Annotated in this window: 52 protein-coding genes, 2 tRNA genes and 1 other RNA gene (1 of these 55 running past the window's edge); 21 read left to right on the top strand and 34 right to left on the bottom strand. The window is 71.3% G+C overall.

Annotated elements, in window-relative coordinates:
- Positions 1-807, top strand: an 807-nt coding sequence (locus DV20_RS04205) for an HNH endonuclease signature motif containing protein (protein ID WP_043776548.1), incomplete at its 5' end; no start/stop codon positions are given.
- A 559-nt stretch (positions 808-1366) separates the two neighbouring features.
- On the opposite strand, the gene DV20_RS04210 is transcribed toward DV20_RS04205, so the two are convergent.
- Both DV20_RS04210 and DV20_RS04215 read right to left on the bottom strand, forming a co-directional pair.
- On the bottom strand, positions 1367-1954 hold the full coding sequence (locus tag DV20_RS04210; protein ID WP_043776549.1) for an FMN reductase: 588 nt from the start codon (positions 1952-1954) through the stop codon (positions 1367-1369).
- Positions 1951-3096, bottom strand: coding sequence for an LLM class flavin-dependent oxidoreductase (locus DV20_RS04215; protein WP_043776550.1), 1146 nt, complete (start codon positions 3094-3096; stop codon positions 1951-1953). Before DV20_RS04215 ends, DV20_RS04210 begins: the two co-directional genes overlap by 4 nt.
- A gap of 107 nt (positions 3097-3203) precedes the next feature.
- Here DV20_RS04215 and DV20_RS04220 point away from each other — a divergent pair, with 107 nt between their 5' ends.
- From DV20_RS04220 to DV20_RS04230, 3 genes are all read left to right on the top strand, one after another.
- Positions 3204-4577: a phospholipase D-like domain-containing protein gene (locus DV20_RS04220; RefSeq protein WP_043776551.1), complete on the top strand. Its 1374-nt coding sequence runs from the start codon at positions 3204-3206 to the stop codon at positions 4575-4577.
- Positions 4578-4711: 134 nt separating this feature from the next.
- Positions 4712-6763 (top strand): DNA gyrase/topoisomerase IV subunit B, encoded by a 2052-nt coding sequence (locus DV20_RS04225; protein WP_043776552.1) that lies wholly within the window; start codon positions 4712-4714, stop codon positions 6761-6763.
- 29 nt (positions 6764-6792) lie between these two features.
- Entirely contained in the window at positions 6793-9276 is a 2484-nt protein-coding gene (locus tag DV20_RS04230; RefSeq protein WP_043776553.1) for a DNA gyrase/topoisomerase IV subunit A, read from the top strand.
- 21 nt (positions 9277-9297) lie between these two features.
- Here the strand turns inward: DV20_RS04230 and DV20_RS04235 are convergent, their stop codons facing one another.
- The 9 genes from DV20_RS04235 to DV20_RS04275 form a co-directional block, all read right to left on the bottom strand.
- Entirely contained in the window at positions 9298-9537 is a 240-nt protein-coding gene (locus DV20_RS04235; protein WP_043776554.1) for a hypothetical protein, read from the bottom strand.
- 126 nt (positions 9538-9663) lie between these two features.
- Positions 9664-10935 (bottom strand): RICIN domain-containing protein, encoded by a 1272-nt coding sequence (locus DV20_RS04240; protein WP_043776555.1) that lies wholly within the window; start codon positions 10933-10935, stop codon positions 9664-9666.
- 29 nt (positions 10936-10964) lie between these two features.
- Positions 10965-12794, bottom strand: a complete 1830-nt coding sequence (locus DV20_RS04245) for a glycoside hydrolase family 3 protein (RefSeq protein ID WP_043776556.1) — start codon at positions 12792-12794, stop codon at positions 10965-10967.
- A gap of 122 nt (positions 12795-12916) precedes the next feature.
- The gene (locus tag DV20_RS04250; protein WP_043776617.1) at positions 12917-13420 is read right to left on the bottom strand and encodes a YbaB/EbfC family nucleoid-associated protein; all 504 of its coding nucleotides are present in this window, start codon (positions 13418-13420) and stop codon (positions 12917-12919) included.
- A gap of 5 nt (positions 13421-13425) precedes the next feature.
- Positions 13426-13806, bottom strand: a complete 381-nt coding sequence (locus DV20_RS04255; protein WP_043776557.1) for a hypothetical protein — start codon at positions 13804-13806, stop codon at positions 13426-13428.
- 3 nt (positions 13807-13809) lie between these two features.
- A complete protein-coding gene (locus tag DV20_RS04260) occupies positions 13810-14937 on the bottom strand; it encodes a C40 family peptidase (RefSeq protein WP_043776558.1) in 1128 nt (375 codons plus the stop codon).
- Positions 14934-15275: a hypothetical protein gene (locus tag DV20_RS04265; RefSeq protein WP_043776559.1), complete on the bottom strand. Its 342-nt coding sequence runs from the start codon at positions 15273-15275 to the stop codon at positions 14934-14936. Before DV20_RS04265 ends, DV20_RS04260 begins: the two co-directional genes overlap by 4 nt.
- A 168-nt stretch (positions 15276-15443) precedes the next feature.
- Complete coding sequence (locus DV20_RS04270; protein WP_043776560.1) at positions 15444-16190, bottom strand: DsbA family protein; 747 nt, start codon at positions 16188-16190, stop codon at positions 15444-15446.
- 66 nt (positions 16191-16256) lie between these two features.
- On the bottom strand, positions 16257-16763 hold the full coding sequence (locus tag DV20_RS04275; protein WP_043776561.1) for a MauE/DoxX family redox-associated membrane protein: 507 nt from the start codon (positions 16761-16763) through the stop codon (positions 16257-16259).
- Positions 16764-16850: 87 nt separating this feature from the next.
- Between DV20_RS04275 and DV20_RS04280 the strand changes: the two genes are divergently transcribed.
- From DV20_RS04280 to DV20_RS04295, 4 genes are all read left to right on the top strand, one after another.
- Entirely contained in the window at positions 16851-17681 is an 831-nt protein-coding gene (locus DV20_RS04280; protein ID WP_043776562.1) for a glutamate ABC transporter substrate-binding protein, read from the top strand.
- Positions 17678-20113 carry an ATP-dependent helicase HrpB gene (gene hrpB / locus DV20_RS04285; protein ID WP_043776563.1) on the top strand — a complete coding sequence of 812 codons (2436 nt, stop codon included), beginning with the start codon at positions 17678-17680 and terminating at the stop codon, positions 20111-20113. The genes DV20_RS04280 and hrpB overlap by 4 nt, the downstream gene beginning before the upstream one ends.
- Positions 20114-20213: 100 nt before the next feature.
- A complete protein-coding gene (locus DV20_RS04290) occupies positions 20214-21128 on the top strand; it encodes an ATP-binding cassette domain-containing protein (RefSeq protein WP_043776564.1) in 915 nt (304 codons plus the stop codon).
- Positions 21125-21910 (top strand): ABC transporter integral membrane protein, encoded by a 786-nt coding sequence (locus tag DV20_RS04295; RefSeq protein WP_043776565.1) that lies wholly within the window; start codon positions 21125-21127, stop codon positions 21908-21910. Before DV20_RS04290 ends, DV20_RS04295 begins: the two co-directional genes overlap by 4 nt.
- 337 nt (positions 21911-22247) lie before the next feature.
- Here the strand turns inward: DV20_RS04295 and DV20_RS04300 are convergent, their stop codons facing one another.
- Positions 22248-22790 (bottom strand): TetR/AcrR family transcriptional regulator, encoded by a 543-nt coding sequence (locus DV20_RS04300; RefSeq protein ID WP_051735788.1) that lies wholly within the window; start codon positions 22788-22790, stop codon positions 22248-22250.
- A 50-nt stretch (positions 22791-22840) separates the two neighbouring features.
- Between DV20_RS04300 and DV20_RS04305 the strand changes: the two genes are divergently transcribed.
- Positions 22841-23977: an FAD-dependent monooxygenase gene (locus DV20_RS04305; RefSeq protein ID WP_043776567.1), complete on the top strand. Its 1137-nt coding sequence runs from the start codon at positions 22841-22843 to the stop codon at positions 23975-23977.
- On the opposite strand, the gene DV20_RS04310 is transcribed toward DV20_RS04305, so the two are convergent.
- Together DV20_RS04310 and DV20_RS04315 are read right to left on the bottom strand one after the other, a co-directional pair.
- Positions 23922-24596: a response regulator gene (locus DV20_RS04310; RefSeq protein ID WP_043776568.1), complete on the bottom strand. Its 675-nt coding sequence runs from the start codon at positions 24594-24596 to the stop codon at positions 23922-23924. The two genes, DV20_RS04305 and DV20_RS04310, sit on opposite strands and share 56 nt — an antisense overlap.
- On the bottom strand, positions 24593-26161 hold the full coding sequence (locus tag DV20_RS04315) for a sensor histidine kinase (protein WP_043776569.1): 1569 nt from the start codon (positions 26159-26161) through the stop codon (positions 24593-24595). The genes DV20_RS04310 and DV20_RS04315 overlap by 4 nt, the downstream gene beginning before the upstream one ends.
- Positions 26162-26667: 506 nt before the next feature.
- Here DV20_RS04315 and DV20_RS04320 point away from each other — a divergent pair.
- Both DV20_RS04320 and DV20_RS04325 read left to right on the top strand, forming a co-directional pair.
- A complete protein-coding gene (locus DV20_RS04320) occupies positions 26668-26877 on the top strand; it encodes a hypothetical protein (protein WP_043776570.1) in 210 nt (69 codons plus the stop codon).
- Complete coding sequence (locus DV20_RS04325; RefSeq protein ID WP_043776571.1) at positions 26874-27620, top strand: hypothetical protein; 747 nt, start codon at positions 26874-26876, stop codon at positions 27618-27620. Before DV20_RS04320 ends, DV20_RS04325 begins: the two co-directional genes overlap by 4 nt.
- Here the strand turns inward: DV20_RS04325 and DV20_RS04330 are convergent.
- Positions 27602-27823: a hypothetical protein gene (locus DV20_RS04330; RefSeq protein WP_043776572.1), complete on the bottom strand. Its 222-nt coding sequence runs from the start codon at positions 27821-27823 to the stop codon at positions 27602-27604. The genes DV20_RS04325 and DV20_RS04330 overlap by 19 nt on opposite strands.
- An 8-nt stretch (positions 27824-27831) precedes the next feature.
- A complete protein-coding gene (locus tag DV20_RS04335) occupies positions 27832-28959 on the bottom strand; it encodes an inorganic phosphate transporter (protein ID WP_043776573.1) in 1128 nt (375 codons plus the stop codon).
- A 194-nt stretch (positions 28960-29153) separates the two neighbouring features.
- Here DV20_RS04335 and DV20_RS04340 point away from each other — a divergent pair, with 194 nt between their 5' ends.
- A complete protein-coding gene (locus DV20_RS04340) occupies positions 29154-30551 on the top strand; it encodes a carbon-nitrogen hydrolase family protein (protein ID WP_043776574.1) in 1398 nt (465 codons plus the stop codon).
- 145 nt (positions 30552-30696) lie between these two features.
- The gene (locus DV20_RS04345; protein WP_043776575.1) at positions 30697-31563 is read left to right on the top strand and encodes an esterase/lipase family protein; all 867 of its coding nucleotides are present in this window, start codon (positions 30697-30699) and stop codon (positions 31561-31563) included.
- On the opposite strand, the gene hutI is transcribed toward DV20_RS04345, so the two are convergent.
- From hutI to hutH, 5 genes are all read right to left on the bottom strand, one after another.
- A complete protein-coding gene (hutI, locus tag DV20_RS04350) occupies positions 31547-32695 on the bottom strand; it encodes an imidazolonepropionase (protein WP_043776576.1) in 1149 nt (382 codons plus the stop codon). The genes DV20_RS04345 and hutI overlap by 17 nt on opposite strands.
- Entirely contained in the window at positions 32683-33933 is a 1251-nt protein-coding gene (locus tag DV20_RS04355; RefSeq protein ID WP_043776577.1) for a formimidoylglutamate deiminase, read from the bottom strand. Before DV20_RS04355 ends, hutI begins: the two co-directional genes overlap by 13 nt.
- A 101-nt stretch (positions 33934-34034) precedes the next feature.
- Positions 34035-35231: an allantoate amidohydrolase gene (locus DV20_RS04360; RefSeq protein ID WP_043776578.1), complete on the bottom strand. Its 1197-nt coding sequence runs from the start codon at positions 35229-35231 to the stop codon at positions 34035-34037.
- Complete coding sequence (hutU, locus tag DV20_RS04365; protein ID WP_043776579.1) at positions 35228-36880, bottom strand: urocanate hydratase; 1653 nt, start codon at positions 36878-36880, stop codon at positions 35228-35230. Before hutU ends, DV20_RS04360 begins: the two co-directional genes overlap by 4 nt.
- Complete coding sequence (gene hutH, locus DV20_RS04370) at positions 36880-38406, bottom strand: histidine ammonia-lyase (protein WP_043776580.1); 1527 nt, start codon at positions 38404-38406, stop codon at positions 36880-36882. The genes hutU and hutH overlap by 1 nt, the downstream gene beginning before the upstream one ends.
- A gap of 84 nt (positions 38407-38490) precedes the next feature.
- On the opposite strand from hutH, the gene DV20_RS04375 reads away from it, so the two are divergent.
- The gene (locus DV20_RS04375) at positions 38491-39273 is read left to right on the top strand and encodes an IclR family transcriptional regulator (RefSeq protein WP_043776581.1); all 783 of its coding nucleotides are present in this window, start codon (positions 38491-38493) and stop codon (positions 39271-39273) included.
- Positions 39274-39490: 217 nt separating this feature from the next.
- Entirely contained in the window at positions 39491-39649 is a 159-nt protein-coding gene (locus tag DV20_RS45745) for a hypothetical protein (protein WP_167344360.1), read from the top strand.
- Between the two features lie 4 nt (positions 39650-39653).
- On the opposite strand, the gene DV20_RS04380 is transcribed toward DV20_RS45745, so the two are convergent.
- The 3 genes from DV20_RS04380 to ssrA form a co-directional block, all read right to left on the bottom strand.
- Positions 39654-40892, bottom strand: a complete 1239-nt coding sequence (locus tag DV20_RS04380; RefSeq protein WP_043776582.1) for a GGDEF domain-containing protein — start codon at positions 40890-40892, stop codon at positions 39654-39656.
- Between the two features lie 139 nt (positions 40893-41031).
- Positions 41032-42249, bottom strand: a complete 1218-nt coding sequence (locus DV20_RS04385) for an MFS transporter (protein WP_051735789.1) — start codon at positions 42247-42249, stop codon at positions 41032-41034.
- Between the two features lie 367 nt (positions 42250-42616).
- Positions 42617-42984: a transfer-messenger RNA gene (gene ssrA / locus DV20_RS43415) on the bottom strand.
- A 148-nt stretch (positions 42985-43132) separates the two neighbouring features.
- Between ssrA and DV20_RS04390 the strand changes: the two genes are divergently transcribed.
- From DV20_RS04390 to DV20_RS04410, 5 genes are all read left to right on the top strand, one after another.
- Entirely contained in the window at positions 43133-43807 is a 675-nt protein-coding gene (locus tag DV20_RS04390) for a sensor domain-containing protein (RefSeq protein WP_043776584.1), read from the top strand.
- Positions 43804-44934, top strand: coding sequence for a sensor histidine kinase (locus DV20_RS04395; protein WP_043776585.1), 1131 nt, complete (start codon positions 43804-43806; stop codon positions 44932-44934). The genes DV20_RS04390 and DV20_RS04395 overlap by 4 nt, the downstream gene beginning before the upstream one ends.
- Positions 44935-44973: 39 nt before the next feature.
- The gene (locus tag DV20_RS04400) at positions 44974-45615 is read left to right on the top strand and encodes a response regulator transcription factor (protein WP_043776586.1); all 642 of its coding nucleotides are present in this window, start codon (positions 44974-44976) and stop codon (positions 45613-45615) included.
- A gap of 118 nt (positions 45616-45733) precedes the next feature.
- Positions 45734-45958 (top strand): hypothetical protein, encoded by a 225-nt coding sequence (locus tag DV20_RS04405; protein WP_043776587.1) that lies wholly within the window; start codon positions 45734-45736, stop codon positions 45956-45958.
- Positions 45959-46055: 97 nt separating this feature from the next.
- A complete protein-coding gene (locus tag DV20_RS04410) occupies positions 46056-47357 on the top strand; it encodes an acyltransferase family protein (protein WP_043776588.1) in 1302 nt (433 codons plus the stop codon).
- 42 nt (positions 47358-47399) lie between these two features.
- Here the strand turns inward: DV20_RS04410 and DV20_RS04415 are convergent, their stop codons facing one another.
- The 8 genes from DV20_RS04415 to DV20_RS04450 form a co-directional block, all read right to left on the bottom strand.
- The gene (locus DV20_RS04415) at positions 47400-48299 is read right to left on the bottom strand and encodes an amidohydrolase family protein (protein WP_043776589.1); all 900 of its coding nucleotides are present in this window, start codon (positions 48297-48299) and stop codon (positions 47400-47402) included.
- Positions 48296-48778, bottom strand: a complete 483-nt coding sequence (gene smpB, locus DV20_RS04420; protein WP_043776590.1) for an SsrA-binding protein SmpB — start codon at positions 48776-48778, stop codon at positions 48296-48298. The genes DV20_RS04415 and smpB overlap by 4 nt, the downstream gene beginning before the upstream one ends.
- Before the next feature lie 45 nt (positions 48779-48823).
- On the bottom strand, positions 48824-49717 hold the full coding sequence (ftsX, locus tag DV20_RS04425) for a permease-like cell division protein FtsX (RefSeq protein ID WP_043776591.1): 894 nt from the start codon (positions 49715-49717) through the stop codon (positions 48824-48826).
- 75 nt (positions 49718-49792) lie between these two features.
- Positions 49793-50482, bottom strand: coding sequence for a cell division ATP-binding protein FtsE (gene ftsE / locus DV20_RS04430; RefSeq protein WP_043776592.1), 690 nt, complete (start codon positions 50480-50482; stop codon positions 49793-49795).
- A 112-nt stretch (positions 50483-50594) separates the two neighbouring features.
- Positions 50595-51692 carry a peptide chain release factor 2 gene (gene prfB / locus DV20_RS04435; protein WP_084093316.1) on the bottom strand — a complete coding sequence of 366 codons (1098 nt, stop codon included), beginning with the start codon at positions 51690-51692 and terminating at the stop codon, positions 50595-50597.
- Between the two features lie 63 nt (positions 51693-51755).
- On the bottom strand, positions 51756-52256 hold the full coding sequence (locus tag DV20_RS04440) for a PadR family transcriptional regulator (protein ID WP_043776593.1): 501 nt from the start codon (positions 52254-52256) through the stop codon (positions 51756-51758).
- A gap of 380 nt (positions 52257-52636) precedes the next feature.
- A tRNA-Met gene (locus DV20_RS04445) sits at positions 52637-52713 on the bottom strand.
- A gap of 77 nt (positions 52714-52790) precedes the next feature.
- Positions 52791-53375, bottom strand: coding sequence for a TetR/AcrR family transcriptional regulator C-terminal domain-containing protein (locus DV20_RS04450; RefSeq protein WP_043776594.1), 585 nt, complete (start codon positions 53373-53375; stop codon positions 52791-52793).
- 94 nt (positions 53376-53469) lie between these two features.
- On the opposite strand from DV20_RS04450, the gene DV20_RS04455 reads away from it, so the two are divergent.
- Entirely contained in the window at positions 53470-54891 is a 1422-nt protein-coding gene (locus DV20_RS04455; protein WP_043776595.1) for an FAD-dependent monooxygenase, read from the top strand.
- 173 nt (positions 54892-55064) lie between these two features.
- Here DV20_RS04455 and DV20_RS04460 read toward each other — a convergent pair.
- Together DV20_RS04460 and DV20_RS04465 are read right to left on the bottom strand one after the other, a co-directional pair.
- Positions 55065-55138: transfer RNA gene (locus DV20_RS04460), tRNA-Met, on the bottom strand.
- Between the two features lie 67 nt (positions 55139-55205).
- Positions 55206-57671, bottom strand: partial view of a UPF0182 family protein gene (locus DV20_RS04465; RefSeq protein ID WP_043776596.1) — the 3' portion only. It continues 537 nt past the right edge of the window; only the last 2466 of its 3003 coding nucleotides appear in the window; its start codon lies beyond the right edge, outside the window; the stop codon is at positions 55206-55208.

The following is a 57671-nucleotide window of genomic DNA, read 5'->3' on the forward strand; positions in this document are numbered from 1 at the left end:
AAGCAGGTCGCCGCCCTCGGCGCCCGCATCCTCGCCCACCTCGCACCCGACGGCGCAGAACCCGACAACACCGAACCCGTAATCCCGCCCCGGGAACTGTTCCTCCGCCGGAAAAGAACCGGCGTGTGGGAGCTGAACGGCCGATTCGACGATGAGACCGGCACCCGCGCCAGCGCCCTGTTGGACGCCCTGGCCGAACGCCGCACCAGCGACGACGGCCCCGACCACCGCACCCACCCCCAACGCTACGGCGACGCGTTCTCCGACGCCCTGAACCTGGCCCTCAACTCACCAGATTTGCCGATGCAGGCCGGGGAACGCGCCCACGTCATGGTCGCCGTCTCCCTGCAAGACCTGAAATCCGGCGTTGGCAAAGCCACCCTCGGCGACACCGGACAAATGACCGCGGCCGAAGCGCGGGTCCACGCCTGCGACGCCATGATCATCCCCGCAGTCCTCGGCGACAAAAGCGAACCCCTCAACCTCGGCCGACTCCGCCGCCTCATCTCCGCCGGACTCCGCCGAGCGTTGTTCCTCCGCGACCGCGGTTGCGCCTTCCCCGGCTGCCATCGTCCGCCCCGGCACTGCCAAGGTCACCACATCCGGCACTGGGCCGACGGCGGTCCCACGGATCTGGGCAACCTGGTGTTGATGTGTGCCCACCACCATCGGCTGCTGCACCGCTCCGGCTGGGAAGTCCGCATCGCCGCCGACGGCCTCCCGGAGTTCTTGCCACCGGTGTTCATCGACAGACGCCGAAAACCTCGGCGCAACAACCTCCACGAACCCCTGCCCTTCGCAGCCTGAACAACCGAAAACGGGAAAGGCCCGCAGCCACACGGCTACGGGCCTACACCCACGTCACTGCCGAAGGAGTGGCGGCGATCGAACTTTCTTTGACCCCATGGATCTCGGCTGCCCGCAACCCCGCAACCTCTACCGCTCCGAGCCGACAAACCCGCTCCCCGCGAGACCTCCGCCCCACGCCCACGGCAACCCCTACCACCCCGACCCGACGACCGCTCCCGAGAGGCCTTCACTTCGGCCGCCCATACCAGCCAACCTTCACCGCTCGGAACCGACGAACCGCCCCCCGCGAAACCTCGGCCCCCGCGCCCACGGCAACCCTCACCGCTCCAAGCCGACGAACCGCCCCCCGCGAGACCCCGGCCCCCGCACCCACGGCAACCCTCACCGCTCCAAGCCGACGAACCGCCCCCCGCGAAACCTCGGCCCCCGCGCCCACGGCAACCTTCACCGCTCCAAGCCGACAACTACTCCCGAGAGACCCGCTTCAGCCGCCCACAGCCCGGCTACTACACCGAGCCGGCGAACCGCATCTCAGCCACCCACAGCCCCGGCAACCTCACTCAGCCGCCAGCAACTGCTCGAACGGAACGAACTCCGGCTCCCCCGAACCGGCAACCCGCCCGGCCACCGCCGCAGCCAGCTCCCTCCCCGCCTTCTCGATCCGCCGCTGCAACGCCCCGGAAGCCTCACCACTGCCCCAGTCCGACGAAGCCGCGAACACGCCCGTCGCCACCGGGTCCGCCTTCAGGTACCCGAACAACGGCCGCAGCTGGTAGTCCACCACCAGTGAATGGCGTTCCGTCCCGCCCGTGGCCGCGAGCAGAACCGGCTTGCCCACCAGCGAATCCACGTCGAGCACGTCGAAGAACGACTTGAACAACCCGCTGTACCCCGCCGTGAACACCGGCGTCACCGCGATCAGCGCGTCCGCGCCGGTGACCGTCTCGATCGCCGTGCGCAGCGCCGGGCTCGGGAAGCCCGTCAGCAGGTTCTTCGTGATGTCCAACGCGACGTCCCGCAACTCCACCACGGACACCGACACCGGCTCGCCGGCCGCGGCGACGGTCGCCGCGGCCAGGCGGTCCGCCAAGAGGCGGGTGGACGACGGGACCGACAGGCCCGCCGTCACCACTGCGAGCTTCATACCGTCGCCTCCACCGAAGCCGAAGCGGCAGCCGAAGCCGAAGCGGCAGCCGAAGCCGGATCCGCAGCCGAAGCGGCAGCCGCCTTGAGCGAGGCATGCGTCGGCGCGTCCGGAATATGCGCCGGCCGCAGCGAGTCGAGTTCCTTGCGCAGCACCGGGATCACGTGCTCACCGAGGAGGTCGAGCTGCTCCAGCACCGTCTTCAGCGGCAGGCCGGCGTGGTCCATCAAGAACAGCTGGCGCTGGTAGTCGCCGAAGTGCTCGCGGAACGTCAGCGTCTTGTCGATGACCTCCTGCGGGCTGCCCACCGTCAGCGGTGTCTGCTCCGTGAACTCCTCCAGCGACGGCCCGTGCCCGTACACCGGCGCGTTGTCGAAGTACGGCCGGAACTCGTTCCACGCGTCCTGGGACTTCGGCCGGATGAACGCCTGGCCGCCGAGGCCGACGATCGCCTGGTCGGCCGAGCCGTGGCCGTAGTGCTCGAACCGCCGGCGGTAGAACGAGATCAGCTGCTGGAAATGGGACGTCGGCCAGAAGATGTGATTGGCGAAGAACCCGTCGCCGTAGTACGCGGCCTGCTCGGCGATCTCCGGGCTGCGGATGGAACCGTGCCAGACGAACGGCGGGATGCCGTCCAGCGGCCGGGGCGTCGACGTGAAGCCCTGCAGCGGGGTGCGGAACTTGCCCTCCCAGTCCACCACGTCCTCGCGCCACAACCGCCGCAGCAGCGCGTAGTTCTCGATCGCCAGGGGGATGCCCTGGCGGATGTCCTGGCCGAACCACGGGTAGACCGGCCCGGTGTTCCCCCGGCCCATCATCAGGTCGACCCGGCCGTCGGCGAGGTGCTGGAGCATCGCGAAGTCCTCGGCGATCTTCACCGGGTCGTTCGTGGTGATCAGGGTCGTCGAAGTCGACAGGATCAGCTTGGACGTCCGCGCCGCGATGTGCCCGAGCATCGTCGTGGGCGACGACGGGACGAACGGCGGGTTGTGGTGCTCGCCGGTCGCGAAGACGTCGAGGCCGACCTCCTCCGCCTTGAGCGCGATGCGGACCATCGCCTTGATGCGCTCGTGTTCCGTCGGCGTGGTTCCGTTCGTGGGATCGGTCGTGACGTCGCCCACCGTGAAGATTCCGAACTGCATGACCTGCTCCCTTCGTGAGCACCATCTTACATGCGCGTTCAACTACTTCCAAGCAAGAGATATTCCGGCCGTCAGGCGCCCGAAGGGCACCGGCTAAGGTCAAGGGCATGGACGCGGAGCTCGCTCGGCTGGGTTTGGCAGAACGTTCGGTACGACTACTCGCCGGTCGCGACATCTGGGCCTCGATCACCCCCTTGCTCGCCCCGCGCCGGAACCTGGTGGCCGCCTTCGGTCACGTCGGGCCCGGCGCGGCGGCCCTGCTGCCCTTGCAACCCGGCGACACGCTGATCACGGACGCGAGCCTGGACACCGTGCTGTCCGGCGCGACGAGCCCGCACGCGCTGCTGCACTGGGTCAAGGCGGGCGTGATCGTGCACTCGCTGCGGGGACTGAACGCGAAACTGGTGATCGCCGAGGACGACCCGTCCTTCGTCGTGGTCGGCTCGGCCGACGTCACCGCCGCCGGCCCGCGGCAGCTGTTCGAGGCCGTCACCGTCTCGCACGAGCGGCAGACCGTCGAGGAGACCCAGGAGGCCTGGCTCGAGTGGTGCGACCTCGCCGGCCCCTCGCTGACCGCCGGTGACCTGGAGCCGCTGCTGGAGCAGTACGGCGCCGGCAAGCCGGTCACGTCCCGCCCCGCGACGACCCGGACCACCGCCGCGCCCGCGCGGCCGGTGGTGACCAGCCGCCCGGCGACGCCGGTCCGGCCCGCGGCCGCGACGCCGCCGCCTTCTCCGGTCCGCCCCGCGGCGCCGTCCCCCGTCCGCCCGGCCGTCCCGGACACGCCGGCCGCGGCCACTCCGCCCCCGGCACCCAGCGCGCCGCAGCCCGCCCAAACAGTCCGGCCCGAGCAACCCGAGACCCCGGAACCGGCCGCCGCGGTGACGCCCGCCACCACGGAACCGGTTGCGGCCGAGCCGGAAGCCCCCGCGGCCCCGGAAGCCGCCGAAACCACCGAGGCCCCGGAAGCCACCGACGTGCCCCGGCCGGCCTGGCCGCGGCCGGCCGAGCTGTACCTGGTCAGCCTCGTCGAAGGCGGCGAACCGAACGCCGAGGCCGAATACCGGCTCGAAGAGCTGCAGCGCGAGTACACCCACCCCGGGGAGAACGGCGAATCGCCGTTCCGCGTCGAGCTGCTCTGGGCCGACGACGGCCAGGGCCAGGACCCGCCGCGCACGCTCCGGGCGGGCGTCCACGTGATCCCCGTCTACAGCCAGAAGCAGGGCCGTCCCCTCGTCGGGTCGCGGATCGAGGCCCCCGGTCTCGTCCTGCAGGCGTACATCGACGAGTTCGCCTACCCCCGCCGGACGTACTGCTACGTCCTGACCCGGCAGTCGGCCGCCAAACCGGCCTTCGGCGACCTCCGCAAGGCGCTCGCCGCGATCGGCGAGAAGCCGAACTTCCGGAACAGCTTCCAGGTCCCGCGGAAGATCGAAGCCCTGCTGGGCCTGTGGCCCGACCTGGGCTACGACCCCCGCTAGGGGGCGGCGCACGCCACTCCGGGAGCGGGAGCGCGCGAAAGTTGTCGGGGGTGGCGGATATCCTGCACTACGGTGCAGGCGAGTCCGCACCACCACCAGCACTTTCGCGAGCCACGATCCGGGAGAACGACCCTGTGACTGCCGAGACCTTGTACGGGGCCGACGACCTGACGCATCTCGAGGGTCTCGAAGCCGTCCGCAAACGCCCCGGGATGTACATCGGCTCCACCGACAGCCGGGGCATCAACCACCTCTTCTCGGAGGTGGTGGACAACTCCACGGACGAAGGCGTCGCCGGCCACGCGACGAAGATCGTCGTCACCCTGCACGCCGACGGCAGCGTCCAGGTGGACGACGACGGCCGCGGCATCCCGACCGGCACCCACGCCAAGTCCGGTTTGTCCGGTGTCGAGCTGGTGCTGACGCGGCTGCACGCCGGCGGCAAGTTCGGCGGGTCCGGCTACAAGACCTCCGGCGGCCTGCACGGCGTCGGCGCTTCGGCGGTCAACGCGCTGTCGCACCGCTTCGACGTCACGGTGAAGCAGGACGGCAAAGTCCACCAGATGTCGTTCAAGCACGGCGTCCCCGGCACGTTCGACGGGCCGGGCCCGAAGGCGAAGTTCACCCGCCGGTCGGGGCTGAACCTCGTCGGCAAGATGAAGCGCGGCGAGCGCAGCGGCACGTCGATCCGCTACTGGTACGACGCGCGCTACTTCGAGTCCGGCGCGGCGCTGGACGTCGAAGGCGTGCGCACCAAGCTGCGCAACACCGCCTTCCTCGTCCCGGGCGTCACGTACGTGCTGCGCACGGCGATCGAAGACACGATCAACGAGGAGACCTTCCACTTCCCGCACGGCCTGGCCGACATGGTCGACTTCCTGACGCCCTCGGGCGACAAGCCGGTCTGCGGCACGCTGCTGATCAACGGCGAAGGCACGTACAAGGAGAACGCGGCCGACGCCGCCGGCGTCATGCAGTCCAATGTGGAGCGCCACGCCGAGGTCGAGGTGGCGCTGCGCTGGGGCACCGGCTACGAGCGCACGGTCGAGTGCTTCACCAACACGATCCGCAACGTCCACGGCGGCACCCACCGCCGCGGCTTCGACCGCGCGGTGACGAAGGCGGTGCAGGAGGCCATCTCCAAGACCCGCGGGCTGCTCAAGCCCAAGGAGGACATGCCGACCCTGGAAGACGTCCTCGAGGGCATGACGGCCGTGATCCACGTCCGGCTGCCGGAACCGCAGTTCACCTCGCAGACCAAGGACGAGCTGTCCACCGCCGGGATCACCCGCGTGCTCCAGGGCATCGTCGACAAGCACGTCAAGGCGTGGACCGAAGACCGCAAGACCAAGTCCGAGGCCAAGGTCGTGCTGCAGAAGGTGGTCGACGCCTCCCGCGTCCGGCTCACCCAGAAGCAGCAGAAGGACGCCGCGCGGCGCAAGACCGCCCTCGAAGGCGCGGCGATGCCGCCGAAGCTGGTCGACTGCCGCACCACCGGCGTGTCCCGCAGCGAGCTGTTCCTGGTCGAGGGCGACAGCGCGCTGGGGTCGGCGCGGATGGCGCGCGTGTCGGAGTACCAGGCGCTGCTCCCCCTGCGCGGCAAGATCCTGAACGTCCAGAAGGCGTCGCTGGGCGACACGCTGAAGAACGCCGAGATCGCGTCGATCGTGCAGGTGCTCGGCGCGGGCACCGGGCGCACGTTCGACCTGTCGACCATGCGCTACGGCCGGGTCATCCTGATGGCGGACGCCGATGTCGACGGCTCGCACATCCGCACGCTGCTGATCACGCTGTTCGCGAAGTACATGCGCCCGGTGATCGAAGACGGCCGGCTGTACGCGGCGATGCCGCCGCTGCACAAGCTCGTCACGAAGGGCCGCAACCCCGAGACGCACTTCACCTTCACCCAGCGGGAGATGGAGCAGAAGTTCGCCGAGCTGGAGAGGGCGGGCAAGAGCATCGTCACGCCGGTGCCGCGGTTCAAGGGTCTCGGCGAGATGGACGCCGACGAGCTGTGGGAGACCACGATGAACCCGGCGACGCGCTCGGTGCGCCGCATCACCATGGACGACGCCGAAGCCGCGGAGGCGGCGCTGGAACTGCTGATGGGCGAGAAGGTCGAGCCCCGGCGGAACTGGCTGGTCGCCTCCTCCGACCGGGTCGACCGCGAAGCCATCGACGCCTGATCTTTTCGTAGCTACCAAGGAGTTCTGCCGTGGCACGCCGCAAGGGCACCACCACCAAGGTCGATCCGAGCGCGTTCGACTCCCCCGGTGCGCACGTCTTCGACAACTCGCTCAAGACCGAGATCGAAGACTCCTACCTCGAGTACGCCTACTCGGTCATCCACTCGCGTGCCCTGCCGGACGCGCGGGACGGGCTCAAGCCGGTGCACCGCCGGATCCTGTACTCGATGAACGAAAACGGTTACCGCCCGACGCACGCGTACGTGAAGTCGTCGCGCGTGGTCGGTGACGTGATGGGCAAGTACCACCCGCACGGCGACGTCGCGATCTACGACGCGATGGTGCGGCTGGCGCAGGACTTCTCGCTGAACGTCCCGCTGATCGACGGCCACGGCAACTTCGGCTCCCCCGACGACGGCCCGGCGGCCAGCCGGTACACCGAAGCGCGGATGTCGCCCGAGGCGATGCAGCTGGTCGGCGAGCTCGGCGAGGACACCGTCGACTTCCGGCCGAACTACGACGGTTCGCTCGAAGAGCCGTCCGTGCTGCCCGCGGCGTTTCCGAACCTGCTGGTCAACGGCACGTCCGGGATCGCGGTCGGAATGGCGACCAACATGATCCCGCACAACCTCGGCGAGGTCATCGCCGCGGCGCGGTGGCTGATCACGCACCCGTCCGCGACGCTCGACAAGCTGATGGAGTTCGTGCCCGGCCCCGACCTGCCGACCGGCGGCAAGCTGCTGGGCCTCGACGAGGTCCGCCGCGCCTACGAGACCGGCCGCGGCGTGGTCCGGATGCGCGCGAACGTCGAGACCGGGCCCCTGGAGGGCAGCCGCGGGCGGCAGGCGATCACCGTCACCGAGCTGCCCTACGGCGTCGGGCCCGAGAAGGTGATCGAGAAGATCACCGACGAGGTCAACAAGTCGAAGCGGCTCACCGGCATCGCCGACGTCAAGGACCTCACCGACCGCGAGAACGGCACGCGGCTGGTCATCGAGTGCAAGGTCGGCGTCAACCCGCAGGCGCTGCTCGCGGACCTGTACCGGCTCACGCCGCTGGAGCAGTCGTTCGGCATCAACAACCTGGTCCTCGTCGACGGCCAGCCGCAGACCCTGGGCCTGAAGGAGCTGCTGGAGGTCTTCCTCCGGCACCGCTACGACGTCGTCACGCGGCGGACGAAGTACCGGCGCCGCAAGCGCGAAGAGCGCCTGCACCTGGTCGACGGCCTGCTGATCGCGCTGCTGAACATCGACAAGGTGATCAGGCTCATCCGCGAGAGCGAGAACGCCCAGGCCGCGAAGGACGGCCTGATGACGCGCTTCAAGCTGTCGGAGATCCAGGCGACGTACATCCTCGACACGCCGCTGCGCCGGCTGACCAAGTACGACCGCCTCGAACTCGAGTCCGAGCAGGAGCGGCTGCGCGAGGAGATCGCGGAGCTGACCAAGATCCTCGACGACGAGTCGGTGCTGAAGAAGCTCGTCTCGTCCGAGCTGGCGAAGGTTGCGAAGGACTTCACGACCGAGCGCCGCACCGCGCTGATCGACGGCGACCTGAAGGAGGTCCTGGCCGCGTCGAAGCCTTCGGGCCCCCTGGAGGTCGCGGACGACCCGTGCCAGGTCATTCTCTCGGCGACCGGCCTGGTGGCGCGCACCGCCGCCGAATCCGAGGAGGCGACCGAGACACGCCGGCGCAACGGCCGGGTGAAGCACGACGCGGTGGCGGCCGTGGTCCACACGACCGCGCGCGGGCAGGTGCTGCTGGTGACCAGCCGCGGCCGGGCGTTCAAGACCGACGTGCTGCCGCTGCCGGTGCTGCCCGAGCAGGCCGGCACGGTCTCGCTGCGCGGCGGCATGGCGGCGAAGGAACTGGTGCCGCTGGAGAAGGGCGAGACGGTCGTCGGGATTGCGCCGCTGGGCGAGCAGGCCGCGGGCTCGCCGGGCCTGGCGCTCGGCACCCGCGGCGGCGTCGTGAAGATCTGCTCGCCGGAGTGGCCGGTGCGGTCCGACGAGTTCGAGGTCATCTCGTTGAAGGACGGCGACGAGGTCGTCGGCGCGACCTGGCTGACGGACGGTTCGGAGACGCTGGCGTTCGTGTCGTCGGAGGCGTCGCTGCTGAAGTACCCGGCCTCCCTGGTCCGCCCGCAAGGCCTGAAGGGCGGCGGCATGGCGGGCATGAACGTGGGTTCGGGATCGGTGGTGTTCTTCGGCGCGGTCCGCACGGACGACGACGAGCACGGCGAGCCGATGGTGATCACCTCGACCGGCCAGAGCGTGAAGGTGACACCGTTCAGCGAGTACCCGGCCAAGGGCCGCGCCACGGGTGGCGTCCGGGCCCAGCGGTTCCTCAAGGGCGAGACCGCCCTGCGAGTGGCGTGGATCGGGCCCCGCCCGGCGGGCGCGGCCCGCAACGGGGACCCGGTCGAACTCCCGGAGATCGACGTCCGCCGCGACGGCTCCGGCCACGCCCACCCGGGCCCGGACGTGGTGGGCCACCTCATCGAACGCGATTGACGCCGTTCGGGAGCGGAAGCGTCACTGACGCTTCCGCTCCCGCCGGATCAGGTAGCGCAGGACGGCCGCGAAGAACAGCCAGGTCAGCACCCCGCGGACGGCCGCGCCGATCAGGTGGTCCGCGGCGAAGGTCCACCGGTGGAGACCGATCTTCACGAGCAGGTCGACGCCGAACGTGATGACCAGCACCAGGAGCAGCGGCCACCACAGCAGGGTGCGCCAGTAGCCGCGTCGCTTGATCTTTTCGGCATCGATCCTCATGCCGGCGGCCGTCCGGCCACCCGGGCCGATTCCCCTCGGACACCCATGCCTCCATCATGGCCCGCCGAGCCGGCGGACGCAGGGCGGCCGGGGAACGGCGGTTCCCCGGGCGCCCGTGGGCCGCCGCTAGGCGACCTTGAACGACTGAGCGGCGCTGCCGCTGCAGGCCGCCTGGACCAGCTGGACGCTGTCCGCCGTGGACGAACCCGGGACGGTCAGGCACTTGCCGCTGTGGCGGGCGACGAAGTGGTAGTAACCGCCGCCCTCGGACACCGGCTGCCACTGCTGGTTGCCGCCGCCGCTGTAGGACCACAGCTGCAGTCCGGCGTTGTCCGCGGTCGAAACGTCGGTGACGTCGATGACCTGGGCGGCGTTGGTCCGGTTGTTGATCCGGTCGTAGCCGCCGCCGGTCGCGGCGAACTGGTACTGCTGGGCCGTGGTGCCGTTGCAGGTGTACTGCTGGATCACCGTGCCGTTGGCGCTGCCAGCCGCGCGGGCGTCGACGCACTTGCCGGACGCCTTGTTCGTCACCGCGTACCAGGCCGCGGGGTCGATCGTGCCGGGGTCGGTCGGCCCGGTCGAGCCACCGCCGAGCCACTTCAGGCCGTCGAGCACGAACCGGTTCTGGTCGGCGCTCTCGAACGTCGACGACAGCGCGGTGTTCGTCTCGTAGTTCATCGCGTTGTGGCCGAAGTTGGCGTAGAGCATCTTGTAGCTCTTGTTCGTCCACGCGATCGGGTAGTAGCCGCTGTTCCAGGTTTGGTTCGGGTCGGTGCCGATCGGGAAGGTGGACTGGTCCATCGAGGCCAGCACGGAGATGTTCGGGTTCTGCCGCAGGTCGTACTGCCAGGCGTACCACTCCGAGGTCGACGACCGGATCGTCGCCGGCAGGTTCACCGTCGACGGGTGCGTGCGGTTCTCGATTTTCAGCGTCTCCGGGGTCGGGCCCCACGTGTTCGACGTGAACCGGCCGGTGCCGAGGAAGTCGTTGTGGAACCAGTTCGCGTACGACGGCGTCGAGCTGTCGTTGTAGGCGGTGACGTGGAAGCCGAAGAACGCGCCACCGGCCTGCACGTACCGCTGGAAGCCCTGGAACTGCGCCTGCGACTGCGGCTGGTCGTCGAGGAACAGCACCACCTGGTACTGGTCCGGGGTGAGCGTGGTGAGCTGGTTCCAGTTGGTCGTCGCGGTGTAGGTGAACCCGTTGGCCGCCGCCTGCTGCGGGAACCAGACGTTCGCTTCCTTCTCGAAGCTGATGTGCGCGGCGTCGTAGGTGCCGCTGTAGAAGGCCAGCACCTTGAACGGGGTCGCGGCCTGCACGGGCGGAGCGCCCAGGCTCAACCCGAGGCAGGCGGCGAAGAACGCCAGGATCCGGATCAGCGGACGGCGGGATCTCATGGGCGGACCTTTCCGGTGGGGGACGGGGTTCACCAGGGGCGGTGCGGGTACCGCAGGCCGAAGCCGAACGGGAACAGCGCGGGTTTGCCGTCGCCGGCGTTGATCGGCTGCTGGTCGGCGCTGCGCATCCAGGTCACCGGCAGCTTGCCGGTCGGGTTGTAGTCGCCGAAGAGGACGTCGGCCACGCCCTGGCCTTCGCTGCCCGGCAGCCACGACGCGACGAGCCCGGCCCAGTCCGGCAGCTGCGCGGCGATGTCGAGCGGGCGCCCGGACACGAGCACGACCACCGTCGGGACGCCGGAGTCCTTCAGCTTCTGGAGCGTGGCCAGGTCGGTGGCGTCCAGCCCCATCCCCTGGGGACGGTCGCCCTTGCCTTCGGCGTACGGCGTCTCCCCCACGACCGCCACGGCGACGTCGTAGCTCTGGTCGATCCCGGTGCCGTCCTTGGCGAAGGTGACGTCCCGGGCCTTCTGCCGCATACCCTGCAGGATGGTGGTGCCCGGGATGACCGGGCCGCTGGTGCCCTGCCAGCCGACCGTCCAGCCGCCGGACTGGTTGCCGAGGTCGTCGGCGCTCTTGCCGGCCACGAAGACCTTGCCGCGCTTCGGAAGTGGCAGGACGCGGCCCTCGTTCTTCAGCAGTACCTGGGATTCCCGCACGGCTTGCCGCGCGAGGTCGCGGTGCGGCTTGCTGCCGATGGTGTTCAGGAAGCGCCGGTCGGTCAGCGGGTGCTCGAACAGGCCGAGTTCGAACTTCTTGGTGAGGATGCGGCGGTTGGCGTCGTCGATCCGGCTCATCGGCACGCGGCCCTGCTCCACCAGCGACCGCAGTGTGTCGATGAACTTCCGCCACTCGTAGGGCACCATCACCATGTCGATGCCGGCGTTGACGGCCGCCTCGACCTCTTCGGGGGTGAACCCGCTCTTGCCGTCGATCTTGTCGACGCCGTTGTAGTCCGAGACGACGATCCCGGTGAAGCCGAGTTCCTTCTTGAGGACGTCGTTGACCAGGTACGCCCCGGCGTGCATCTTGACGCCGTTCCAGCTGCTGTAGGAGATCATCACCGAACCGACCCCGCGCTGGACGGCGGCCTTGAACGGCGGGAGGTGGATCGCGCGCAGCTCCTGCTCGCTGATCTCGGTGTTGCCTTCGTTGACACCGCCGGTGGTGCCGCCGTCGCCGACGTAGTGCTTGGCCGTGGCCAGCACCGAGCCGGGCCGGTCCAGGCGGTTTCCTTGCAGGCCGGTGATGATCGACGTCATCTGCGTGGCCAGCTGCGGAACCTCGCCGAAGGACTCGTAGGTTCGGCCCCACCGGTCGTTGCGGGCGACGCACAGGCAGGGCGCGAAGTCCCAGTCGATCCCGGTGCCGGAGACCTCTTCCGCGGTGGCCCGGCCGATTCCCTCGACCAGCCGCGGATCGCGCGTGGCGCCGAGGCCGATGTTGTGCGGGAAGACGGTGGCACCGTAGAGGCCGTTGTGGCCGTGGACGGCGTCGACGCCGTAGATGAGCGGGATGCCCAGCGGCGTGGCGAGCGCGGCCTTCTGGAAACCGTCGTACATGTCGGCCCAGGTGACCGGCGTGTTCGGGGTGGGCTGCGAGCTGCCGCCGGAGAGCAGCGAGCCGAGCCGTCCGCTGGTGACGTCCGCCGGGCTGGTGACGCCGAGCCGTTCGGCCTGCATCATCTGCCCGAGCTTGTCGTCGAGGCTCATCCGTGCCAGCAGATCGGCCACCCGCACCTTGACCGGCCGCCAGGAATCCTTGTAGGCGGGGCGGTTTCCGGCGAGCGCGGGGGTCCCCGAGCTCAGCAGCAACCCCACGGCCAGCGCGCCGATGCCCAGCCTGCGTCCGAGGCGCATCCGGGTCCTCCTCGTCGAGAGACCAAAATTCACGCCTTGAATTAATGCACAGGCTTCGGCGGTTGGTCCAGACCTCTCAACGAACTCGGGTACCGCTCACCGGGATCGCGCCCCGGGGCCGCTCAGCGATCCGACCGCAGCGATGCCGGGTCGAAACTCTCCCAGTAAGCGTCCTCGTCCTCGACGCTCGTCGCCGGAGCGGGCTCCGGAGCAGGCGAAGACGATGACCCCAGCCGTTCGGCCCGCAGCCGCTGGAACTCCTCGACCGTCATGCCCGGGTCGTCGTCCTCCGCGCGGGCCGGCGCGGGCATGCCCGTCATCTGCTCGATCATGTACGTCACGTCCTCGCCCAGCAGCAGGGCGACCTTGTTGTAGCCGTCCTGGGTCGCCTCGCGCATCGCCGCCTGGGCGATCTCCACCACCAGCGGGCCCAGGCGCTCGCCCAGGTTCACCGCCGACGGCGCCAGCCACAGCCGCAGCAGCTTGCCGCGGGCGTCGACCGTCACCTCGACCTGGTTGTCGATGTCGTGCGCCGTGCCGGAGGCCGCGGCCAGGAGTTCCTCCACGCGGGCCATGGCCTCCTCGCGGGCCCGGGCCTGGGCGATCAGCTGGCGGGTCGTGATCACCGCGATCACCTTCCGTACGTGTAGGTGTCGGCGTCCGGGTCGTCGTCCGGGATCGGCTCGTAGCCCAGGGTTTCCAGCTGCTCGCGGTCGACCACGGGCGCCAGCGCGTGGTACATGCGGTCGCCCGCCCGCCGCGTCGCGCGCTGGGCCAGCTCGAAGATCTGGTCGGCGAGCACGGCGGACCCGTGCCGCAGCGCCGAGCGGTGGATCGTGAGCCCGGTCAGCAGGCCGCCCGGCGCCACCTGGACTTCGATGGTGCTGTCGGGCGACGTCGCCTTGCCCACGACGGGCCCCGAACGGGCGAAGCGGGCGGAGGCCTCCGCCCCCGCCCGCGATGCCTGCTCGGCGATCCGCGAAGTAGCCAGCTCGATGTCGAATTCAGCCACAGCTCACCCCGTTGGCCGGTAGAAGCCGATGAACGACTGCCCCGCGTTCGTGGTGCGGATCTTGCTGATCTGCACCGGGTCGCCCGCCTCGACCATCTGGCCGTCGCCGATCACCATCGCCACGTGGCCGGACCACACGACGAGGTCGCCGGGCAGCAGCTGGTCGATCGAAGGCACCTCGGCGCCGACCGTCTGCTGCGCCGCCGTCCGCGGCAGCTGCAGGCCCGCGTCCTGGTACGACGTCATGACCAGGCCGCTGCAGTCGAGGCCGACACCCCGCGCCGTGCCGCCCCAGACGTACGGCACGCCGAGCTGCGACAGCGCCGCGCGCACGGCCTTCGCCGCCGTTTCGTTCGGCGCCATGACCTGCTTGCCGCCGGGGAGGTTGATGGCGACGCCACTGCCGGGCTGCGGCGGGATCGCGACCGGCAGCCGCGGCTTGTGCACGGCGCCACCGCCGCCACCGCCTCCGCCGCCCCCTCCGCCGCCGCCCCCGCCGTCCGAACCGCCGGAATACCCGCTGTTGCTGTTGAACGAGGACCCGACCTTCGTCGAGGAGGCCGACGACGCCGACGTCGACTGCTCCTCGCCGCCGAGCCGGGTGCCGATCGCGGTCAGGTCGTTGATCGTCTGCTCGCTGAACGTCGCCGCCTGGCCGGTGAGCTGGCTGATCTTCGTCTGCAGCTTCATCAGGATGTCGCGCGAGGCGGCGCCGCGGCTCTCCGGCGGCTGGATGGTCTTCACCGCCTCCAGCGCCTTCATCGACGCCGCGATCTCCTTGATGATCTGGTCGCGGACCTGGTCGTTCTTGATCTCGCCGACGTGCAGCGTCTCGGCCGCCTCCGCGACGGCCTTCTCGATCTCGGCGCTCTCGTCGAGGAAATCCTGGACCTCCTTCTCCAGGCTCTGCGACGTCGCCGTGGCGCGGTCGGTCGTCGAGCCCGAGCTGGCCGAAGCCAGGTTGACGCGCTGCTCCGACGCGACGTCGCGGGTGCGGCCCACCGACGTCTGCAGGGCGTAGTGCGCGTCCCGCGCGCCGCCGATGGCGGCCGGGTCGTGGCGCAGCTTCTGCGCGAACTGGTTCGTGGTGTCCAGGCCGTGCCGGACGAGCTGGTCGGTGTGCTCGGTCACGCGCCCTGCCCGAGGTCGCCGCCGAGCCGCCGGACGAGGTCGCCGTGCTCGCCCTCGACCGCCGCGTAGTTGCGGTCGGTCTGCCGGGCGGCTTCGCCGACCTGCCGCCAGCCGCCGCCGACGCGGTGCATCTTCTCCTGCAGCGCCCGCATCCGGCCGCTGTAAGCCCCGGAGAAGCCGGACTCGCCGCCCATCTCGGAGAAGCCGTGGCCGCCGAGCGTCACGTGCGGACCGACGTGCTTTTCGGCTGCCCCTTTGACGTCCTCACCGAGCGGATCGACTTCGCGCGCGTACCGCGTGTACGCGCCCTCATCGACGTGAAAACCCGAACCGTCCACTGGCCCTCCCTGTCACCGGAGGTGCGACGCGCGCGCGGCACCCCCGGTTCCCCTGTGACATCCGGGCTTCGCCCGGGCCGGGGGCTTCGCCACCCGGTCCCCCGAAGAGATGTCATGCCGAACCAGCCTAGTCCACGGTCCGTGCCCGGGTGGGCGAATTGCCCGGAGTCAGCCGATGACCTTCGCGAGCCAGTCCGGGTCCTGCCAGGACACGATCGAGCCGTTCGCGGTGACCGTCGGCGTGCCGAACCCGCGCTGCCCGCCGCCGAAGTCCTGCGCCAGCTTCGGGTCGGTCTCGATCTGCTGGAACGCCGCGTCCAGCTGCTGGTCGTAGGTGCCGGCGGTGACGGTCTGGGCGAACGCCGGATCGGTGATCCCGACGTTCTTGCCGAGCTCGATGAGCTGCGTCTTGTCGTAGCCGCGCTTGCCCTCTTCGGGCTGGTTGGCGAACAGCGCGTCGTGGAACTGGAGGAACTTGCCGGCGTCGGCCGCCGCGAGCGCGGCGTTCGCCGAGTCGAGCGAGTAGCCCGGCGGGCTGGAGCGCTGGGTGAGCAGCGGCACCATGTGGTAGCGCACCTGCAGCTTGCCGTCGTTGATGGCCTGCTCGATCCCGCCCTTGTACCGCTTTTCGAACTCGCCGCAGATCGGGCAGAGGAAATCGGCGTAGACGTCGATCGTGGCCTTGGCGCCGGGCTTGCCCACGGTGACGGCCACGCCGTCACGCTTCTGGGTGATATCGCTCGCCAGCCCGAGCGTCGCCTCGCCGGGCTTGATGACCTGGCCCTCGGTCTTGTTCCGGTCCGCGATCGTCCAGATCACGCCGCCGATGACGAGCGCGGCCACGACGACGACGGCCCCGATCCCGATGATCCACTTTCGCCGGTCACCGGACGCCCCCCGGGCCTGCGCGACCACGTTCGGACCGGCCTGCGCCGCCTGACGACGCTTCCGAGCGGTCCGCTCAGCTCCACCCACTGTGTATCAGTTCCCTTCCGCGATACCCGAGTAGTCGTGTCCGGGGTCGCCCGAGTTCCCGCGATCTCGCGCCAGCCACCCGTCGAGTGACAGCCAGGTCCGCGGGCGCACCACCAGCCAGACGGCGAGCAGCGCGAACCCCGTGTCGCGGAGGATCTCCTGCGGGTACTCGGTCTGCCCCGCCGCCACGTGGCCACCGCCGCCGAAGCACCCGCAGTCGATGCTCAGGCCGCGCGCCCAGGACTGGGCGATGCCGGCGATGAGCACGAGCAGCAGGCCCAGCGCGGCCGCGGCGGCCCACCGGGTCGCCAGGCCCGCGAGCAGGAGCAGCCCGAGCACGAGTTCCACCAGCGGCAGCGCGACGGCCACCACGTTCTCGAGTGCGCCGGGCAGCACCTCGTACGCCTGCACGGCGATCAGCGTCTGGCCGGGATCCGCCAGCTTGAGCGCGCCGGAGACGAGCCAGACGGCTGCCAGCCCGAGCCGGGCGAGCGTGCCGACGGAGTTCAGCACGGGTTGGGACGGTCGCACCACGCGCTTAGGCTAGCGGGAGGACCTGAGAACTTCGTGAGGCAGGACAGCGGCGGAGGGAGCGGCTGGATGCGGTGGCGCACGCTCCTCGGCTCGGCGTTGCTCCTGGTCACCGCGTCGGCCTGCGGTCCGGCGCACGTTTCGCCCACGGACTCGCTCGTCACCCGGGCGAGTGCGACGGATCACCTGACCATCGGCATCCGGTTCGACGCGCCTGGCCTTTCTGAGCACACCGTCGACGGCCGGTTCGCCGGGTTCGACGTCGATGTCGCGACGTTCGTCGCGAGTGAGCTCGGCGTCCCCGCGAAGGGCATCACGTGGCGCGAGACGACGTCGGCGACGCGGGAGACCGACCTCACCTCCGGCGCCGTCGACCTGGTCGTGGCGAGCTACTCGATCACCGACAAGCGCAAGCAGGTCGTGTCGTTCGCCGGCCCGTACTTCACCACCGGCCAGGACCTGCTGGTGCGGCGGACGTCGGCCGACATCGCCGGCCCGGAGGCGCTCAACGGGCGGCGGCTGTGCTCGGTCACCGGGTCGACGCCGGCGCAGCAGGTGAAGGACAAGTTCGCCCAGGCCGTGCAGCTGGTCGAGTACCCGCGGTACTCCGACTGCGTGACCGCGCTGCTGGCCGGGCAGATCGACGCGGTGACGACGGACGCGGTGATCCTGGCCGGCTACGTCGCCCGCGACCCGGAGCTGCTGAAGATCGTCGGGAAGCCGTTCTCGAAGGAGAACTACGGCATCGGCCTGCGCAAGGACGACACCCAGGGGGTGGCCGCGGTCGACGACGCGATCCGGAAGATGATCTCCTCCGGCGAATGGCTGCGCTCGCTCAACGCGAACATCGGCCCGTCCGGCTACCAGCTGCCTCCGCCCCCCGAGGTCCCGTCGAAGTGAAGCTGCCCGACCTGCCGGTGCGCGCCGTGCTGCCCGACGTCCTGGCCGCGCTGGCCGAGCGCGGCGCGGCGGTGCTCGTGGCGCCGCCCGGCACGGGCAAGACCACGCTGGTGCCGCTCGCCCTGTCGTCGGCGGCCGAGGGCCGGGTCGTGGTCGCCGAACCGCGGCGGCTGGCGGCGCGGGCCGCGGCGGCGCGGATGGCCGCGATCCTCGGGGAGCCGGTCGGCGAGACGGTCGGGTACGCCGTGCGCGGCGACCGGAAGGTGTCCGCGCGGACCCGGATCGAGGTCGTGACGTCCGGGCTGCTGGTGCGGCGCGTGCAGGGCGACCCGGAACTGCCCGGCGTCTCGACGGTGCTGCTCGACGAGTGCCACGAACGGCACCTGGACGCCGATCTGCTGCTGGCGCTGCTCCTGGACGTCCGCGCCGGGCTGCGCGAGGACCTGCGGCTGCTGGCGACGTCGGCGACGGTCGCGTCCGGGCGGCTCGCGGCCCTGCTCGGCGACGCCCCGGTCGTGACGGCCACGGCGCGGACCTACCCCGTGGCCTTCTCCTACGTCCCGCCGTCCCGCGGTGAGCGGACCGAGGCCTGCGTCGCGCGGGCGGTGCGGACCGCACTGTCCGAAGGGGACGGTGACGTGCTCGCCTTCCTCCCCGGCGCCGGGGAGATCACGCGGACGGCCGGACTGCTGCACCTGTCCGATGTGGACGTCCTGCCGCTGCACGGCCGGTTGCCGTCGGCGCACCAGGACGACGCGCTGCGGCCGCGTGACCGGCGCCGGGTGGTGCTGGCGACGGCGGTGGCCGAGTCGAGCCTGACGGTGCCGGGCGTGCGCGCCGTCGTGGACTCGGGCCTGGCCCGCGTGCCGCGCGTCGACCACCGGCGCGGGCTGCCGGGGCTGGCGACGGTCCGCGTGTCGGCGGCGGTGGCCGCGCAGCGGGCCGGCCGCGCGGGCCGCGAGGCGCCCGGGCGGGCGTACCGCTGCTGGGCGGAGCACGAGCAGGCGACGTTGCCGGCGTACCCCGAGCCGGAGATCCGCACGGCCGAGCTGGCCCGCCTGGCGCTGGAGCTGGCGTGCTGGTCGACGCCCGACGGCAGCGGCCTGGCCTGGTGGGACCCGCCGGGCGAGGGCGCGCTGGCGGCCGGGCGGGCGCTGCTGGCGACGCTGGGCGCGACGTCCCCGGACGGAACGGTGACCGAGCGCGGACGGCGGATGGCGGAGCTGGGCCTGCACCCGCGGCTGGCCCGCGCGCTGCTGGACGGGTCTTCCGAAGTCGGTGCCCGGAACGCGGCGGAGGTGGTGGCCCTGCTCGACGCGGGCGCCACGCTGACCGACGTGGCCGCGGAGCTGCGCCGGCTGCGCTCGGCGGGCGACGAAGGGGCGCGCCGCTGGAAGCGGGAGGTCCGGCGGCTGGAGGGCCTGGTGTCGCGGGGTGCCGGGACCGGCACTCCGGCTTCCCCCGGTCACCGCGCGGCCGCCGATCGTCCTCCCCACCGAGCCGATCCCGCCCTCGTCGTCGCCCTCGCGCACCCCGAACGGCTGGCTCGGCGACGCCCGGGCGGCGCGCCCGTCTACCTCATGGCCGGCGGCACCGCCGCCGAACTCCCGCCGGGCAGCGGGCTCGACGCCGAGTGGCTGGCCATCGCCGAAGCCACCCGCGACCCCGGCCGCGTCCACGGCACCATCCGCCTCGCCGCGGCCGCCGACGAAAGCCTCGCCGTCCACGCCGGCCAGGTGTCCGAAGTGGACGAGATCACCTGGGACGGCGATGTCGTCGCCCGGCGGGTCCGCAAGCTGGGTGCCATCGTCCTGTCCGAGAAGCCGCTCAAGAACGCCGACGTCCACGACGCCCTCGTCGCCGGCCTGAAAGCCGAAGGGCTCGGCCTGCTCAAGTGGAGCCAGGACGCGACCCGCCTCCGCGAGCGCATGGCTTTCCTGCACCGCGTCCTCGGCCCGCCGTGGCCGCCGGTGGACGACGCGGCGCTGTTGTCCGATGTGGACAGCTGGCTGGACCTTGGCACCGCCCGCCGTCGCGCGGACCTGGGGAACATCAACGCGGGCACCGCCCTCAAAGCCCTCCTCCCCTGGCCGGAGGCGGCGAAACTCGACGACCTCGCCCCGGACCGCCTCGAGGTGCCGTCGGGCTCGCACCCGCGCGTCGACTACCGCGGCGACCAGCCGGTGCTCGCCGTCAAACTCCAGGAAACCTTCGGCTGGACCGAAACACCCGTGATCGCGGGGGTTCCGGTGGTGCTGCACCTGCTCTCCCCCGCGGGCCGCCCGGCCGCGATCACCGCCGACCTCGCGTCCTTCTGGACGTCCGGCTACCCGGCCGTGCGGGCCGACCTGCGCGGCCGCTACCCGAAGCACCCCTGGCCCGAGGACCCGGCCGGCGCCGTCCCGACCCGGCACACCCGCCGCCGCGGCTGAGCCCCTGCCGAAAGTCGGGGGTCGCCCGCGACCGTCGGCCGATGTCCCCGGTGCCCCGGAACCCGCAAGCTCCCGGAACAGGCGAAAACCGGGAGGAACGATGATCACGCTTCGAGGACTCACGAAGCGCTACGGGGAGAAGACCGTCGTCGACGCGCTCACCTGCGACGTCGCCGCGGGCCAGGTGACCGGGTTTCTCGGCCCCAACGGCGCCGGGAAGTCGACGACCATGCGGATGACCGTCGGGCTCGACCACCAGCAGGCGGGCGAAGCCCTGGTCGGCGGGCGGCGCTACGCCGAGCTGCGGCACCCGCTGCGCGAGGTCGGCGCGCTGCTCGACGCCAAGGCGCTGCACCCCGGCCGCAGCGCGGGCAAGCACCTGCTGGCCATGGCGCGCAGCAACGGCATCGCGGCGAGCCGCGTCGAGGAGGTCCTGGCGACGGTCGGGCTCTCCGACGTCGCCGGCAAGCGGGCCGGCCAGTTCTCGCTCGGCATGGGACAGCGGCTGGGCATCGCGGGCGCGCTGCTCGGCGACCCGGGGGTGCTGCTGTTCGACGAGCCGGTCAACGGCCTCGACCCGGACGGCGTCCGCTGGGTGCGGCAGCTGATGCGCTCGCTGGCGGCCGAGGGGCGCACGGTGTTCGTCTCCAGTCACCTGATGAGCGAGATGCAGCTGACGGCCGACCACCTGATCGTGATCGGCAGGGGCAAGCTGCTGGCCGACGCGCCGGTGGCGGAGTTCATCGCGGGCAACTCCCGCACGACGGTCTCGGTCCGCGTCCCGGCCGACGGCGACCGCGAGTCGCTGGACGTGCGGTTGCGCGCCGAAGGCGGCCTGACCCACCCGGGCGAAGCGGGCGAGCTGGTGGTGGACGGCGTCGACGTCACCCGCGTCGGCGACCTGGTGCACGAACTCGGGATCCGCGTGCACGGACTCGCGGAGCGGACGGCCTCGCTCGAGCAGGCCTACCTGGAACTGACGGCTGCTTCGGTGGAATACGGGGTATCGGCATGACGGCATCGGCAGAGGTGCGCGGCGGCGGCCTGCCGGGCGCGGTGGCTTCGGAGTGGACGAAGTTCTGGTCGGTCCGCGCGACCTGGTGGTGCCTGGCGGCGGGAACGGCGTTGACGGCGTTCTACGCCACGCTGTCGGCGATCGCCCAGCGCATCGGCGACGAGCCGCAGAGCGCTGACACGATCGCCCTCGGCGGCGGCTTCTACCTGGCCCAGTTCGCGGTGATCGCGCTGGCCACGCTGTTCGTGACGAGCGAGTACGCGGCCGGGGGAATCCGGTCGACGCTGCTGTGGACCCCGGTCCGCGCCCGGGTGGCCCTGGCGAAGGCGGCGGTGCTTTCGCCGGTCCTGTTCGGGTACGGAGTGCTGCTGTCGTGCGCGGGAATGGCGGTGGCCACGGCGGTGATGGACGGCCACGGCCTGCCGACGTCCTGGCAGGCGGCCTTCACCACGGCATCGGGCATGGGCGGCTACTTCGCCCTGCTGGGCTTGCTGTGCACCGGAATCGCCTGGGCCCTGCGCAGCGCGGCCGGGACGCTGGTGTCGGTGATCGTGCTGCTGGTCCCGGCGCCGCTGATCGTGGCATCGCTGGGCCTGCCGGAGGCGATGCCGTACTTCCCGGGAATCGCGGGGGTGAACGCGATGGTGGAGGCGGGCCGGCCGAACCCGATCACGATGACGGCGGCACCGTACGCCCCTTGGGTGGGCTTGGTGATCTGCGCGGTTTGGGCAGCGGCGGCCCTCCTGGCCGGCACGGCGGTGTTGCGCCGCCGCGACGCCTGAGAGAGGTAACCGTCGACACCGGTCGGCCCAGCTCCGGGCAGCCTCCCGGCTGCCAACCCCTGCATCCACCAGCGCAAAGCAGGCGACCCGCTCGGCGATCAACGACCAGCCCGCACGCGAACCACATTCCGCGGGATCCGATCCCTCTGGACATCCGCAACTCCTGAACACTCAGGTGTTGCGCCGCCGCGACGCCGGAGAGAGAAAGCTCCCCCACCCTCTCCGGGGGGCGTCCCCAAGTCCAGTCTATCGGGGCCACCCGGCACAACCCGGAAAATGCCGCGGCCGAGGCCTGGTTGTCCACACCGCCGCGGGAACGTGGACAACCGGGCCGAGATCACTCCACGCCGATCCCCGTCAGGATCTCGCGGGCGCTCGCCACCAGCGACTCGAACGGCGGCGGTGCCAGTGAGCCCGTCCCGGCCAACGCCCCGAAGATCGTCCCCTCCATCCAGTCCACGACCACCCGAGCGTGCCGCGCGGGATCCGCCGAACCGGCCGCCTCCAGGACCGCGGCCGCCTGGTGGCGGATCTGCAAGCCCCCCTCGTCGTACACCGCGCGCAGCTCCGGGCGCCGCGTCGCCTCCAGTGCTAGCTCGTACCGCGCCAGCATCCGGGTCCGGCCCGCGGTGATCGCCTCGGACACGTATCCCGCGATGAACTCCGCGGACGACTTCGCCGACCGCGGGAACACCTGGTCCAGCCGCACGATCCGCGCCACCGTCAGCTCCAGCAGCGCCGCCCGCGTGCGCGCGTAGTACGACGTCGAGCCCACCGGCAGGCCCGCCGCGCGATCCACCGCGCGGTGGGTCAGACCGCGCAGGCCCTCCGCCGCGATGACCTCGATCGCTGCGTCGGCGATCACGTCCACCCGTTCCACAGGCGCACTCTACAGGTGTAGAGTTCTCTACAGATGTAGAGGAGGTCGGCATGCCCGCGGTAGTGGTCGGGGGCGGCATCGGCGGACTGGCGGCGGCCGTGGGGCTGCACCGGGTCGGCTGGACGGTCACCGTCCTCGAGAAAGCACCCGAGTTCGGCGATGTCGGGGCCGGCATTTCCCTCTGGCCGAACGCCCTGCGCTGCCTCGACGAGCTCGGCGTCGACCTCGGCGAGCGCCTGGCCCCGCAGCGGGAAGGCGGCTTCCGCGACCGGCGCGGCCGCCGGATCGCCCGCTACGACGGCGCCGAGTTCGCCCGGCGGCACGGGCGGCCGCTCGGCGCGATCCACCGGCGGGACCTGATCGCCGCCCTCCGGGACGCGATTCCGGCCGAAAGCCTGAAGACCGGCGCCGAAGTCACCGAAGTCCGCGAAGACGGCTTGGTCCGCTACAACCGGGGCGAACTGCGTGCCGACCTCATCGTCGCGGCGGACGGCATCCACAGCCGGGTCCGCCACGCGCTCTTCCCGGACCACCCGGAGCCGGTGTACTCCGGCAGCACGGCGTTCCGCGGCATCGCGCACCTGCCCGGCACCCCGCTGAGCACGAGCTTCGACCGCGGCACCGAAGTCGGCGTCCTCCCGCTGACCGGCGGCGACGTCTACTGGTGGATTTCGGCCCTCGCCGCGCCGGGCACCCCGGCGGCCGACCTCGAACCGGCCCGCGAGGGCTGGCACGAACCGATCCCGGCCCTCCTCGCCGCCACCCCGCCGGAAGCCGTGCTGCACCACGACCTCTACCACCTCGGCACCCCGCTGAAGACCTACACCCGCGGCCGGATCGCGCTGCTCGGCGACGCCGCCCACGCCATGCCGCCGTTCCTCGGCCAGGGCGGCTGCCAGGCCATCGAGGACGCCGTCGTCCTCGCCCACGCCGTGTCCACGGAGGACACCGTCGGCGCCGCACTGGCGAGCTACGACCGGACCCGGCGGCCCCGCAGCCAGCGGGTCGTCCGCGAGTCGGTCCGGATGGGGAAGCTCGGCCCGCAGCTGGCCAACCCGGTCGCGACGGCACTGCGCGCCGCCGTGCTGAGGTGCCTGCCGGCCAAGGCGACCGCCCGCGTGGGCGCGGGGATCACGGGGTGGACGCCGCCGCGTCTCCCCCGACCAGTCCCGCCTCGTACGCGGTGATCGCCGCCTGGACCCGGTTCTTCGCGCCGAGCCGGGTCAGGATCGTGCTCACGTGCGCCTTCACCGTACCCTCGACGACGAACATCTTCGCCGCGATGTCCGCATTGGACAGTCCGGACCCCAGCAGCGTCAGTACTTCGCGCTCACGCGGGGTCAGCGCGGCGATCCGCTCGCGGGCCGCGGCGGCGCGCGCCAGCTGCCCACCGGACAGCCGGGCGATCACCCGCTGCGCGACCTTCGGCGAAAGGAACGCGGCCCCGCCGGCCACGGCGTGGATACCGGCGAGGAGCTCCCGCGGGTCGCCCGACTTCAGCAGGAATCCGCCGGCGCCGAGGCTCAGCGCGCGCTCGATGTAGTCGTCCTCGCCGAACGTGGTCAGCATGATCACGCCCGTGGCGGGCAGCAGCCGCCGGATCTCGGCGGCCGCGCCGAGACCGTCCAGCCCCGGCATCCGGATGTCCAGCAGCACGACGTCCGGGTGCGTGGCCAGCACCTGGGAAACCGCTTCCCGGCCGTCGGACGCCTCGGCGACGACCTCGATCCCGGCGTCCGCGGCCAGGATGGCCGCCACCCCCGCCCGCATCATCGCTTCGTCGTCGGCCAGCACGACCCTGATCACGGCGCCCCCTCGGTGAACCAGTCCTTGGCCACCAGTTTCCCATCGGCGAAGCACAGCCGGTAAGCGGCGTAGTCGCTCTCGAGCCACGACTGCCCGGCGCCGTAGTACTCGCACGCAACCCCGGACACGGCTGGCACCGGCGGCTCGCTCCGCAACGGACGGGCGGCCCGCTGGTTCTCCGGCAGCTGCGGCGCCACCTCGGCCCGCGGCTGGCCGATCCGCAGCCGTTCGTAGACCGGGGTGGGCAGCTCCGAGGAGTTCCACAGGTAGAGGAACGCGATCCCGGCGACCGCGAGGACGATCGCGAACAGGGCGAGCGGGACGGCGACGGCCTGGATCAGGCTGCGCCGCACGTCCCGCCGGGCCAGCTCGAGGGCCCGGGCCGACGTCGACGGCCCGGGTTCGTCGTCATCGGTCTCCTGCCGCTCGACCGGCGCGGCGCCGTGCGGCAGCGTCGCGGTGACGGCGAACCCGCCGGCGTCGGGCCCGGCCCGCAGCGTGCCGCCGGCGAGCCGGACGCGCTCGCGCAGGCCGATCAGCCCGACGTGCCCGGACGCGGCCCCGGGCAACGGCCCGGCGGGCGGCGGCGCGTTGACCACGCTGACGTCGGTCTGCGTGCCGGTGCTGAGCACCCGGATCGTGACGGCGGCGCCGGGCGCGTGCTTCGCCACGTTCGTCAAAGCCTCCTGCACCACGCGATATGCGGCCCTGGCCACCATCGGCGGCGCCGACTCGCAGTCCACTGTGGACTCGATGAGCAGGCCCGACGCCCGCGCCCGCGAGATCAGCTCACCGAGGTCGCCCTGCACCGGTTCCACCGGCGCGGCGTCCTCGCGCAGCACGCCGATGATCTCGCGCAGCCGCTCGGTCGCCGTCGCGGCACTGGTCCGCAGCTGCGCGGCGGCGTCGCGCTGGGCGTCGTCGAGCCCGCCCGCGACCTCCAGCGCGGCGGCCCGGACGGCGATCAGGCTCAGCTCGTGCCCCAGCGAGTCGTGCATGTCGCTGGCGATCCGCGCGCGCTCGCGCAGCCGCGCCTGCTCGGCGACCAGCCGCTGCCTGCTCTCCATCTCCTCGGCCCGGCGCCAGCCGCTGCGGGCCAGCTCGCCGCGAACCCGGACGTACCGGCCGAGCAGCCACGGCGACAGCCCGGCGAAGACGAGGATCGCGACCATCGCCGCCCAGTCCCCCAGGCCGTCCTGGCCGAAGACGAGCGCGATCGGCAGTCCCAAGACCGCGCAGGCCGTCCCGGTCAGGATCCCGGGGCGGGCGCGGGGCATCCGCAGCCCGGCCTGGTAGCTCATCGCGACCAGCACGAAGACCACCCACACGGGTACGTGGTCGCCGTAGGGGAACGGCACGGCCAAGGCCCCGGCCAACGCGATCCCGAGCGAGACGGCGGGGTACCGCCGAGCCGTCGCGACCGAGCCGGCCACGACCGCGAGGCCGCAGGCCAGCTCCCAGTACGACCGGCTCTCCAGGGTCCCCACGAAGACGACGAACGCGAGGAACAACCCGACGGCGACGTCGAGCGCCCCCTGCCACCTGCGTTTGGTCACCGTCCGCACGAGTTCGAAGCTATAAGGGGTGCCGGCAGGCCGGCCACTGCCGAAAGTCAACCTTCCCGCGGAGGCGCGCCCCGCAGTGACCGGGTTCGGGCGCTTCCGTGAGCAGTGCTCTCGAAACCGAGCATCGCTCACGGTGGCGAGTGAGCAGTGCTCTCACTTTGGAGCATCGCACTCGAGTCGATTGAGAGCACCGCTCTCGAGGTGGGCATTGGGCACCGCGCCACGAGAGCGGCGCTCTCAAAGTCAGACGCCACGCGCCGCGACGCGAGAGCAGCGCTCTCAATATCGAGCGCCGCTCGCTCCCAGACGAGAGCAGTGCTCTCGTGGATGATCAGGGCTCTCAAGTTGAGCACCCGGCGGCCGTCAGGCGAGAGCAGTGCTCACAACAAGGAGCGGCCCACGGGCGGCACGGGCGGCACGGGCGGCGAGGTCGCCGACACAGGCGGTGGACGTTCCGAGCCGCATATCCGCCCGGCGAGGCCCGCCGTGTTGCATGATGATCCATCATGGCCGAGCGCACACTCGCCGACCAGTTGGGCGGCTACCTCCCCGAAGGCATCGAAGCCCTCGAAGAGCACGAGCGACAAGACCTCGCCAACGCTCTGCGCGACGCGCGCAGACGGCAGGCGAAAGCGCTCGCCGAGGCGGGCGAGGAAGGCCTCCGGTACGTGCCCGCGCTGCTGCGTGGCGCGGTCCGGAAAGCGGTCGGCCTGTGACGGAGAACCACGCGGCCGAGGCGGAGATCCTGAAGCTGGCCCGCGTCCTCGGCGTCGAGCCCGGGCGGCTCGGTTACCTCGCCCGCGTGGACGCCGATGACCTGCAGGCCTTCCGCGAGCAGGTCACCGACACGCTGTTCGACGCCAACGCCGCCGCGCTGCAGCGGATGGCGCTGGCGGCGCGGGTCGTGCCGGTCGGGGTGCTGGCCAAGATCGCCGAGAAGGTGTTCGGTCCGCTGCTGTGCGCGCGGATCGCCGGGCTGGTCGACGTCGGGCGCGGGGTCGACGTCGCCAAGCGGCTGAGTCCGATCTTCCTCGCCGAGGTGGCCGCGGAGCTCGATCCGCGGCGGGCGAGCGCGATCATCTCCCGGATTCCGCTGGACACCGTCCTCGCGGTCGCGTCCGAACTCACGCGCAAAGAGGACTGGATCACCCTCGGCCGGTTCGTCGGGCACCTGCCCGACCTCACCGTGCGGCGGGCCCTGGAGCGGATCGACGACCCGTCGCTGCTGCGGATCGCCTTCGTGCTGGACGACAAGCGCCGCGTCGACCACGTCGTCGGGCTGCTGCCGGCCCACCGGCTCGGCCGGCTGGTCACCGCGGCGAGCGCCGACGAAGACCTCTGGACGCCGGCGCTCGACCTGCTGACCCACCTGGGCGAAGCGCGGCGCGCCACGCTGAAGCCGATGCTCGCCGGCCTGCCCGCCGGCTTCCGGAAGCGGGTTCAGGCGACGATCAAGTAGATCCCGTAGCCGATGATCGCCGCGCAGGCGGCGAAGCAGACGACCGCGCCGGCCAGCGGGCCGGTGCCCGAGGCGCCCGACTCGCGGGCCGTGTCGCGCTGCGAAAGCCCCACCACCCCGAAGGAGAAGAGGCTCGTCAGCACCACGACCGACGCGAGGGCGACGACGAAGACGAGACCGAGGGAACCCCAGTTGATGTGCACGGCGCTCCTCAGGCGTTGGCCGGCTGCGCGACGCCGGGCTCGGGCTGGTGGATGGAGTGGGCGTTGACCGGGTTCCGCTTCGACGCCAGCCAGATGCCCAGTGCGACCAGGACGCCGGCCAGGCCCACCAGCACGGTGCCCCAGGTCCCGAGCGTCGACACGTAGGCGGCGAGCGCGCCGACGATCGCGGCGGCGGGCAGCGTCAGCGCCCAGGCCAGGACCATCCGGCCGGCGACGCCCCAGCGGACCTCGGCGAGCTTGCGGCCGAGGCCGGAGCCGATGATGCCGCCGGAGCAGACGTGCGTGGTGGACAGCGCGAAGCCGAGGTGCGCCGACGTGAGGATGACCGCCGCGGCGCTCGTTTCGGCAGCGAAGCCCTGCGGGGTCTGGATTTCCGTGAGCTTCTTGCCCATCGTCTGGATGATCCGCCAGCCGCCGAGGTAGGTGCCGAGCGCGATGGCGGTTCCGGCCGTCAGGACCACCCAGAACGGCGGGCCCGAGTTCGGCGCGAGCGAGCCGGACGCGATCAGCGTCAGCGTGATGACGCCCATGGTCTTCTGCGCGTCGTTCGTGCCGTGCGCGAGCGACACCAGGGAGGCGGAGGCGATCTGGCCGGCCTTGAACGTGCGGCCCACCGTGTCCTGCTTCGCGCGGGCGGTGATCCGGTAGACGAGGAAGGTGCCCAGGGTCGCGACGATCCCGGCGACGACCGGCGAGGCGAGCGCCGGGATCAGGACCTTCTCGACGACCTTCCCGAAGTGGACGGCGTCGGCGCCCGAGGCGATCCAGGTCGCGCCGATCAGCCCGCCGAACAGCGCGTGCGACGAACTCGACGGCAGCCCGATCAGCCAGGTCACCAGGTTCCACACGATGGCGCCGACGAGGCCGGCGAAGATGATCACCGGTGTCACCTTGGTGTCGTCGACGATGCCGCCGGAGATCGTCTTCGCGACCTCGACCGAGAGGAACGCGCCGACGAGGTTCAGCACGGCCGAGACGGCGACGGCGACTTTCGGTTTCAGCGCCCCGGTGGCGATCGAGGTGGCCATCGCGTTCGCGGTGTCGTGGAAGCCGTTGGTGAAGTCGAAGGCCAGTGCGGCGACGATCACCACCAGCACGATCAGCGAGAAGTCCATGGGCGGCCCACTTTCGTTGCTGTCCCTTCGCAACGCTACTGATCGACGGGGACCGCTCCGATCCCTCCGGCGTGACGGCTTACTGAACTCTGGGTGAACCGAGGTGGGGTAAACCCCACCAGAGCCCGGTGGTTCAGCCCAGTGTGCCCGCCCGCGTCGCCTGGAACCCTCGCAAGCAGGCGAAGGGGGCACCGATGAAAGCGATCCTGGCGACCGTGGCGTCGGCCGTGTTGTTCTTCTTCGGCACGGGTTTGGACCCGCTGCCGGAACTGGCTTGGCTCGCGCCGCTGCCGGTCCTGCTGCTCGCGCCCCGCGTTCGCGGCGCCGTCGCGGCGGTCTGCGCGTTCGTCGCCTATCTCGCGGGCAGTGCCGGCAGCTGGAGCTACTTCTGGCATTCCCTTTCCGTCCCGCGGCCGGCCGCGCTCGGCATCCTCGGCGGGAGCGCGCTGCTGTTCGCGGTGTCCGCGCTGCTCTTCCGCCTGCTGGTCCGGCGCGGCCACGGCCTCCTGGCCGCGCTCGCCGCGCCCGCGTTGTGGACGGTCGCGCTCTACGTCGTTTCGCTGCTGAACCCGACCGGTCTCATGGACACCTTCATGACGACCCAGGCCGACCGGCCGTCGATCATGCGGCTCGCCGCGATCACCGGGGGCTGGGGCGTGGAGTTCCTGGTGCTGTTCGTCCCGGCCGCCGTGGCCGCCGCACTGGCGCCCGGCCTGCGCGGCCGGACCCGGCTCGTTCCCGCCGTGGCTCTCGCGGCGGTCGCGGGCGGGCTCGCGTTCTGGACCACGCCCCCGCCGACCGGGCCGTCGACGCGGGTCGCGCTGGTCGCGCCCGGCCAGAGCCGCTGGGCGGCCGACGTCGCCACGCCGGAGGGACAGGCCCTCCTACGGTCCTATGTGGACCGGATCGGGCGGCTGCCGGACGGCGTCCAGGCCGTCGTGCTCCCGGAAGCCGTCTTCGCCGTGGACCAGACCAGCCGGCCCCGGCTCGTCGAAGCCTTCACGGAGGTCGCCCGCACGCGCAACCTCGACGTCGTCACCGGCGTCGTCGACACGACCCCGGACGGCCGGTTCAACGCCGCGCTGGCGATCCCGCCGACCGGCGCGCCGGTCGAATACCGCAAGTGGCACACCGGGGATTCGCCGGGCATGGCGTCCGGCACCCGGCTCGCGCACCTCGCCGGGATCGGGCTCATGGTGTGCATGGACGTCAACTTCGCCGACCCGAGCAGCGAATACGGCGAGGCCGGCACGGGCTTGGTCCTCATCCCGGCGTCCGACGAAGACGCCGACGGCTGGGCCCACAGCCGCACGGCGCTGATCCGGGGCGTCGAGAACGGCTTCTCGGTGGCGTGGAGCGCGGCCCGCGGGACGCCGATGCTCGCGGACGCGCGGGGACACGTGCTGGCCGACGCCCGCACCGGCGGCGGCCCGTTCACGGTGGTCGTCGCCGACGTCCCGATCGGACCGGGAAAGACGCCGTACGCGCGCTTCGGCGACTGGTTCGCGTGGCTCTGCGGCCTGGTCGCGCTGGCCGGCATCGCGACGGCCGCCCGCAAGCCGTCACACGCCGAGAGCCTGGACGTCGCGTAGCCCCCTCGACCACGCCGAAACCCCGGCTTTGTCATTCGTCACAACCCGCGCCGATCGAATCTGAGCATGGTCCCATGTCGCGCGCCGCCGACTGTGCCACATCATGACACCCATCACCTACTGACGGGTAATCGGAGGCAACGGAATGCGGGTCACCCACGGCGGTGTCAAGCGAACCCTGGCCGTGCTCGCCGCGGCGCTCACCTTCGGCGCGGTCGCGCCCACGGTCGCCGAAGCGGCGCCGAGCAGCGGCTGGAACGACTGGGGCTGCCGTCCCTCGGCCGCGCACCCGCGGCCGGTGGTGCTGGTGCACGGCCTCGGCGCGAACGACACCGTCAACTGGTTCTTCCACGCGCCGAAGATCGCCGCCCAGGGCTACTGCGTCTTCTCGCTGACGTACGGCACGGGCGCCCTCGGCCCGGGTGTCGGCGGGCTCGCGTCCATGCGCGACAGCGCGGCGCAGCTCGGCCGGTTCGTCGACCGGGTCCGGACCGCGACCGCGGCGGCGAAGGTCGACATCGTGGGCCACTCCGAGGGCAGCACGATGCCGGCGTACTACCTGAAGTACGGCGGCGGCGCGGCCGAGGTCGCCCACTTCGTCGGCTTCGGCGCGAACTACCGCGGCACGACGCTGGGCGGCCTCGACGCGCTGGCCAAGGCCCTGCTGACCTCCGTACCTGCTCTCGGCACGGTCCTGCGCACAGCGTGCGGCGCGTGTTCGGAGTACCTGGCGCCCTCGGCGTTCCTGGACGACCTCGCTCGCGGCGGCGTCCACGTCGCCGGCCCCGCCTACACGAGCATCGTGAGCAAGTACGACGAGGTGGTCACGCCGTACACGAGCGGAATCCTCGGCGAGCCGGGCACGACGGACATCGTCCTGCAGGACTTCTGCCCTTCCGACGCCTCGGGCCACCTCGGCCAGGCGGCCGACCCGAACGTCACCGGGCTGATCCTGCACGCCCTCGACCCGTCGTTCGCGCCGACGTGCACGCCGTTCAGCCTGCCACTCTGACCCCGGCCCGCCACACCGCCCGGGTCAGCGGCACCCCCGGCCGGTACGCCAGGTGCGTCACCGAAGGCGCGTCGAGCACGTGGACATCGGCTCGCGCACCGGGCCGCAGCACGCCGACGTCGGTGCGGCGCAACGCCTTCGCGCCGCCCGCCGTCGCGGCCCAGACCGCTTCCTCGATCGTCATCCGCATCTGCAGCACCGCCGTCGCGACGCAGAACGCCATCGACGTCGTGTACGAGCTGCCCGGGTTGGCGTTGCTGGCCAGTGCCACGGTCGCGCCCGCGTCGAGCAGCCGGCGGGCCGGGGCCAGTGGCTGGCGGGTCGACAAGTCGCACGCGGGCAGCAAGGTCGCCACCGTCTCGGCGGCCGCCAGCGCTTCGACGTCCGCGTCGGAAAGGTACGTGCAGTGGTCGACGCTCGCCGCGCCCAGCTCCACGGCCAGCCGGACGCCGGGACCTTCGCCGAGCTGGTTGCCGTGCACCCGCAGGCCCAGCCCGCGCCCGGCCGCGGCCTTCAGCACCCGCGCCGACTGGGCCTCGTCGAACGCGCCGGTCTCGCAGAACACGTCCGCCCAGCGCACGCTTCCCGCCACCGCGTCGAGCATCTCGCCGCACACGAGGTCCACATAGGACTCCGCGTCGGCGCCGGGCGGCACGAGGTGGGCGCCGAGGAAGGTGACTTCGTCGGCCACCTCGCCGGCGATCCGGGCGCTGCGGGCCTCGTCGGCGACGGTCAGCCCGTAGCCGGTCTTCGTCTCCAGGCACGTCGTCCCCTGCCGGGCCGCTTCGCCGACGTGACGGCGCAGGTTCGCCGCCAGCTGCTCGTCGGACGCCTCCCGCGTCGCGCCCACCGTGGTCGCGATCCCGCCCGCGGTGTAGGGCTTGCCGGCCATCCGCGCCTCGAACTCGGCGGTGCGGTCACCGGCGAAGACGAGGTGCGTGTGACTGTCGACCCAGCCCGGCAGCACCGCGCGGCCTTCGACGTCGACGCGCTCGTCGGCGTCCGGCGCGCTCGCCGCCGGACCCGCCCAGGCGACGCGGGAGCCGTCCAGCACCAGGGCCGCCTCGGTCAGCCGGCCCAGCTCGGGGTCGTTGGTGGTGAGTTCGCCGATGCCCGTGATCAGGACAGCCACAACGCCTCGATCTCCTTCGCCAAAACGGTTTCGGGTCGGTCGACGAGCAGGTGCACGCCGTCGCGCACGACCTCGCGTCCGGCGACGACGACGTGCCGGACGTCGGCGCCGGACGCCGCGAACACGACCCCCGACGGCTCGATCCCGGCCGTCCGCACCGTGTCCATGGCCACGGTGACGAAGTCCGCGCCCGCCCCTTCGGCGAGCGCGCCGACCTCGTCCCATCCGATCGCCGCGTGGTTCGTGCCCGCTTCGAGGAGCTCCTCGGCGCGGAACCGGCCGCGTTCCTCGCTGGCCAGCCGGTCGTCCAGCTCCAGCGCGCGGGTCTCTTCGAAGGCGTCGACGACGGCGTTGCTGTCGCTGCCGACGCCGAGCCGGACCCCGGCGTCCCGCAGGGCGCGGGCCGGGCCGATGCCGTCGCCGAGGTCGCGCTCGGTGGTCGGGCAGAAGCACGCCCCGACCCGGAACTCGCCGAGCAGGCGCACGTCCCGGTCGGTGAGGTGGGTCGCGTGGACCACGGTGAGCCGCTCGTCGAGCACGCCGTGGTCCCACAGCAACCCGGTCGGGGTGAACCCGGTGGCCGCCGCGCACTGCTCGTTCTCCGCCCGCTGCTCGGACAGGTGGATGTGCAGCGGCCGGTGGCCCGGCACCGCGTTGTCCACTTCGGACAACTGGTCCTCGGGCACCGCCCGCACCGAATGGATCGCCCCGCCGACCCGGAACAGCTCGTCTTCGCTCAGCCCGGCCACCCGCGATGCCCACGCCGAGGCCGAGCCGTCGGAGAACCGCCGCTGGACCTCGTCGGGCTCGACGCCGATGCCGCCCGCCAGGTAGCACGTGTCGAGCAGCGTCAGCCGGATCCCGGCGTCGGCCGCGGCCTGCCGCAGCGCCTCCCCCATCGCGTTCGGGTCGGCGTACGGCTTCCCGCCGGGGGCGTGGTGCAGGTAGTGGAACTCCCCGACGCTCGTGTAGCCGCCGAGCACCATCTCCGCGTAGACCCCGCGGGCCAGCCGGTAGTACGTTTCGGGGTCGAGCCGCGCCGCCAGGGCGTACATCCGCTCGCGCCACGTCCAGAACGTGCCGCGCTCGTGGTGCGTCCGGCCCCGCAGGGCCCGGTGGAAGGCGTGCGAGTGCCCGTTCGCGAAGCCCGGCAGCGTGAGCCCGCCGAGGATCGTGCCGGAGCGCGGCGAGTTCGCCGTCACCGCGGTGATCCGGCCGCCGTCGACGTCGATCCGCACGCCGGAGGCGATCCCGTCCGGCAGCCAGGCCTGTTCACACCAGAAAACTGTCGGTGCCGAGCGATAGGCTGGAAACGGGGGGCGCCCCCGCGGGCCGAGGGTCATCGCGCCAGCCGCTCCAGGACCGTGGCCAGCGCGGCGGCGCCGGCTTCGACGTCCTCGGCCTCGGCGAACTCCTCCGGCGAGTGGCTGATCCCGGTCGGGTTGCGCACGTAGAGCATCCCGGCCGGGACGAACCCGGCGAGGATCGCCGCGTCGTGGCCGGCGCCGGTGGGCAGCTCCGGTGGCGCGCCGAGCCAGCCGCCCAGGTCGCGGCGCAGGGCGTCGTCGAACACGACGTCGTCCGAATAGGACTCCCGCGTCACGGTCACCCGGCAGCCCTCCTCCTCCGCCGCCTCCGAGGCGGCCCGGCTGATCTCGGCGACCAGCCCCGGGGTGCCTTCGCCGGGCACCCGCGCGTCCAGCCAGAGGTCCACTGTGGACGCGATGACGTTGGTCCCGCCGGGGGTCGGCACGAGCCGGCCGACGGTCGCCCGTGCGCCCGGCACCCGCGCCGCCAGCCGCCGGACGGCCGTCACCGTCGCGGCCGCGGGCAGCATCGGATCCGTGCGGTCGGCGAGCACCGTGGCCCCGGCGTGGTTCCCCTGTCCCGCGAAGGAGAACCGCCACCGCCCGTGCGCGATCACGGTGCTGCCGACGGCCACCGGGGCACCGAGGTCGATGAGCCCGCGGCCCTGCTCGACGTGCAGTTCGAGGAAGTGCCCGATCCGGTCGAGCCGCTCGGCGTCCGGCCCGATCCGCGCCGGGTCGACGCCCGCCTTCGCGGCCGCCTCGGCGAACGTCACGCCGTCGGCGTCCCGCAGGCCGCGGGCCTTGCCGGCGTCGATGGTGCCGGTGAGCAGCCGCGAGCCCAGGCACGGAACGCCGAACCGGCCGCCTTCCTCCTCGGCGAACACCACGACGGCGAGCGGCCTGCGCGGCCGGAACCCCTTGTTCTGCAACGCCTCGACGGCGGCCAGCCCGCTCGCCACCCCGAGCGGGCCGTCGAACGCGCCGCCACCCGGCACCGAGTCGAGGTGGCTGCCGGTGACCACGGCGTTGCGGCCCGGCGGCCCCCACCACGCCCAGATGTTGCCGTTGCGGTCGGTCTCGACGTCCAGCCCGAGCCCCAGCGCGCGCTCGACGAACCACTCGCGCAGGTCGTGCTCGGGTGCGTCGAAGGCGTGCCGCGAGTAGCCGCCGCGCTTCGGGTCGCGCCCGACGTCGGCGATCTCGCCCAGGAGCCCCGAGGCGCTCACTCGGCCTCCCGCATCGGCACCCGCACGCCGCGCTCGCCGGCGACCTCGGCCGCGCGGTCGTAACCGGCGTCGACGTGGCGGATGACCCCCATGCCCGGGTCGTTGGTGAGCACCCGCTCCAGCTTCTGCGCGGCCAGCGGCGTCCCGTCGGCCACGCTGACCTGACCCGCGTGGATCGACCGGCCCATGCCGACACCGCCGCCGTGGTGGATCGACACCCAGCTGGCCCCCGAAGCCGTGTTGACCAGGGCGTTGAGCAGCGGCCAGTCGGCGATCGCGTCGGAGCCGTCGGCCATGCCCTCGGTCTCGCGGTACGGCGAGGCGACGCTGCCGGAGTCGAGGTGGTCGCGGCCGATGACGACCGGGGCCTTCAGCTCGCCGCTGGCGACCATCTCGTTGAACCGCAGGCCGGCCAGGTGACGTTCGCCGTAGCCGAGCCAGCAGATGCGCGCGGGCAGGCCCTGGAACGCCACGCGTTCCCCGGCGAGGCGGATCCAGCGGGCGAGGGATTCGTTCTCCGGGAACAGTTCCAGCATCGCGCGATCGGTGGCCGCGATGTCCTCGGGGTCGCCCGAGAGCGCCGCCCAGCGGAACGGGCCGTTGCCTTCGCAGAACAGGGGGCGGATGTAGGCGGGCACGAAGCCGGGGAAGTCGAACGCGCGCTCGCAGCCGCCGAGCTTGGCCTCGCCGCGCAGCGAGTTGCCGTAGTCGAAGACCTCGGCGCCGCGGTCGAGGAAGCCGAGCATGGCTTCGACGTGGTCGGCCATCGACTCGCGCGAGCGGTCGGTGAACTCGTCGGGCTTCTTGGCCGCGTAGTCGTGCCAGTCGTCGACGCTGACGCCCTTGGGCAGGTACGACAGCGGGTCGTGCGCCGACGTCTGGTCGGTGACGATGTCGACCTCCACACCACGGCGCAGCAGCTCGGGCAGCACCTCAGCGGCGTTCCCGACGACACCCACCGACAGCGCGCGCTTCTCCTGCTTGGCTCGGGTGACGCGGGCGACGGCGTCGTCGAGGTCGTCGGCCACCTCGTCGAGGTAGCGGGTCTCGACGCGGCGGTGTGCGCGCCGCGGGTCGCACTCGATGACCAGCGCGACGCCGTCGTTCATGGTCACGGCCAGCGGCTGCGCGCCGCCCATGCCGCCGAGGCCCGCCGTGACGGTCAACGTGCCCTTCAACGAGCCGCCGAACTTCTTCTTCGCGACGGCGGCGAACGTCTCGTAGGTGCCCTGGAGGATGCCCTGGGTGCCGATGTAGATCCACGAGCCCGCGGTCATCTGGCCGTACATGGTCAGGCCCTGCTGCTCGAGGCGGCGGAACTCGGGCCAGGTCGCCCAGTCGCCGACCAGGTTCGAGTTCGCGATGAGCACGCGCGGCGCCCACTCGTGCGTGCGGAACACACCGACCGGCTTGCCCGACTGCACCAGCAGCGTCTCGTCGACGTCCAAAGTGGTCAGTTCGCGGGTGATGGCGTCGAAGCTGGCCCAGTCGCGGGCGGCCTTGCCGGTGCCGCCGTAGACGACCAGGTCCTCCGGCCGCTCGGCCACGTCCGGGTCGAGGTTGTTGTGGAACATCCTCAGCGCGGCTTCGGTCTGCCACGACTTGGCGGTGAGCTGGGTGCCGCGGGCGGCACGGACGACGCGGGACATCAGACCTCCAGACGGGCGGCGTCGAGGACGGCGCCGGAGCGGACGAGTTCTTCGGCGGCCGCGATCTCGGGCGCCAGGTGCCGGTCGGGGCCGGGGCCCGCGACCTTCGTGCGGAGCAGGTCGCGGACCGCGCCGGTGACCGGCGACGGCTCCAGCGGCGCGCGGAAGTCCAGCGCACGAGCCGCGGTCAGCAGCTCGATGGCCAGCACGGTCGTCAGGCCGTCGACCGCCTTGCGCAGCTTCCGCGCGGCCGACCAGCCCATGGAGACGTGGTCCTCCTGCATGGCGCTGCTCGGGATCGAGTCGACGGACGCCGGGACGGCGAGCCGCTTGAGCTCGCTGACCACGGCGGCCTGCGTGTACTGGGCGATCATGTGGCCGGAGTCGACGCCGGGGTCGTCGGCGAGGAACGCCGGCAGGCCGTGCGAGCGCGCCTTGTCGAGCATCCGGTCGGTGCGGCGCTCGGCGATGCTGGCGACGTCGGCGATCGGGATGGCCAGGAAGTCCAGCACGTAGGCGACGGGCGCGCCGTGGAAGTTGCCGTTGGACTCGACGCGGCCGTCGGCCAGGACGACCGGGTTGTCCACAGCGGACATCAGCTCGCGCTCGCCGACGAGCTCGGCGTGGGCGAGGCTGTCGCGCGCGGCGCCGTGGACCTGCGGGGCACAGCGCAGCGAGTAGGCGTCCTGGACGCGGTTGCAGTCCGGCCCGCGGTGGCTCTCGACGATCTTCGAGCCCTGCAGCGCCTGCCACATCCTCGCCGCGGACGTCGCCTGCCCGGGGTGCGGGCGCAGGGCCTGGAGGTCGGCGGCGAACGCGCGGTCGGTGCCGAGCAGCGCCTCGACGCTCATCGCCGCGGTGAGGTCGGCGATGTCGAAGAGCCGGTGCAGGTCGGCGGCGGCGAGCAGGAGCATGCCGAGCATGCCGTCGGTGCCGTTGGTGAGCGCGAGGCCTTCCTTCTCGGCGAGGACGACCGGCTCGATCCCGGCCTGCTTCAACGCCTCCGCCGCGGGCTGCAACCGGCCGGCGTGGATCACTTCGCCTTCGCCCATGAGCGCCAGCGCGACGGCGGCCAGTGGCGCGAGGTCGCCCGAGCAGCCGAGGGAGCCGTACTCGTGGACGATCGGGGTGATGTCGGCGTTGAGCAGGGCCGCAAGCGCTTGCGCGGTGCCCGGCCGGACGCCGGTGTAGCCGCTGGCGAGGGTCCGCAGCCGCAGCAGCATCAGCGCGCGGACGACCTCGGGTTCGACGGCGGGCCCGGCGCCGGCGGCGTGCGAGCGGATCAGGCTGCGCTGCAGCGCGGTCCGGCTCTCCACCGGGATGTGCCGGGTGGCGAGCGCGCCGAAGCCGGTCGAGACGCCATACGTCGGCGTGACGGCGTGGGCGAGGTTCTCGATGTGCTGACGGGTCGCGGCGAGGTTCTTCTCGGCGGCGTCCGTGAGCCCGACCGGCGCGTGGCCGCGGACGACGTCGACGACCTGGGCGGCGGTCAGGGGTTCCGGGCCCAGGAGCACTTTTTCCGGCATGGGCCCATTGCACCCCCTCGGAACCGCTGGTGGGATGCCCCACGGAGTGGTTCTGTCTGGGATTCCAGACACTAGGCTGGCGCCATGGGCGACAGCAGCGAGGTGCCGGCGCTGCGCCGCGGGCTGGCGGTGCTGCGCCTGCTGGCGACGCGCCCGGGCCCGGTCACCGCGGCGGCGATCGCCCGCGAAGCGGGACTCCCCCGCTCGACGACGTACCACCTGCTCAACGAGCTGGAAGCGGCTGGTTTCGTCGTGCACCTGCCCGCCGAACGCCGCTACGGCCTGGGCATCGCCGCCTTCGAACTGGGTTCGGCGTACCTGCGCCACGACCCCCTGGAACGCCTGGCCGGGCCGTTGCTGCGCAAGCTCGTCGACCGCGTCGGCCACACCGCCCACCTCGGCGTCCTGCACGGCAACGAGTCGCTGTACCTGATCAAGGAACGCCCGGCCCGGCCGGAGACGCTGGTGACGGAGGTCGGCGTCCGGCTGCCGGCGCAGCTGACCGCGTCCGGCCGCGCGATCCTGCGGCACCTGCCTGCCCCGCACGTCCGGGCGCTGTTCCCGTCGGCGTCGGCGTTCGTGCTCCGCACCGGCCGCGGCCCGCGCACGCTGGCCGAGCTGCGCCGCACCCTCACCGCGGAACGCCGGCTCGGCTGGTCGGTCGAGGACGGCCACGTCACCGCCGGCTTCGCGTCCGTGGCCTGCCCGGTCTTCGACCACGGCGCCCGCCCGCTGGCCGCCATCAGCGTCACCCTGCGCCACCACTGCGCGGCCGAGCCGTGCCCGGAGACCTGGCCGGACCTCGCCGCCGACGTGGCGGCGACGGCGGCCGAGCTGACCACCCGGATCGGCGGCCACCCGGCGTGAGCCCCCGGGCCGGACGGCGTGCCGGCCGCACCCCTGGTCAGCTGGACTACCCCGGGTGGTTTCCGGGTGTGCCGGGGGCCACTTGTGGGTGAAGTTCATGTGAGTGTCATGCTTGAGGCCCGACCATGGCTCCGCACCAGTGGAGCCGGAAGCAGGTGGCCAGATGACCTGGGCCCGACGCAGTGGCAGCTCTCTTGCCAATGACGAAGACAGCCGGATGGGCATTATCCGGGCGGAAGAGGCGGTGCGCCTCGGGGAACAGAACGACCGGGCCGTCCTCACCGTCGCCGGGCACTCGTCCGACTCGCGGGAGTGTGCCGAACTGCTCGCCATGCTCGGGCTCGACGCCGGGCAGCGGCGGCAGCGAACCGCCTGACCCGTCACACCAGGTCCGCCACGTGGACCACCTTGTTCCGCCCCGTCGCTTTCGCGTGGTACAGCGCGGTATCCGCCGCGTCCAGCAAGCGCTGCAATGACGCTCCCGCCGACGGGTACACGGCTATGCCTATCGAGACGGTCAAGCCCGTTATCGACAGCCGGCCCGCCGGGACCGTCAACGCGCTGATCGCCCCGCGGATGCGCTCGGCCACCGCACCGATGTCCGGCGGGGCGATACCGGGCAAGAGCACCACGAACTCTTCGCCGCCGAACCGGCCCACCGCGTCCCCCCGGCCGCGGACCGCCGAGATGATCGACTGGGCCACCGCCTTCAGGACCGCGTCGCCCGCGAGGTGGCCGTAGGTGTCGTTCACCTGCTTGAAGTGGTCCAGATCCAGCATCAACAGGCCGAACGTGCTCCGCTGGCGGGCCGCCGCCGCGAGGGTTCGCTCCGCCAGGGCGTGCCAGCCGCTCGTGTTGTACAGGCCGGTCTTCTCGTCGCGGTGGGCGGCCACCTCCAGCTGCTTCACCAGCACCGTGCGGTGCAACAGCAGCAACGGCGGGAACACGAGCACCACCAGGCCCGGCAGCGTCGCCAGCGCCACCGCGTTCAGCGCGCCCAGGCACAGCGTCGCCACCTCGAGGCCGTTGTCGGACCACGTGCCGAACAGCGCCTCCGGTGTCCGGCCGACTTCGCGGCGGGCCGGGAGCACCAAGAGGGCGTTCACGGCGAAGAACGTCACTCCGGCGGCCGCGATCGCGAACGTCCCCGCCCAGCCGTGCGTCATGGTCGCGCGGACGTCGGCGAAGCCCGAAACCCGCAGCACCGACTGGGCCGCGAAACACGACAGCACGATGATCGCCGCGTTGCTGACCGTGCGGGAGGCCGGGACCCGCTGCAGGCGGTACCAGCTGCGGATCGCCAGGTGCGTGTACAGGCCGCCGACCAGCGCCGCCAGCAGGAGCGGGGGCAGCAGCAGGACGCCGGCGAACGTCCAGACCGACGTCATGTTGATGTGCGGGGTCCCCGACACGCGACGGCGGATGCGCTCGACGCGCCGGCCCGTCTCCGACTGCACCACCCCGAGGACCAGCAGCACCACCAGGATCGACAGCGTGCGGCGGTCCACCGCGATCGGGGACGGGCGCAGCGTCAGCACCACCGCCACCACCTCGCTGATCAGGCAGTAGACGATCACCCGGGGACCCTGGCGCCACAGCGCCCAGTGCCGCGGTGCCACGAGGACGTCACGAATACGCAGCCCAGTGCGCGGAATCCCGCTGCCGGTCCGCATACTCATGGTGTCCGGCCGGTGACGGAGCCGGTCCGGCCCGAGGTCGTGAAGGGAGGCGCACCATGTGCGGACGCGACAACTGAGGTCATCGATCCTCCACCCGGACCCGGCGCCACGCCCTCGCGATCGGCACGGCCACCGCGGCACCCGCCGCCCCGGCCGCGGCGATGGTGTGCGCCGGGCCGAGCACGTCGGCCAGCCCGCCCGCCGCGGCCGCGCCGACCCCCTGCACCGTGATCAGGCCCGCCGAATTCACCCCGGCACACTGCGCGCGGTGCTCGTCGGGCACCCGCCGCATGAACGAGACCGTGCCCTGGATGTTGTAGCCCGTCGCCAGTAGCCCGGACACCGCGAGCAGCACCACCGACACCACCAGGCCCGGCCGGCAGACGAACACCACCAGCGGCAGGCCCGCCGCGATCCCGAGCAGCCCGAGCACGCGGATCTGCGCGTGCTCCGGGATCCACTTGCCGAAGACGACGCCGCCGAGCACGCTGCCCGCCGGGTCCGCCGCCATCAGGAGACCCACCAGCGTCGCGCCCGCGCCGATCCCGGCCGCGTACGGGGCGGCCAGTGCCTCCGGCACGACGTAGAACCCCGCCAGCCAGTTGAGCGCGACCAGCGTCCGCAGGGCCGGGTCGCGCCAGATGAGCCGGATGCCCGCGCCGGTCGTGGCGAGCCAGGCCGGCCGGACCGCCTGGGCGATCGCCGCCCGCCGCCGGACGCCGGTGACCAGGAACACCGCCGAGAGCAGGAACGTCGCCGCGTCGAGGGCCAGCGCCGCGGACGGGGTGAACGCGGCGATCAGCGCGCCGCCGCCGGCGAACCCGGCCAGTTGCGCGGCCTGGATGGTCACGTTCCGCAGCGCCATCCCGACGAGGTAGCGCTCGCCGTCGAGGACCGACGGCAGCAGCGCCTGCTGTGCGGCCTTGAACGGCCCGCCGAGGGCGGTCATCACCGCGACGAGCACGCACAGCACCCACAGCGGGACGCCGGGGATGGCGATGACGGCGACCAGCGCGGCCCGCGCGAGGTCGGTCGCGACCATGACGTCGCGGCGGGGCCACCGGTCGCCCGCGCCGGCCAGCAGGATGCCGCCGAGCAGGGACGGCACGTACGTGAGGGCGTAGGTGAGGCCGGTGAGCGCGGCCGAAGAGGTGCGCTGGTAGACGAGGACGGCGAGGGCGACCCGGGCGAGCTGGTCGCCGCAGATGGACAGCAGTTCGGCGGTCCACATGGCCCGGAATTCGGCGACGGCGAGCACCGCGCCGAAACCGGTCTTCTTCACGCGTGCGTCATCCATCGTGCCCCTCGAAACCGCGGCTGCAGCCAAGGTAATCACCCACCGCAGTGGAATCGAGCCGTTCGGTGACAGTTGCCCCATTAGCACCAGCCCCAGCCCCCGCACAGCCCGCACCACCCGGGGGTCTGGCCAACCCCCGAACGCAACCACCCGGGAGAATCCGGCCAACCCCCGAATGCAACCACCCGGGTGGGTCTGGCCAACCCCCGAACGCAACCACCCGGGAGGGTCTGGCCAACCCCCGAACGCAACCACCCGGGGGGTCCAGGGGGGCGGAGCCCCCCTGGCGGGGGTTTGGGGGTCCGACCCCCAAAGGACACCCGAGAACGGGAGAAGGCCCAGCCCCGAAGGGGCGTGGGCCTTCTCTGAGTGGAGGTGCCGGGAATTGAACCCGGGTCCTCTGGCGTCTTGACAGGGCTTCTCCGTGCGCAGTCCGCTACGTCTCTGCTTGGCTCCCTCAATCACGCGAACAAGCTGAGGTGACGAGCCCAGCCACTGTTTGCTTCACGGCTGTTCCCCGTGGCCGGGACAGCCGCTGAGCCTCCTAGCTGATGCCGGTACCCGGGTCGGAGGCGAACCCGGGCCGACAGAGTCGCACTCGCTCAGGCGGCGAGGGCGAACTCGCGCTGACTGGAGTCGGCGCTTATTGGTTTGCGATGACGCTTACGGTGGTCTCTCGCCTGCACCGGCACGCTTCCCCTGACTCAACGTCCAAAGTCGAAACCGTTCACCCCCTTGTCGGGATCACAACCTGTTCATCATAACGCCCCGCGCCACCGCTTTAGTCCGGGTGGGGTCAGCCCTACCGCCGGGATGCCCGCTCGCACCATGTCGCCGCCCTCGGGTGGGCGCGATGCTGGTACTCGATGAAGGGAGTGCGGTCATGGTGAGCGAAAGGCGGGATCCGCCGTTCGGTGGTTCGGTGGTGTTTCTGCTGATGAACCTGCCGCTGGGGGTGCTGGCGTTCGGGTTCCTGACGGCGTTCGTCTCGGCCGGTGCCGGGACCGCGGTGGTCTGGGTCGGGGTGGGCCTGCTCGCCGTGGTCGTGCTCGCCGTGCGGGGGGCCGCGCGGCTGGAGCGGGCGCGGGTCTACGCGCTGCTGGACCGCTACATCGACCTCCCTTACCTGCCGCTGCCCGCGGGCAAGCAGGCCGCGCGGTGGAAGGCGCGGCTGAAGGACCCGTCGACCTGGCGGGACCTCACCTACTTCGCGCTGCTGTTCCCGGTGGGCCTGGTCGAGTTCGTGCTCGTGACGACGTTCTGGGCGACGAGCCTGGCGCTCGTGGGCCTGCCGGTCTACTTCCGGTGGCTGCCGGGCGGCGAGTACCGCTTCCCGGACTGGGAGGTGCCGTGGCTGACCGTGGACTCCACCGTCGAGGCGCTACCGTGGGCGGCGCTGGGGGTGTTGTTCGTCGCGTTGTCGGTGGCGTTGACCAAGGCGCTGGCGGGCACGCACGCCCGGCTGGCGTCCGCGCTGCTGGGGCCGACGGTGGCGCAGCGCCGCCGCATGGAGCGCTGGTGGGAAGACGCGGAAGAGAAGAACCTGGTGGCGGGATGACCGAGGTGCAACAGCCGGAACACCCGCGGCCGCACCCGGCTCGCACGATCCTCTACATGTTCGTCAGCTTCGTCTTCCGGCTCCTGCAGTTCGTGTTGATCGTGGTCGGCATCGGGGTGGGTGTCTCGACGGCGGTGATCTGGGTCGGCTTCCCGATCCTGCTGGCGACGACGAGCTTCATCCGCTGGTCGGGTGACCGCGAGCGGTCCTGGGCCGGCAAGCTGCTGAACGTGCCGCTGCCGCCGGTGGAGCGCCGCCCGGTCGAGGGGCAGACGCTGGTCCGCCGGTGGGTGATCCGGCTGAGCGACCCGACGACGTGGCGGGACCTGGCTTACCTGGTGGCGGCGTTCCCGCTGGCGTGCGTCGAGTTCGCGATCGCGATCGCGTCGATCGTGCTGCTGCCGATGGCGATCTGGGTGACGCCGTGGCTGGGCTGGCTGCACGGCGAGCTCGCGCTGGCGCTGCTGGGGCCGGACCGCACGAAACGGCTGGAGCAGAAGGCCGAACGCCTGCAGGCGTCGCGGGCCCGCGGTGTCGACGCGGCGGAAGCCGAACGCCGCCGCATCGAGCGTGACCTGCACGACGGCGCGCAGCAGCGGCTGGTGGCCGTCGCGATGAGCCTGGGGCGCGCGAAGGCGAAGTTCGACCAGGACCCGCAGGCGGTGCGGGAGCTGATCGACGAGGCGCACGCGGACGCGAAGCTCGCCGTGTCGGAGCTGCGGGACCTGGCGCGCGGCATCTACCCGGCCGTCCTCGGCGACCGCGGGCTGGACGCGGCGCTGTCGGCGCAGGCGGCGAAGTCGCCGATCCCGGTGGACGTCTCGGTGGAGGTCGACCCGCGGCCGCCGGCCGCGGTGGAGACGACGGCGTACTTCATCGTCGGCGAGACGCTGACGAACATCGCGAAGCACTCCGGAGCGACCGAGGCGGGCGTGAAGGTGTGGCGGACCGACGACCACGTCGTCGTCGAGATCACCGACAACGGCCACGGCGGCGCGGAAGTGCGCCCCGGCGGCGGGCTGGCCGGGCTGGCCGACCGCGCCGCGACGATCGACGGCGTGATCACCGTCGTCAGCCCGGTGGGCGGGCCGACCGTGATCCGGGCTGACCTCCCCTGCCGGTGGTGAATAGGCTGGGCCCCGTTCATCACCGAACCTGGGGGCCGGATGCGGGTAGTCATCGCCGAGGACGCCGTGCTGCTGCGGGCCGGGGTGACCCGCCTGCTCGCCGACGAGGGCATCGAGACGGCCGCGGCCGTCGACAACGGGGACGACCTGCTCGGCGCGATCCAGGAACATCGTCCTGACCTGGCGATCGTCGACGTCCGGATGCCCCCGACGTTCACCGACGAGGGCCTGCGCGCGGCTTTGGCGGCGCGCAAGGAGATCCCCGGGCTGCCGGTGCTGGTGCTGTCGCAGTACGTCGAGGAGTCGTACGCGGTGGAGCTGCTCTCGGGCGGCGCCGGCGGCGTCGGTTACCTGCTGAAGGAGCGCGTGGCCGACGTCGCGGACTTTCTGGACGCGGTGCGCCGCGTCGCGAACGGTGGCACGGCGATCGACCCGGACGTGATCGCCCAGCTGATGGCCCGCGGCCGCCGCAACCCGCTGGACGCGCTGACCGCCCGCGAGTCCGAAGTCCTCGGCCTGATGGCGCAGGGCCTGTCGAACACGGCGATCGCGAACTCGCTGGTGGTTTCGCACGGCGCGGTGGAGAAGCACATCGGCAACATCTTCTCGAAACTCGGCCTCGAAGCCAGCGCGGAGGAACACCGCCGCGTCCGCGCGGTGCTGACCTACCTGGGCCGCTGACTGACGGACAGTGACCGGAACTGCCGTAGGGTGGACAACGGGTCACCCGTTCCGCGGGCGGCACCAGGGTGAGCGCTCACCTACGATGAGCGGATCCGCCGGCGAGAGGAGCGCGCAGATGTCCGACGAGACGCGCTGCGTCCGCTTCTTCGGCGGCCCGCTCGACGGCCGCGTCCAGGAGCTCGGGGACGCCGAGCCGATCCCGGGCACCGTCATCCGGCACATCCACCTGCACGGCGGCCCGAAGATCGAGACCCGCTACGAGCTCGGCCTGACCGAGCGCGGCTGGGAGTACCGCGTCGCCGCCACGCAGCACGAACCCGAGCCCGACGGCCTGCGCTAGTAGGGAGAACCCCCGTATCCACCGGGGGTGGACCGGACCCCCAAGAGGCCGGGCAGCACCGCTGTTTTCCCAGGTCGAAGCGACCAGGCTGAGCAGCATGCACACGAGCCGGGACAGGTTCCTCGACGTCGTCCGTGCGGGGGCCATCCTCGCCGTCATCGCCCAGCACTGGATCATGCCGGTGCTCTCCTACTCCGACGGGCACCTCGCCACCGGCAACGCGCTGGCGACGCCGGGCTGGTGGGTCGTCACCTGGCTGAGCCAGGTCATGCCTCTGGTCTTCTTCGCCGGCGGCGCGGCGAACCTGATCTCCTTCCGCCGCGCCGCCTCTACGCGGCAGTGGCTCGCCGGGCGCATCAAACGCCTGATGGTGCCGGTGCTGCCGCTGATGGCCGTCTGGCTGATCGTGCCGGACTTCCTGCGCGGCCTGGGCGTGCCGCCGCAGCCGCTGCAGGTCGGCAGCGCGATCGCCGCGCAGCTGCTGTGGTTCCTCGCGGTGTACGTGCTCGTCGTGCTGCTCACGCCGCTGATGGTCGCCGCGCACCGGCGCTGGGGCCTGAAGGTGCCGCTCGTCATGGGTGCGGCGGGCCTGCTCGTCGACGTCGCCCGCTTCAACGACTTCGGCTACATCGGGTACGCCAACGCGATCTTCGTCTGGGTCGCCGTGCACCAGCTCGGATTCCACTACGTCGAGGGCCGCCTCGGCGAGCTGACCCGCCGCGGCGCGCTGACGCTGTCGGCGGCCGGCTTCGGCGTCACCGCGCTGCTGGTCGCGTTCGGGCCGTACCCGGCCAGCATGATCGGCATGCCGGGCGCGCCGGTGTCGAACATGAGCCCGCCGACCGTGCTGCTCGCCTTCCTCGCCGTCGGCCAGATCGGCCTCCTGCTCGCCTTCCGCCCGCAGCTCAACGCGCTCGCGGCGCGCCCCGGCCTCGGCAACGCCCTCGGCTGGCTCGGCGCGCGGTTCATGAGCGTCTACCTCTGGCACATGCCGGCCCTGATCGTGGTGGCGGGGGTGACGGTGTACGGCCTCGGTTACGAGACGCCGGCGCCGGGCACGTTGTTCTGGCTGGTCATGGCGCCGGCGTGGTTCGCGGCGTGCGGGATGGTGCTGCTCGGCCTGCTGCGGCTGTTCGCGCACTTCGAGACACAGCGCGACACCGGCGAACTCACCGCCCGGACGCCGCAGCTCGTCGTGGCCGGCCTGATGGTCTCCGGCGGCCTGCTCGGCCTGGCGGCGCACGGGTTCGCCCCGCTCTCGGACGGCATCGCGCACGGCCCGGTGCCGTGGGTGGTCCTCGCCACGGCCGGATTCCTCCTCGCGGGCAGGCAGATCCCGGTGGTGGACCTGCTCGGCCGCGCGGTCACCGTGACCGAACGAGCCGCCCTCAAGCGCTGACCCGTCGTGAGTGGTGAGGCCGGTCAGCACCCGCCTTGCCACTCACGAGGCGGTGAGCAGCCGGAGCGGGGTGTCGTGCAGGACCGCCCGCAGGAACGGCTCGCCCAGGCGATCGTCGGCCGCCCAGCCGGCGATCGCCCGCAGCTGCGTCGCGTAGGAGTACGGGATGTTCGGGAAGTCCGTGCCGAGCACCACGCGGTCGGCGAAGTCCGCCAGCCGCGCCGTCCAGTCCGGCGGCAGCGGCGACATCGCCTCGGCGAACGGCACGCCCACCATCGTCGTGTCCAGGTGCACCCGCGGGTACTTCGCCATCAGGTCGAACGCCGCCCCGAACTCCGGCATCGCCGCGTGCGCGAGCACCGCCGTCAGCCGCGGGTGCCGCGCCAGGACCTCGCCGAAGACCGCCAACCCGGTGAAGTCGCCCCGCAACGGTCCGTGTCCACAGTGGACGACGACCGGGACGCCCGCGTCGGCCAGCGCACCCCACACCGGCTTCAGCAGGTCGTCACGCGGGTCGTACGCCCCCACCTGCACGTGCGCCTTGAACACCCGGGCGCCGGCGCGCAGCGCACCGTCCACAGCGGAGCCGGCACCGGGCTCGGGGTAGAACGTCCCGGTCGGCACCGCGGCCGGGACCCGCGCGGCGAACTCGAGCGCCCAGTCCGTCAGCCACTCCGCCATGCCGGGCTTGTGCGGGTAGACCAGCGGCGCGAAGCGCGTCACGCCCAGCAAACGCAGCGTGGCCAGCCTGTCCTCTTCGGATGTCCGGTAGTGCACCGGCCACTCGGTGCCGTAGTGCGTCGAGGCCCGGTCGAAGTACGCCCAGACCTTGTCCATCACCGGCTTCGGCAGGAAGTGGACGTGCAGGTCGACCAGGCCCGGCAAGCCGAGCGAGGCCGTCCAGCGGGCGACGTCGGCGTCGGAGGCCGGGCCGGGCGTCACTCCGTGAACCGGCCCTTCAGCGCACGGCCCATGGCCTTCCTGATGTCGCGCTCCGCGTCGCGCTTGGCGAGCGTCTGCCGCTTGTCGTAGGCCTTCTTGCCCTGGGCCAGCGCGATTTCGACCTTGACCTTGCCGTCCTTGAAGTACATCGACAGGGGGACCAAGGAGAGCCCGCTCTCCTTGGTCTTGCCGATCAGCTTCTCGATCTCCCGCCGGTGCAGCAGCAGCTTCCGGGTGCGCCGCGGCATGTGATTGGTCCACGTGCCCTGCGTGTACTCCGGGATGTGCACGTTGCGCAGCCACACTTCGCCGTCGTCGACCGTCGCGAACGCGTCCGCCAGCGACGCCTTGCCCTCGCGCAGGCTCTTGACCTCGGTGCCGACGAGCACGAGACCGCACTCGTAGGTGTCGAGGATGGAGTAGTCGTGCCGAGCCTTGCGGTTCGACACGATCACCTTCTGGCCACGTTCCTTGGGCATACGACCACTCTACGTGATTCCGGTGGTGACGAGCAGCTGGTTAACCTAGTGCCGGACGTACAGCCGCAGCGTGACGTAGCCGGTGATGGCGGAGATCACCACGGACACCGCGAGCAGGATCGGCGCGACCGGGAACAGCAGTTCCAGCGTGGTGATCTTCGGGAAGACGTCGCCGGTGAACAGCGAGTCGAGGAAGGTCACCTTCGTCAGCACCAGCAGGACGATCCCGAGGACCGCACCGACCGCGCCGGCGACCACCGCCTCCAGCAGGAACGGCAGCTGCGTGTACCACCGCGTCGCGCCGACCAGCCGCATGATGCCGACCTCGGTGCGGCGGGTGAACGCGGACACCTGGATCGTGTTGGCGATCAGCAGCAGCGCGGCGACGGCCATGATGAGCGCGGCGCCGAAGGCCAGGTTGCGGCCGCCGTTGATGGCGTCGAAGAAGCGGTCGAGGAACTTCTTCTGGTCGTCGACCTTCCGCACGCCCGGCTTGTTCGCGTACTCCTGCACGATCGCGTCGCTGCGGTCCGGGTCCTTGAGCTTCACGTGCAGCGACGCGGGCAACGACTCCGGACCGGTGAGCGCGATCAGCTCCGGCTGGCTTTCGAAGATCTTCTTGAACCGGTCGAAGGCCTGGTCGCGGTTCTCGAACACGACCGACTCGACACCGTTGTTGCTCTGCAGCGAAGTCCGCAGCGTCTGGCACAGCGACTGGGTGCAGTTCCGGTCGCTCGCGCTGATGTCGTCGGTGAGGTAGACCGAAACCTCGACGTCGGCGAGGAAGTTGGACTTCATCTTGTCGATCGTCCGCACGGCGAGGAGGCCGCCGCCGAGCATGGCGAGCGACACGGCGGTGGTCAGCATCATCGCGATGGTCATCGTGACGTTCCGGCGCAGGCCGGTGACTACCTCACTGAAGACGAAACTGGCGCGCATGGCGGGTGCAGGTCCTTGGGGTCGGGGTCGTTGAAGGGCTGCGTCGTTGAGGGAACAGTCGTTACGGGAGCGCCGTCAGCGACCGATGCCGTAGACGCCGCGGGCGTCGTCACGGATCACCCGGCCGAGCTGCAGCTCGACGACGCGGCGCCGCATGGAGTCCACGATGGAGTGATCGTGGGTGGCCATCAGGACCGTCGTGCCGGTGCGGTTGATCCGCTCCAGCAGCAGCATGATGTCCTGGCTGGTGTCGGGGTCCAGGTTCCCCGTCGGTTCGTCGGCGAGCAGCACCAGCGGGCGGTTCACGAACGCGCGCGCGATCGCGACGCGCTGCTGCTCACCACCGGAGAGCTCGTTGGGGAGCCGGTCGGCCTTGCCGTCGAGGCCGACGAGCTCCAGCACCTCGGGGACGACCTTCTTGATGGTCGGGCCCGGCTTGCCGATGACCTCGAGGGCGAACGCGACGTTCTCGGCGACGGTCTTGTTCGCCAGCAGGCGGAAGTCCTGGAAGACGCAGCCGATGGTCTGCCGCAGGCGGGGGACCCGGCGGCGGGCCAGCTTGGCGACGTCGAAGTTGGACACCATCACGCGGCCCTTGGTCGGCGTCTCTTCGCGCAGCAGGAGCCGGAGGAAGGTCGACTTCCCCGATCCCGAGGGACCGATGAGGAAGACGAACTCACCCTTTTCGATGTCGACGGACACCCGCTCGAGCGCGGGCCGCGTCGAGGTCTTGTAGACCTTGGAAACCTCTTCGAGCCGGATCACGATTCGGCATACTACCCACCGGTCTCGTGAAGCCCCGGTTGCCCGGTCCACCCGGGTGGAGCAGCGGGTGTTTGCGTACGGTGAGCGGTCGCGCGGACACCCGCCGCGCCGATCAGGCGGTCTGCATCCGCCAGCGGATGCCGGCGTCGAGGAAGCCGTCGATGTCGCCGTCGAGCACCGCGGACGGGTTGCCGACCTCGAACTCGGTCCGCAGGTCCTTCACCATCTGGTACGGGTGCAGCACGTAGGAGCGCATCTGGTTGCCCCAGCTGGAGCCGCTGTCCTTGAGCGCGTCCATCTCCTTGCGCTCTTCTTCCTTCTTGCGCTGCAGGAGCCGGGACTGGAGGACCTTCATCGCGGCCGCCTTGTTCTGCAGCTGCGACTTCTCGTTCTGGCAGGAGACGACGATGTTCGTCGGGATGTGCGTGATGCGGACCGCGGAGTCGGTCGTGTTCACGCTCTGCCCACCGGGGCCCGACGAACGGTAGACGTCGACCCGGATGTCCTTCTCCGGGATGTCCACGTGGTCGACCTCTTCGACCTCGGGCAGCACCTCGACGTGCGCGAACGACGTCTGGCGGCGGCTCTGGTTGTCGAACGGCGAGATCCGGACGAGCCGGTGGGTGCCCTGCTCGACGGAGAGGGTGCCGTAGACGTAGGGGGCGCTGACCTTGAACGTCGCCGACTTGATGCCCGCCTCTTCGGCGTAGGAGATGTCGTAGACGTCGGTCGGGTAGCCGTGGCGCTCCGCCCAGCGCAGGTACATGCGCAGCAGCATCTCGGCGAAGTCGGCCGCGTCGACGCCACCGGCCTCGGAGCGGATGGTGACGACGGCGTTGCGGTCGTCGTACTCGCCCGAGAGCAGGGTGCGGACCTCGAGGCCGTCGATGGCCTTGCCGAGGTCGGCGAGCTCGGTCTCGGCCTCGCCCATGCTGCCGGAGTCGCCCTCGGCCTCGGCGAGCTCGTACAGCACGCCCAGGTCGTCGAGCCGCTGGCGCAGGTCGGAGACCCGGCGCAGCTCGCCCTGCCGGTGGGACAGCTGGCTGGTGACCTTCTGCGCCGCCTCCGGGTCGTCCCAGAGGTTCGGGCTCGAGGCCTGCTTCTCCAGGTCGGCCACCTGGGCGCGCAGCGAATCGAGGTCCATCACCGACTCGATCTGCGTCAGCTTGCCGGTCAGGTCCCTCAGTGCCGCGTCGAACTCATCACTCACGTTTGTCAAGGTTACGGCAAAACCCACGACCGGTTGCGAGGACCGGTCGTGGGCGCGCGAACCTCAGGCCGCGGGGATGGCGTCGAGCAGCTTGAGCGCGGCCTTGGCCTGGGCCTGGGCGAACTCGGCGACGGCCTTCTCGTACGGCCCCTCGGCCGCCTTGGTGGCCGCCTTGGCGTCGTCGAGCTGCTGGCTGTAGCTCGCCCGGGCCGAGTCGAGCAGCGACTGGCGCTGCTTCGCCGTCAGCGACCCCGCGTGCACGAGCCGCAGGATGAGCGGGCTACGCAGGTGGTCGGGGCCGGCTTCGGACGTCAGCCAGGCCTTGAAGGCCTTCTTGCCGGCGGCGGTGATCAGGTACTGCTGGCTGGAGCGCGGGCCCTGCTTGCCGAGCCGGACGAGACCTTCCTTGGACAGCGCCGGGAGCTCCCGGTACACCTGGCTGCGGGTGACGCTGAAGAAGGCACCGAAACGCTCACCCGCTCCCGCGACGAGCTGCCCGCCGGTGGCGGGACCGTCGTGGAGCAGACCGAGCAGGGCGGCGGCTGTTGCATTCAATTCGGACACGCCCCCTAGATTCCCACTTATCGGCCGCTGTGTCCACAGTGGTCAGGGTATCTGTCCATTGTGGCTAGTGAGATCCCCTCGTTCGGCCCAATGCGAGCCGGTCCACTGTGGACCCGAACACGCTCTGCAACCGCTCCCAGGAAAATTTGGGCCAACCAGACGCACACGGGCCCCCTCGACGCCGCCAGGCAGGTGAGCCCGACGGGCGGCACTCCCCGGCATGGCGCACTCGCGGACACGGACCGCAACCACCCGGGCCAGGCGTCCACATCGTGAGATCCGCAGCTTTTCGCGCGTCGGACGAACAAGTCGGCAGCGAAAGCCGTTCCGGCATGACAAAAGAGGCACGTTCCCGGATTTCCCGGAAACGTGCCTCCTGGTGGTAGCGGGGACAGGATTTGAACCTGCGACCTCTGGGTTATGAGCCCAGCGAGCTACCGAGCTGCTCCACCCCGCGCCGTTTTGGTACTTCAATAGATTACACGGGGTCGCGAAGGGCTTTACACCGGGGTCCCGAAACGCCCTGACCTGGCCTTACGCGCTCTCAAGCCACTGACGGGCTCCACTGAGGACCATGGCGAGCCCGTCCTCGAACCGGGCGTCGGCGTCGCCCAGCACCGCCCGCCCCGCCGACTCGCGATAGCGCTCGTCGAACTCGCCCGGCATGGGCCGCACGGCCTGCTCCTCGATCACGTAACCGATCACGAAGCAGTAGACGGTGAAGGTCGCCCGGTCGGCCAGCCGCTCGTCGAGGCCGGCCTCGATGCTCCGCCGCAGCGGGTGCGGGCCGACAAGACTCGTGTCACCGAGGTAAGTACCAGCGAAAACCTTCCCGCCGTCGCGGTAGGCGAGCATCATCCGCCGCAGGGCCCGGGCCCCGTGCGCCACGCTTTCCCACTCCCCCGCCGACGTCGGCGGCCGGCGGTCTTCGGCGAAGTCGCGGTACATCTGCGTCGCCATCTCGTCGAGCAGCTCCTGCTTGTTCTTCATGTGCCAGTACAGCGCGGGTGCTTTGACGCCGAGATCGCCGGCGATCAGCCGCAGCGTGAGCCCGTTGAGCCCGACCTCGTTGAGCAGCTTCAGCCCGGATCTCGCGATGTCCTGCCTGGTCAAGGCCATGTTCTGCCGTCTCCTCGCACTTCGGGCTTGACACTTTAACGATGTTAAGGGCATCCTCGGACCCGGTCAATTTAACGTTGTTAAGGAGCTGGGGATGCGGGAGCTGACCGCGGAGGTGGTCGTCGCCGGAGCGGGGCCGACGGGCTTGATGCTGGCGAACGAGCTGGCACTGGCCGGAGTGGACGTTCAGGTGCTCGAGCGGATGCACGAGCGAACGGGGTTGTCGAAGGCGCTGAACCTGCAGCCGCGCACGGCGGAAGTCCTGGATCTGCGGGGCTTGCTGGGCCGCGCGGAGGACCGCTCGTTCGCGACTGTCGCGGACGGACACTTCGCGGTGATCCCGGTGAGCTACGCGGGCTGGGACACCCGGCACCCGTACCAGCTGGGCATCCCGCAGGCGGAGGTCGAGGCCGCCTTGGAGGAGCGCCTGAACGAACAGGGCGTGCGGGTGAGGAGAGGCCACGAGCTGACAACCTTCACCCAGGACGCCGACGGCGTCACGGTCACGGCAGGCGACCTGCGCATAAGAGCGAAGTACCTGGTGGGCTGCGACGGCGGCCGCAGCACGGTCCGCAAGGCACTGAACATGCGGTTCGAAGGCATCGAGGGTCAGGGTCACGGCGTATCGGCGGACGTCCTGTTCAAGAGGACCCCACCGGGAGCCCCCACCCAGTGGCGCTCGATGGCCAACATGGTGACGTCCGAGAGCCCGGGCAAGTTCATCGGCGTAATCCCCCTGCCGGAGCAGAACCTCTACCGAATCACCTTCGGAGACCGCCTGAACCGCCCCGCAAACCTCCGCGTCAAGGTGACCGGCGAAGAGGTCCGCGCGGCGGTCACCGACCGCTTCGGCCCCGAAGCGGAAATCTCCGAAATCCGCTGGGCATCCCGCTTCTCGGACGACAGCCGCCTGGCCGCAAGCTACCGGGTGGACCGGGTCCTCCTGGCCGGCGACGCGGCCCACATCCACTTCCCGGCCGGAGGCCAGGGCCTCAACCTGGGCATCCAGGACGCGATGAACCTGGGCTGGAAACTGGCGGCCGAGCTACGCAACAGAGCCCCGGCAACGCTCCTGAACACGTACGAAGCAGAGCGCCGCCCAGTGGCACAGAGGGTGCTGGACAACATAGCGGCCCAAAACGCCCTGATACCCCTAACCCCGAACCAACTGGCCCTACGCGCACTGTTCAGAGACCTGACAGCCCTCCCCGAAGTCCAGCACTACCTGTCAGGCCTGGTCTCGGGCTTGGACATCACCTACGGAACCAAGAAAGCGCATCCAGCCGACGGAACCCGCCTCCCGGACTTCCCCGTAGGCAAGGCCTACGCAAGCACCCTGTTCCACAAAGGAAAGTTCGTCCTACTGACAAAATCCCCCACCCCCATCCCCCACCCAGAGGTACAAGTAGCAGAAGTCCCCAACCTCCCCCACCCAAAAACAGAGAAGATGCTGGTCCGCCCAGACGGCTACATAGCCAACACAACAGGCGAAACAGAAGGCTGGCTAACCCCCTGACCCAGCCGGCTCACCCCCAACCCAGCCGGCTCACCCCCCAACCCAGCCCACCGCAGGGGGGTCCAGGGGCGGCGAAGCCCCCCTGGCGGGGGTTTGGGGGTTCGACCCCCAAAGACAATGCGAAGGAGGGATGCGCTCGCCGATTCTGGCGAGCACACCCCTCCCAACCTCTGTAGCGGGGACAGGATTTGAACCTGCGACCTCTGGGTTATGAGCCCAGCGAGCTACCGAGCTGCTCCACCCCGCGTCGTGGCACCTACCTTACGCCTGCCTTTCGGGCGGGTGCAAAGCAGGTGCCGTTCGCGTTACCGACGTCACCCTCCCGGCTGGGTGCTGGGCGGGGGTGTGCTGGTTCCGGGTGCCGCGGTTTTGGCTGCTTCGTAGGCGCGGGCTGCTGCGTCGAGGGCGGCGAGCGCGGCGCCTTGGTCGGTGAAGTTGCCGGATTGCTGGGCGGCTTTGAGCTTGGCGAGCGCTGATTGGATGTCGGCGACGGCTCGGTCGAGGGCCGCGTTGCCGCCGCCGCTGCTGGCCGGCGGGGTGGTGGTCGGGTTGGTGGAGCTCGGCGGGGTGGTCGTCGGCTGGCCGGCCTTGGGTGGCGTGGTGGTGGCTTCGCCGGTGCCGGCGCCGAAGACCTGGTCGAGGGCTTCCTGGAGGGTGGCGCCGTAGCCGACCTTGGGTCCGTAGGAGACGAGGACGCGGGCCAGCTGTGGGTAGCTGTTCTGGTTGCGCTGCCGGATGTAGACGGGTTCGACGTAGAGGAAGCCGTCGGCGACCGGGAGCGTGATCAGGTTGCCGTAGATGGGGGTGACGTTGGGGTTGTTGAAGAGGGTGCGGTCCTGGGCGACGCGGGAGTCGCTCTGGAACCGGTTCTGGACTTGGACCGGGCCGTCGACCTGGGTGGCTCCGGTGGCCGCGCTGGGTAGCTGGAGGACGCGGATCTTGCCGTAGTCGGCGGGGTCGGAGGAGACCGACATCCAGGACGCGAGGTATTGGCGCTGGAGGCCGGTCAGGGAGCTGGTGAGCTGGAACGTCGGCTTGGTCTGTCCCGGCGTGTCGGCGAGGACGTAGTAGCCGGGCTGGTTGGCCGCGCCGGCCGCCGCCGGGTTCGAGCCGCCTTCGGCGGTCGGGTCCTGGGGGACGCTCCAGAAGGCCTGCTGGGAGTAGAACTCCTGCGGGTTGCTGACGTGGTAGCGCGACAGCAGTTCACGCTGGATCTTGAAGAGGTCCTCGGGGTAGCGGAAGTGGGCCCGCAGGTCCGGGGAGATCTCGGAGCTCGGCTTCACGAGCCCGGGGAAGACATTCTCCCAGGCGTTGAGGACCGGTTCCTTGTCGTCGATCGAGTACAGCGTGACGGTGCCGTTGAAGGCGTCGACGGTGGCCTTGACCGAGTTGCGGATGTAGTTGATGGAGCTGTTGGCCTGGCGGGCGACGCCGTTGAGGGAGTCGTTCGTGGCCGCGCCGAGCTGGGTCTGCTGGGCGTACGGGAAGTTGTTGAGCGTGGTGTAGCCGTCGATGATCCACTGGATCTTGCCGTCGACGACCGCCGGGTACGGGTCGCCGTCGAGGGTCAGCCACGGCGCGATCTTGCTGACGCGGTCGCGCGGGTCGCGGTTGTACATGATCTTGGAGTTGTCGCCGATGGCGTCGGAGAACAGGATGTTGCGTTCGCCGTACTCGGCCGCGAAGGCGAGGCGGTTGAACCAGTTGTCGATCGAGACGCCGCCCTCGCCCTTGTAGGTGTAGCGGTCGGTCGCGGTGTCGTACTCGCCGGGCGCGTTGCCGGAGGTGCCGCCGACGATGGCGTAGTCGGACTCCGCGGCGGACAGCTCGCCGTAGTAGATGCGGGGTTCCTTGACCTCGATGCCGGACTGGCCGGTGACGGGCGCGCCGGCGCCGGCCGGGTTCTGCGTGTCGCTGGTGGTGGCGATCGGGTAGCCGCCGTCGGAGTTGGCGTCCTTGACGGCGCGGTCGATCGTGTTGGCCGGCGCGACGACGAAGCCGTTGCCGTGGGTGTAGACGAGGTGCTTGTTGATCCAGCTGGTCTGGTTGCCGGTCAGGCCCTCGGTCTTGATCTCCTTGGCGGCGACGATGTAGTCCTGCGTCACGCCGCCGACGGTGTAGCGGTCGATGTCCAGCTTGGCCGGGAAGCCGTAGAAGTTCTCGCGGCCGACGCGCTGGGTGAAGGTGTCGGAGAGGATGTTCGGGTCGAGCAGCCGGATGTTCGACATCGTCCCGGTGTCGCTCTTGATCTGGTCCGGGGTGGCGTCCGACTTGCCGGTGTAGGGCTGGTACTGGACGTCGGTGAGGCCGTAGGCGCGGCGGGTGGCGTCCATGTTGCGCTGGATGGACGTCGCTTCCTTCTCGTTCGCGTTCGGCTTCACCGAGAACTGGTCGAGGATGGCGGGCCAGGCGACGCCGACGAGGATGCCGGACAGGATCAGCAGCACGAGCGAGATGGCCGGGAGCTGCAGGTTGCGCAGGAAGGCGCCGGCGAAGAAGGCGACCGCGCAGATCACCGAGATGCACAGCAGGATCAGCTTGGCCGGCAGCACCGCGTTGAGGTCGGTGTAGGTGGCGCCGACGAACAGCGGCATGCCGCGGTCGGACAGCAGCAGGTTGTACCGGTCGAAGAAGTACTCGACCGCCTTCAGCAGCACGAAGAGCCCGACGGTGATGGCGAGCTGCGCGCGGGTCGGGCCGGCGAGCTGGCCGCCCTTGCCGGCCAGCCGGATGCCGCCGAAGACGTAGTGCGAGATCAGGGCGCCGAAGAAGGAGATGAC

Origin of the sequence: Amycolatopsis rifamycinica (assembly GCF_000695625.1) — a bacterium.
In the GTDB taxonomy this organism is placed as follows: Bacteria; Actinomycetota; Actinomycetes; order Mycobacteriales; family Pseudonocardiaceae; genus Amycolatopsis; species Amycolatopsis rifamycinica.

Excerpts from the sequence above, each read along its gene's own strand:
- hutU (WP_043776579.1), bottom strand. The coding sequence starts at position 36,880 with ATGTCCCGCGTCGTCCGTGCCGCCCGCGGCACCCAGCTCACCGCCAAG.
- DV20_RS04210 (WP_043776549.1), bottom strand. The coding sequence starts at position 1,954 with ATGAAGCTCGCAGTGGTGACGGCGGGCCTGTCGGTCCCGTCGTCCACC.
- DV20_RS04450 (WP_043776594.1), bottom strand. The coding sequence starts at position 53,375 with ATGGCCTTGACCAGGCAGGACATCGCGAGATCCGGGCTGAAGCTGCTC.
- DV20_RS04235 (WP_043776554.1), bottom strand. The coding sequence starts at position 9,537 with ATGAGGATCGATGCCGAAAAGATCAAGCGACGCGGCTACTGGCGCACC.
- DV20_RS04410 (WP_043776588.1), top strand. The coding sequence starts at position 46,056 with ATGCACACGAGCCGGGACAGGTTCCTCGACGTCGTCCGTGCGGGGGCC.
- DV20_RS04385 (WP_051735789.1), bottom strand. The coding sequence starts at position 42,249 with ATGGATGACGCACGCGTGAAGAAGACCGGTTTCGGCGCGGTGCTCGCC.
- DV20_RS04305 (WP_043776567.1), top strand. The coding sequence starts at position 22,841 with ATGCCCGCGGTAGTGGTCGGGGGCGGCATCGGCGGACTGGCGGCGGCC.
- DV20_RS04215 (WP_043776550.1), bottom strand. The coding sequence starts at position 3,096 with ATGCAGTTCGGAATCTTCACGGTGGGCGACGTCACGACCGATCCCACG.
- DV20_RS04405 (WP_043776587.1), top strand. The coding sequence starts at position 45,734 with ATGTCCGACGAGACGCGCTGCGTCCGCTTCTTCGGCGGCCCGCTCGAC.
- hutH (WP_043776580.1), bottom strand. The coding sequence starts at position 38,406 with ATGCCGGAAAAAGTGCTCCTGGGCCCGGAACCCCTGACCGCCGCCCAG.
- DV20_RS04395 (WP_043776585.1), top strand. The coding sequence starts at position 43,804 with ATGACCGAGGTGCAACAGCCGGAACACCCGCGGCCGCACCCGGCTCGC.
- DV20_RS04320 (WP_043776570.1), top strand. The coding sequence starts at position 26,668 with ATGGCCGAGCGCACACTCGCCGACCAGTTGGGCGGCTACCTCCCCGAA.
- DV20_RS04295 (WP_043776565.1), top strand. The coding sequence starts at position 21,125 with ATGACGGCATCGGCAGAGGTGCGCGGCGGCGGCCTGCCGGGCGCGGTG.
- DV20_RS04280 (WP_043776562.1), top strand. The coding sequence starts at position 16,851 with ATGCGGTGGCGCACGCTCCTCGGCTCGGCGTTGCTCCTGGTCACCGCG.
- DV20_RS04345 (WP_043776575.1), top strand. The coding sequence starts at position 30,697 with ATGCGGGTCACCCACGGCGGTGTCAAGCGAACCCTGGCCGTGCTCGCC.
- DV20_RS04375 (WP_043776581.1), top strand. The coding sequence starts at position 38,491 with ATGGGCGACAGCAGCGAGGTGCCGGCGCTGCGCCGCGGGCTGGCGGTG.
- DV20_RS04390 (WP_043776584.1), top strand. The coding sequence starts at position 43,133 with ATGGTGAGCGAAAGGCGGGATCCGCCGTTCGGTGGTTCGGTGGTGTTT.
- DV20_RS04220 (WP_043776551.1), top strand. The coding sequence starts at position 3,204 with ATGGACGCGGAGCTCGCTCGGCTGGGTTTGGCAGAACGTTCGGTACGA.
- smpB (WP_043776590.1), bottom strand. The coding sequence starts at position 48,778 with ATGCCCAAGGAACGTGGCCAGAAGGTGATCGTGTCGAACCGCAAGGCT.
- DV20_RS04335 (WP_043776573.1), bottom strand. The coding sequence starts at position 28,959 with ATGGACTTCTCGCTGATCGTGCTGGTGGTGATCGTCGCCGCACTGGCC.
- DV20_RS04240 (WP_043776555.1), bottom strand. The coding sequence starts at position 10,935 with ATGAGATCCCGCCGTCCGCTGATCCGGATCCTGGCGTTCTTCGCCGCC.
- DV20_RS04400 (WP_043776586.1), top strand. The coding sequence starts at position 44,974 with ATGCGGGTAGTCATCGCCGAGGACGCCGTGCTGCTGCGGGCCGGGGTG.
- DV20_RS04290 (WP_043776564.1), top strand. The coding sequence starts at position 20,214 with ATGATCACGCTTCGAGGACTCACGAAGCGCTACGGGGAGAAGACCGTC.
- ftsX (WP_043776591.1), bottom strand. The coding sequence starts at position 49,717 with ATGCGCGCCAGTTTCGTCTTCAGTGAGGTAGTCACCGGCCTGCGCCGG.
- DV20_RS04245 (WP_043776556.1), bottom strand. The coding sequence starts at position 12,794 with ATGCGCCTCGGACGCAGGCTGGGCATCGGCGCGCTGGCCGTGGGGTTG.
- DV20_RS04455 (WP_043776595.1), top strand. The coding sequence starts at position 53,470 with ATGCGGGAGCTGACCGCGGAGGTGGTCGTCGCCGGAGCGGGGCCGACG.
- DV20_RS04340 (WP_043776574.1), top strand. The coding sequence starts at position 29,154 with ATGAAAGCGATCCTGGCGACCGTGGCGTCGGCCGTGTTGTTCTTCTTC.
- DV20_RS45745 (WP_167344360.1), top strand. The coding sequence starts at position 39,491 with ATGGGCATTATCCGGGCGGAAGAGGCGGTGCGCCTCGGGGAACAGAAC.